The 42,748-nt window shown below is 56.1% G+C and carries 44 protein-coding genes (1 of these 44 cut by a window edge); 31 read left to right on the forward strand and 13 right to left on the reverse strand.

Annotation, left to right across the window (positions count from 1 at the left end; genetic code table 11):
* A protein-coding gene (locus AC3Y2E_RS09240; protein ID WP_379209364.1) for a heavy metal translocating P-type ATPase crosses the window boundary here: on the forward strand, positions 1-902 show its final stretch. Its footprint begins 1,060 nt before the window's first position; 902 of the gene's 1,962 nt are visible here — the last part of the coding sequence; its start codon lies off the left edge, out of view; the stop codon is at positions 900-902.
* A gap of 480 nt (positions 903-1,382) precedes the next feature.
* On the opposite strand, the gene AC3Y2E_RS09245 is transcribed toward AC3Y2E_RS09240, so the two are convergent.
* Positions 1,383-2,024: a DedA family protein gene (locus AC3Y2E_RS09245; protein ID WP_379209366.1), complete on the reverse strand. Its 642-nt coding sequence runs from the start codon at positions 2,022-2,024 to the stop codon at positions 1,383-1,385.
* 138 nt (positions 2,025-2,162) lie between these two features.
* Here AC3Y2E_RS09245 and AC3Y2E_RS09250 point away from each other — a divergent pair, with 138 nt between their 5' ends.
* Both AC3Y2E_RS09250 and AC3Y2E_RS09255 read left to right on the forward strand, forming a co-directional pair.
* Positions 2,163-2,849 carry a response regulator transcription factor gene (locus AC3Y2E_RS09250; RefSeq protein WP_379209368.1) on the forward strand — a complete coding sequence of 229 codons (687 nt, stop codon included), beginning with the start codon at positions 2,163-2,165 and terminating at the stop codon, positions 2,847-2,849.
* Positions 2,839-4,098, forward strand: a complete 1,260-nt coding sequence (locus AC3Y2E_RS09255; RefSeq protein WP_379209370.1) for a sensor histidine kinase — start codon at positions 2,839-2,841, stop codon at positions 4,096-4,098. Before AC3Y2E_RS09250 ends, AC3Y2E_RS09255 begins: the two co-directional genes overlap by 11 nt.
* A 203-nt stretch (positions 4,099-4,301) precedes the next feature.
* On the opposite strand, the gene AC3Y2E_RS09260 is transcribed toward AC3Y2E_RS09255, so the two are convergent.
* On the reverse strand, positions 4,302-5,633 hold the full coding sequence (locus AC3Y2E_RS09260) for a PASTA domain-containing protein (protein ID WP_379209372.1): 1,332 nt from the start codon (positions 5,631-5,633) through the stop codon (positions 4,302-4,304).
* Between the two features lie 255 nt (positions 5,634-5,888).
* Between AC3Y2E_RS09260 and AC3Y2E_RS09265 the strand changes: the two genes are divergently transcribed.
* Positions 5,889-6,575 (forward strand): class I SAM-dependent methyltransferase, encoded by a 687-nt coding sequence (locus AC3Y2E_RS09265; protein WP_379209374.1) that lies wholly within the window; start codon positions 5,889-5,891, stop codon positions 6,573-6,575.
* A gap of 41 nt (positions 6,576-6,616) precedes the next feature.
* On the opposite strand, the gene AC3Y2E_RS09270 is transcribed toward AC3Y2E_RS09265, so the two are convergent.
* The 5 genes from AC3Y2E_RS09270 to AC3Y2E_RS09290 form a co-directional block, all read right to left on the reverse strand.
* Positions 6,617-7,084 carry a hypothetical protein gene (locus AC3Y2E_RS09270; RefSeq protein WP_379209376.1) on the reverse strand — a complete coding sequence of 156 codons (468 nt, stop codon included), beginning with the start codon at positions 7,082-7,084 and terminating at the stop codon, positions 6,617-6,619.
* 32 nt (positions 7,085-7,116) lie between these two features.
* Entirely contained in the window at positions 7,117-7,902 is a 786-nt protein-coding gene (locus AC3Y2E_RS09275) for an aldo/keto reductase (RefSeq protein WP_379209468.1), read from the reverse strand.
* 189 nt (positions 7,903-8,091) lie between these two features.
* Positions 8,092-9,003 carry an S-layer homology domain-containing protein gene (locus tag AC3Y2E_RS09280; protein WP_379209378.1) on the reverse strand — a complete coding sequence of 304 codons (912 nt, stop codon included), beginning with the start codon at positions 9,001-9,003 and terminating at the stop codon, positions 8,092-8,094.
* Between the two features lie 214 nt (positions 9,004-9,217).
* Positions 9,218-9,778 (reverse strand): hypothetical protein, encoded by a 561-nt coding sequence (locus AC3Y2E_RS09285; RefSeq protein WP_379209380.1) that lies wholly within the window; start codon positions 9,776-9,778, stop codon positions 9,218-9,220.
* An 81-nt stretch (positions 9,779-9,859) separates the two neighbouring features.
* Positions 9,860-10,492: a DUF1054 domain-containing protein gene (locus tag AC3Y2E_RS09290; RefSeq protein WP_379209382.1), complete on the reverse strand. Its 633-nt coding sequence runs from the start codon at positions 10,490-10,492 to the stop codon at positions 9,860-9,862.
* A 180-nt stretch (positions 10,493-10,672) separates the two neighbouring features.
* Here AC3Y2E_RS09290 and AC3Y2E_RS09295 point away from each other — a divergent pair, with 180 nt between their 5' ends.
* The gene (locus AC3Y2E_RS09295; protein WP_379209384.1) at positions 10,673-11,566 is read left to right on the forward strand and encodes a stalk domain-containing protein; all 894 of its coding nucleotides are present in this window, start codon (positions 10,673-10,675) and stop codon (positions 11,564-11,566) included.
* 28 nt (positions 11,567-11,594) lie between these two features.
* On the opposite strand, the gene AC3Y2E_RS09300 is transcribed toward AC3Y2E_RS09295, so the two are convergent.
* Together AC3Y2E_RS09300 and AC3Y2E_RS09305 are read right to left on the reverse strand one after the other, a co-directional pair.
* Positions 11,595-12,242 (reverse strand): response regulator, encoded by a 648-nt coding sequence (locus AC3Y2E_RS09300; RefSeq protein ID WP_379209386.1) that lies wholly within the window; start codon positions 12,240-12,242, stop codon positions 11,595-11,597.
* Positions 12,243-12,248: 6 nt separating this feature from the next.
* Positions 12,249-13,397, reverse strand: a complete 1,149-nt coding sequence (locus tag AC3Y2E_RS09305) for a sensor histidine kinase (RefSeq protein ID WP_379209388.1) — start codon at positions 13,395-13,397, stop codon at positions 12,249-12,251.
* Between the two features lie 198 nt (positions 13,398-13,595).
* On the opposite strand from AC3Y2E_RS09305, the gene AC3Y2E_RS09310 reads away from it, so the two are divergent.
* The 9 genes from AC3Y2E_RS09310 to gndA all read left to right on the forward strand — a co-directional run bounded on the left by AC3Y2E_RS09310 (position 13,596) and on the right by gndA (position 24,238).
* Positions 13,596-14,531, forward strand: a complete 936-nt coding sequence (locus AC3Y2E_RS09310; RefSeq protein WP_379209391.1) for an ABC transporter ATP-binding protein — start codon at positions 13,596-13,598, stop codon at positions 14,529-14,531.
* Positions 14,532-14,545: 14 nt separating this feature from the next.
* Positions 14,546-15,709 (forward strand): ABC transporter permease, encoded by a 1,164-nt coding sequence (locus AC3Y2E_RS09315; protein WP_379209393.1) that lies wholly within the window; start codon positions 14,546-14,548, stop codon positions 15,707-15,709.
* A gap of 4 nt (positions 15,710-15,713) precedes the next feature.
* Complete coding sequence (locus AC3Y2E_RS09320) at positions 15,714-16,856, forward strand: ABC transporter permease (RefSeq protein ID WP_379209395.1); 1,143 nt, start codon at positions 15,714-15,716, stop codon at positions 16,854-16,856.
* 349 nt (positions 16,857-17,205) lie between these two features.
* Positions 17,206-17,802 carry a hypothetical protein gene (locus AC3Y2E_RS09325; RefSeq protein ID WP_190926433.1) on the forward strand — a complete coding sequence of 199 codons (597 nt, stop codon included), beginning with the start codon at positions 17,206-17,208 and terminating at the stop codon, positions 17,800-17,802.
* A gap of 206 nt (positions 17,803-18,008) precedes the next feature.
* Positions 18,009-19,010, forward strand: a complete 1,002-nt coding sequence (locus AC3Y2E_RS09330; RefSeq protein ID WP_379209398.1) for a LacI family DNA-binding transcriptional regulator — start codon at positions 18,009-18,011, stop codon at positions 19,008-19,010.
* Between the two features lie 31 nt (positions 19,011-19,041).
* A complete protein-coding gene (locus AC3Y2E_RS09335; protein WP_379209400.1) occupies positions 19,042-20,313 on the forward strand; it encodes a nickel pincer cofactor-dependent isomerase, group 22 in 1,272 nt (423 codons plus the stop codon).
* Positions 20,310-21,881: a gluconokinase gene (gene gntK / locus AC3Y2E_RS09340; protein WP_379209402.1), complete on the forward strand. Its 1,572-nt coding sequence runs from the start codon at positions 20,310-20,312 to the stop codon at positions 21,879-21,881. The genes AC3Y2E_RS09335 and gntK overlap by 4 nt, the downstream gene beginning before the upstream one ends.
* A 100-nt stretch (positions 21,882-21,981) precedes the next feature.
* Entirely contained in the window at positions 21,982-22,749 is a 768-nt protein-coding gene (locus AC3Y2E_RS09345) for an SDR family oxidoreductase (RefSeq protein WP_190926441.1), read from the forward strand.
* A 76-nt stretch (positions 22,750-22,825) separates the two neighbouring features.
* Entirely contained in the window at positions 22,826-24,238 is a 1,413-nt protein-coding gene (gndA, locus tag AC3Y2E_RS09350; protein ID WP_332072876.1) for an NADP-dependent phosphogluconate dehydrogenase, read from the forward strand.
* On the opposite strand, the gene AC3Y2E_RS09355 is transcribed toward gndA, so the two are convergent.
* On the reverse strand, positions 24,235-24,564 hold the full coding sequence (locus AC3Y2E_RS09355) for a hypothetical protein (RefSeq protein ID WP_190926444.1): 330 nt from the start codon (positions 24,562-24,564) through the stop codon (positions 24,235-24,237). The two genes, gndA and AC3Y2E_RS09355, sit on opposite strands and share 4 nt — an antisense overlap.
* Positions 24,565-24,741: 177 nt before the next feature.
* Between AC3Y2E_RS09355 and AC3Y2E_RS09360 the strand changes: the two genes are divergently transcribed.
* The 11 genes from AC3Y2E_RS09360 to AC3Y2E_RS09410 all read left to right on the forward strand — a co-directional run bounded on the left by AC3Y2E_RS09360 (position 24,742) and on the right by AC3Y2E_RS09410 (position 36,126).
* Positions 24,742-25,659, forward strand: a complete 918-nt coding sequence (locus AC3Y2E_RS09360) for an RNA polymerase sigma-70 factor (protein ID WP_379209408.1) — start codon at positions 24,742-24,744, stop codon at positions 25,657-25,659.
* A 126-nt stretch (positions 25,660-25,785) separates the two neighbouring features.
* The gene (locus AC3Y2E_RS09365; RefSeq protein WP_379209410.1) at positions 25,786-26,304 is read left to right on the forward strand and encodes a shikimate kinase; all 519 of its coding nucleotides are present in this window, start codon (positions 25,786-25,788) and stop codon (positions 26,302-26,304) included.
* Positions 26,305-26,378: 74 nt separating this feature from the next.
* Complete coding sequence (locus AC3Y2E_RS09370; protein ID WP_379209412.1) at positions 26,379-26,774, forward strand: fluoride efflux transporter FluC; 396 nt, start codon at positions 26,379-26,381, stop codon at positions 26,772-26,774.
* Positions 26,774-27,136, forward strand: a complete 363-nt coding sequence (crcB, locus tag AC3Y2E_RS09375) for a fluoride efflux transporter CrcB (protein ID WP_379209414.1) — start codon at positions 26,774-26,776, stop codon at positions 27,134-27,136. Before AC3Y2E_RS09370 ends, crcB begins: the two co-directional genes overlap by 1 nt.
* A 33-nt stretch (positions 27,137-27,169) precedes the next feature.
* Entirely contained in the window at positions 27,170-28,462 is a 1,293-nt protein-coding gene (gene aroA / locus AC3Y2E_RS09380) for a 3-phosphoshikimate 1-carboxyvinyltransferase (RefSeq protein WP_379209416.1), read from the forward strand.
* 74 nt (positions 28,463-28,536) lie between these two features.
* Positions 28,537-29,352 (forward strand): C39 family peptidase, encoded by an 816-nt coding sequence (locus AC3Y2E_RS09385; protein ID WP_379209418.1) that lies wholly within the window; start codon positions 28,537-28,539, stop codon positions 29,350-29,352.
* A gap of 28 nt (positions 29,353-29,380) precedes the next feature.
* Complete coding sequence (locus tag AC3Y2E_RS09390; RefSeq protein WP_379209420.1) at positions 29,381-29,809, forward strand: CoA-binding protein; 429 nt, start codon at positions 29,381-29,383, stop codon at positions 29,807-29,809.
* 130 nt (positions 29,810-29,939) lie between these two features.
* Positions 29,940-30,755: a hypothetical protein gene (locus AC3Y2E_RS09395; RefSeq protein WP_379209422.1), complete on the forward strand. Its 816-nt coding sequence runs from the start codon at positions 29,940-29,942 to the stop codon at positions 30,753-30,755.
* A gap of 124 nt (positions 30,756-30,879) precedes the next feature.
* A complete protein-coding gene (locus AC3Y2E_RS09400) occupies positions 30,880-32,793 on the forward strand; it encodes a glucose PTS transporter subunit IIA (protein WP_190926460.1) in 1,914 nt (637 codons plus the stop codon).
* Positions 32,786-34,516, forward strand: coding sequence for a phosphoenolpyruvate--protein phosphotransferase (gene ptsP / locus AC3Y2E_RS09405; protein ID WP_379209425.1), 1,731 nt, complete (start codon positions 32,786-32,788; stop codon positions 34,514-34,516). Before AC3Y2E_RS09400 ends, ptsP begins: the two co-directional genes overlap by 8 nt.
* Before the next feature lie 257 nt (positions 34,517-34,773).
* Positions 34,774-36,126 carry a neutral/alkaline non-lysosomal ceramidase N-terminal domain-containing protein gene (locus tag AC3Y2E_RS09410; protein WP_379209427.1) on the forward strand — a complete coding sequence of 451 codons (1,353 nt, stop codon included), beginning with the start codon at positions 34,774-34,776 and terminating at the stop codon, positions 36,124-36,126.
* Between the two features lie 122 nt (positions 36,127-36,248).
* Here the strand turns inward: AC3Y2E_RS09410 and AC3Y2E_RS09415 are convergent, their stop codons facing one another.
* Positions 36,249-36,773, reverse strand: coding sequence for a type 1 glutamine amidotransferase domain-containing protein (locus AC3Y2E_RS09415; RefSeq protein WP_379209429.1), 525 nt, complete (start codon positions 36,771-36,773; stop codon positions 36,249-36,251).
* A 134-nt stretch (positions 36,774-36,907) separates the two neighbouring features.
* On the opposite strand from AC3Y2E_RS09415, the gene AC3Y2E_RS09420 reads away from it, so the two are divergent.
* From AC3Y2E_RS09420 to AC3Y2E_RS09440, 5 genes are all read left to right on the forward strand, one after another.
* The gene (locus AC3Y2E_RS09420) at positions 36,908-37,312 is read left to right on the forward strand and encodes a VanZ family protein (protein WP_379209431.1); all 405 of its coding nucleotides are present in this window, start codon (positions 36,908-36,910) and stop codon (positions 37,310-37,312) included.
* A 90-nt stretch (positions 37,313-37,402) separates the two neighbouring features.
* Positions 37,403-37,822, forward strand: coding sequence for a hypothetical protein (locus AC3Y2E_RS09425; RefSeq protein ID WP_190926469.1), 420 nt, complete (start codon positions 37,403-37,405; stop codon positions 37,820-37,822).
* A 169-nt stretch (positions 37,823-37,991) separates the two neighbouring features.
* Entirely contained in the window at positions 37,992-38,339 is a 348-nt protein-coding gene (ytxJ, locus tag AC3Y2E_RS09430; RefSeq protein WP_379209434.1) for a bacillithiol system redox-active protein YtxJ, read from the forward strand.
* Between the two features lie 115 nt (positions 38,340-38,454).
* The gene (gene ccpA, locus AC3Y2E_RS09435; protein WP_332072862.1) at positions 38,455-39,459 is read left to right on the forward strand and encodes a catabolite control protein A; all 1,005 of its coding nucleotides are present in this window, start codon (positions 38,455-38,457) and stop codon (positions 39,457-39,459) included.
* 57 nt (positions 39,460-39,516) lie between these two features.
* Positions 39,517-40,218 carry a 5'-methylthioadenosine/adenosylhomocysteine nucleosidase gene (locus tag AC3Y2E_RS09440; RefSeq protein ID WP_379209436.1) on the forward strand — a complete coding sequence of 234 codons (702 nt, stop codon included), beginning with the start codon at positions 39,517-39,519 and terminating at the stop codon, positions 40,216-40,218.
* Positions 40,219-40,359: 141 nt separating this feature from the next.
* Here AC3Y2E_RS09440 and AC3Y2E_RS09445 read toward each other — a convergent pair whose 3' ends face one another.
* On the reverse strand, positions 40,360-41,544 hold the full coding sequence (locus tag AC3Y2E_RS09445) for an acetoin utilization protein AcuC (protein WP_379209438.1): 1,185 nt from the start codon (positions 41,542-41,544) through the stop codon (positions 40,360-40,362).
* 16 nt (positions 41,545-41,560) lie between these two features.
* Positions 41,561-42,193 carry a GNAT family N-acetyltransferase gene (locus tag AC3Y2E_RS09450; RefSeq protein WP_379209440.1) on the reverse strand — a complete coding sequence of 211 codons (633 nt, stop codon included), beginning with the start codon at positions 42,191-42,193 and terminating at the stop codon, positions 41,561-41,563.
* 233 nt (positions 42,194-42,426) lie between these two features.
* Between AC3Y2E_RS09450 and AC3Y2E_RS09455 the strand changes: the two genes are divergently transcribed.
* On the forward strand, positions 42,427-42,748 hold a 322-nt coding region (locus tag AC3Y2E_RS09455; RefSeq protein ID WP_379209442.1), incomplete at its 3' end, for an AMP-binding protein.

Here is a 42,748-nt window from a genome sequence, read left to right on the forward strand (position 1 = left end):
TGACGGATGTAGTCGCATTCCGGTCTTATACGGAGGAGCAGGTGCTGGAGATCGCCGCTGCGATCGAAAGCTTCTCGGAGCATCCTCTGGCCAAAGCCGTCGTTCAGCACGCCGCGGAGCGCAAGCTGGAAGTAGGCCGTCCGGACCGGTTCACGTCGCTGACCGGTTTCGGGGTAGAAGCGGACTATAAGGGCGGAACATGGACGATAGGCAAACCGGAATGGACGGATACGGAGACGCGGGAGGCCGAGGTGACCGCCGCCGTTCATGAACTGGAGCAACAGGGCAAGACGGTCGTCGTTCTTCGTGGAAGCGAAGGTCCGGCCGGCTTGATCGCGATGCAGGACCGCATCCGTCCGCAAGCGGCTGCCGTCGTCGCCCGACTGAAGAAGATGGGGATAACGGTGGCGATGCTGACCGGCGACCAGGAGCGGACGGCTCAGGCGGTAGCTCGCGAAGCAGGTATCGACCTCGTCTACGCCCGGCTGCTGCCGGAGGAGAAGGTAGCGCGTATTAAAGAGCTGAGACAGACGTACGGCAAAGTCGCGATGGTCGGGGACGGCGTCAATGACGCGCCCGCGCTTGCGGCGGCAACGACGGGCATCGCCATGGGAGGAGCGGGCAGCGACTCCGCGCTCGAGACGGCCGATATCGTGCTGATGAACGACGATACAAGAAACATCGCCACTGCGATCGCGCTCGGGCAAAAAACGAAAAAGATCATTAAACAAAATCTCGTCTTCTCGATTTCAGTCATCGTTCTGCTGATCGCGGCCAACTTCCTGCAAGGGATCGCGCTTCCGCTCGGCGTTGTGGGGCATGAGGGAAGCACGATTCTCGTCATCTTAAACGGACTGCGCCTGCTCCGCGGCGTTCCGGACCGGTTCGCTGCCGGCGAATAAATGGACCTGAGTGCCGCAGGCCGTTCATCGTGGCAAGCCTAACAGGAGACAGCTCATACGTTGATCGTTGATCAGTGTCCCGCTTATGAGGGAGCGAACCAAGAGCGGTTTGAAGCCGCTAAAATCGGCGAAAAGGGTGCATAGCCCATCCCTGAAATAAGGGGCGCAAACCGCTTCTATTCGTCGCTGTCACCGCAATATGGCGAAAATAGAGGGGGCCAGCGACTCTTATTTTGTGGATTGGGGCTGCCTCTCGAGGTAGCATCAATAGTCCTGTTGCCGTGAATCGAGCCCCGCTTACAACCGATTTCCCCTTGCAAATAAGGACCTCCATCTCCACTTTACCGTGGAAGTCGAGGTCCTTACGTTTGGAAAGTCGCCTATTTCCCTCTCATGCGAACGCCGTTGGCACAGCCTCTCTTTTATAGGCTGCCAAACCAATTGCAACTTCACAGGAGTTGGAGTCGATCCGCGCACCGTTTATCGTTTGAACGAATGCCGCTCCATCCGGTTCGGCTTCCATAGCCGGGCCGCTTTTATTTTGCGGGACAGCAGAGCGATAACGTAGATCGCGGCAAGTACGCAGGGCAGCCATACCCATTTGAGCCCGGTGGTGGAGATGTAGCTCCACAAATCCTGGACCTGATCCCCCGTCTGAAACCCGATGGTGAAATAAATGGAAGTCCAGACCAAGGCCGGAGCATAGGCAAAAAGAGCAAATCGCTTGAACCTCATCCGGTTCGTTCCCGCGAGGATGGGCATCAGATGGCGCACGACAGGGAAAAAACTGCTGATGCACAACGCGAAGCTGCCGTACTTCCCCATCAGCCTTTCGGTGAAACGAATATATCGGCTATATTTCTTATTCCGCAGACGGGCCAGCAGCTTGACACCGATCCACCGGCCGATCGAATAACCGGCAGTCAGTGCGACGGCAAGACCCATATATATCGTGGCAAAGGCAGCGATCGGATGAAACAGCCCGCTGGAAGCGGCGGCGCCCCCGGTCATCACGACAATCTCGTGCGGCAGCGGAAGCCCGAACAGACCGAGGCCGAGCTGAATGAACAACGCCCAGTACCCCGCGTCGTCGATTAGACGGTAGATGAGATCGACGTTCATCCCGGTTGCCTCCTTTTTCGAATGATCCTACACGTCTAGTATAGTCCCGGACTATTTAAATTTTCTTAAAACGGTCTAATCTGCTACAATCAATTCGAACGAAATTATACGGATCCGGATGAAAAGGATGGGGGCCTAATGAGAGTTCTGGTTGTTGAGGACGAGCCGTCTCTGCAAAAAGTGATACAGGACGTATTCGAAAGCGAGTCGTTCCAGACCGATTGCGCAGCTACCGGGGACGACGGATATTTTTTGGCGGAGCAGGCGATTTACGATTTGATCGTGCTTGACATTATGCTGCCCGGGATGAGCGGGATCGATATCGTCAAAAAGCTTCGCGGGAGGTCGATCATGACGCCGATCATTCTGCTGACGGCCAAAGACAGTCTGGAGGACCGGGTAGCCGGACTGGACGCCGGGGCGGACGACTATCTCGTCAAACCTTTTGCCGTATCGGAGCTGCTGGCCCGGACGAGAGCAGTGCTTCGCAGACAGGGAACGATTCATGCCGACGGCTTGCTCGTGTGCGGCCCGATCCGGCTCGTTCCGGCGCTCCGGGACGCTTTTACGGGGGAGCAGGCATTAAAGCTGACGACCAAGGAGTACGATCTGCTTGAATTTTTCATGTGCAACAAAGAGCAGATTCTGACCCGGGAGCAAATTCTGCACCGGATCTGGGGGTTCGACTCCGATACCGCTTCCAGCGCCGTCGATGTGTACGTCCATCTGCTGCGCAAAAAGCTGGCCGCCTGCGGCGTCGAATCGTTTCTGCAGACGATCAGGGGCGCGGGGTATATGTTCAAGGGGGAGCAGCATGTTCCATAAAACCAGGATACGCCTGGTCCTGTTATACTCGATCGTGATTCTTCTGATTTTGACCAGCTTCAGCGCGTTATTATATGCATATGTCCGTTACAAGCTTTTTGAGCAGGTCGACACGGGGCTCCAGCAGACGGAACGGAAGATCGTCCGGCTCGGCTTTCAGGACATCCATCCGGAGCTGGACATCGGCACGTTTTATTTGTTCTGGAACACCCAGGGAGAGCTGCTAAATCCGCTTCCGAAACGCTTCATCCCCGTCGAGCACCAGTACGGGTTCCGCCAGGAGCTGACGGAGCGCACGATGAAAGACATGACGTATAACGGGCAAAGCTACAGGCTGCTGCAGTTCCCGAATGAAGGCAAAATCAAGCGGCCGTCCGACGATCCGTCCGTTCCCGTCATAGCGGCGGTGACGCTGCTGAAAGATTTGGGCGACGAGAAACGGATGCTGAAAGCGCTCCGGTTCGTCATTTTTATCGGAATCGCGGCAGGTATCGTGTTATCCGTAATTGCCGGCTTTTTTTTGGCGGGACGATCGCTTATTCCGATCCGGCGTTCATGGGACAAGCAGCAGCAGTTCGTGGCCGACGCTTCGCACGAGCTCAGGACGCCGACTACGGTCATTCAGGCGCAGACGGAGCTGCTGTTCCGTCATCCCGGCCATACGATCGAGCAGGAAAGCGAAAACATCGCCAATGTGCTGAAGGAGAGCAAGCGGATGGGCAAGCTGATCGACGATCTGCTGACCCTCGCGCGCTCCGATTCGGACCAGTTGCAGATTCAATCGAACACGTTTCCGCTCGGTCCGCTCCTGGAGGATATTGCCCAGCAGTTCCGGTACTTGGCCGAAACGAAAAGCATTACGATCAACACCGATATTCAGGAAGGAACGGTATTCCGAGGGGACGAGGGTAGAATCCGCCAACTGATCGTCATTTTACTGGACAACTCTTTGAAGTATACGCCGGCGGACGGAACGATCGAGCTGCACTGCCGCAAAAGCTCCAGCGCCGTACATCTGGTCGTCAAGGACAGCGGCTGCGGCATCGGTCAGGAGCACATCTCCCGGATATTCGAAAGGTTCTACCGGGTCAATATTTCGCGTTCGCGGACGGAGGGCGGGACCGGGCTCGGCTTGTCGATCGCCAAGTGGATCGTAGAGGCGCATGACGGCGACATCCGTGTTCAGTCCGAGCTGACCAAGGGGACGACGTTCCATATTACCTTTCCGCAAAAAAAACAAAGAGAGTAACACAAGAAGGGCTTCCCGGGCGCATGATACCATGACGCACTCCCGGAGAAGCCCTTTGTTTTAAAAGCCGGAATGTGTAAGTTTACTAAGGTGTTCAAAATGGTGAAATAAAATATTTTTACTAAGGAAATCCTTCACCTACGCCAGGTCATTCATCGTGGCTAAGGCTTCGTTAAGAAGCTTTTCTTTTTATTTCTGTCCCGTTACTGCGACGGAGGACCTTTGCTGACCCAAAACATTACTTTGCTCCCTTTATCCACTTTTTTGCCCGGAGCCGGGTCCTGCCGGATGACGGTGCCCGCCGCCTGAGTGGCGAATTCGATAAAGTAATCGTACTTGAGTCCGTAAGCGAGCGCTTGTTTCTCGGCTTCCTCCCGGGCCAGACCAGTTAACGTCGGGATTTCCACCACATCCCCTGATCCGGGAGTGGGAGGAGGGGTGACCGGCGGTTTTACCGGGTCAGGCGCGGGCTGGTCCTTTTTGGGCACCTCGGCCGGCCCCTGCTTCTGCTGGGCCGGCTGATCGGGCGCAGCGACGGAGGGCGCTTCCTTCCCTTTATTGCCCGTAATTCCCAGCAGCAGTGTAAAGACTCCGACGAAAACGGCGACCCCTACCAGCGCGAACGCCCCCCCGATCCAAATCGTCTTGCTGATCCGGAACAACCGGCCCTTCCGGCCGTCCGAAACAGCCGCATCCGTCTCATCGGCCCCCGCCTGGCCGTCATCCTCGTCGTCATCGGGCACAGGTTCATAACGGCGCTCGCGAGCTTCGGAGGAGGGGGATCGCGGTTCTTTTCGCGAAGGCAGCGGGGGAGCGAGCGAATCGCCCGGCCGGTTGTCCCCCTGAACGATTCCCGGGCGCATATCCGAGACGATGCGGACGAGATCGGCGGCCGTAATGTTTTCCTGCCAGCCATCCGTTAAAGCCGTAATCGCCGTTTCCTTCAACGGGGAAGGAACGTGGCGCATCGCCTGCCGGAGCTGGGCGGAGAACGTGCCGGCTTCCGCCGGCACGACCAGCGAACCGACGACGAGCTGGTACAAAAGCCCGCTTAAATGTTTGACGAGCCTATCCTTGAAGGAAGGGGCGTTCCACGTATCGATGACATTGATCCGCATCTCCTCGGTAACCCATAGATTGCCGGCCTCGAGCGAGAAGTCGAGCGGTCTTTGCTCCGCCGCATCCAGCAGAGCCGCACCGAAATCGCCGACCATCGAAGCGGCTTCCTTAAAGGACAACGGATGCTCCTGAATGAATTCGCGCAGCGGGCGGCCTTCCTTATAATTCAGGACGGCGCGCAGCTGCTCCTCTCCGACTTCGACATCCAGAACGTGCATAAATTCCGGCTGGTGAAGGCCGTGAGATGCTTTGCTCAGCCCGGCGATCGCTCCGGACTTGCCGGTTTCCCCCTGATACGGAATTTCGTATATGAATACGAGCCGTTTTAAGGCCGTGTCTTTGCCGATGTATAAAGTACCTTGCTGGAGCGGAGTTACGAGCCTCTCCGGCATATAACGGTTTGAAAATGGCTTCATTGGAATCCCCCCTATATGTCTATACCCATATTGTTCGCGTATGCCGCTGCTTTTTGGGGTAAGAGAAAGCTCGGAAAGCGCAGCTTTTCCATAAAGTACATAGGAATGATTGCGGAGCCTTGATCGGCAGCTTGGCAGAGCCGTATAGACAGTTCCTATAACGTTAATACGATTTATATATTTCCTGTTGGAAATCCGGTTTTATATACTGAAATTGACAAGCACACCGTTCAACACATACAGGGAGGTGTCAGGATGTCCGACATGGTTAAACACCAATTTGATTGCGCGGCGGACCGTTACGACAGCCAGAGAAAACGATTGATTCCTTGCTTCGACGACTTTTACGACACGGCCGCCTCCTGGATCGTGACCGGCGAGCCGGCTCCGCGCATATTGGATCTGGGCGCAGGCACGGGCCTGTTCGCCGGATTCGCCAGACGGAAGTTTCCGGAAGCATGGCTGACCCTGATCGATCTGAGCGATAAAATGATCGGGCAGGCGCGCACCCGATTTGCAGGAGACACCCGGGTCGAATGCATTGTAGCTGATTATACTAGTTATTCGTACCGGGGACAATACGACGCTGTCATCTCTTCGCTGTCAATCCATCATTTGTCCCATGAACAGAAGAGAGCGTTGTTTCGCACCGTCTACGAACTGCTGCATGAGGGAGGCGTCTTCGTAAATGCGGATCAGGCTTCGGGTTCGACGCCGCAGCTCGACGCCGAGTACAACAGACGCTGGGAAGCGTTCGTTCACGACAGCGGCTTGCCGGCGGAGGCGATCGAATCGGCGATCGAGAGAAGAAAGCTGGATCGCAACGCTCCGCTGCACGCTCAGCTCGACTGGCTGAGGGAGGCCGGGTTCGCCGATGCAGACTGTGTGTACAAATTTAACGAATTCACCGTATTTGCCGCACGAAAAGCCGGCCCGTCGTAAGGGCCGGCTTAGGCTTCATGCATCCACAGCGGCGGACAAGTTCAGGAGCGGGAAAACCCTTCCTCCTGCAAATATTCGACCGCTTCCTCATACGTTTCGAACACCGAATCCAGGTTCAGCCCGGCGAATATGTACCAGAAGTCGTCCTCGAACTTCAGCGTCAGCGACTGGTTGCCGGTGCCGGTCCATCGTTCGCTGCGCCGCTGGCCGCTGGCTTGGGCCGGTTCGGCCGCCGTCGACAGCGAACGGATCGAGTCCGCGATCAGGGAACGAAGCTCATGCTCGGGCAGATCCCGGATGTTGACGAACCCTTTGTCGTCCGCGGGGCAGTCGGGAAGCAGTCCGGCGTATACGAAGCCGTTGCCGTTCGGATGGAGATGATATACGACGTTTTTCTTATCGTGCACGCTCCCGGGATACTGGAAGTTGACGCGCCCGAGCGAGACGTCTTTGCGCTCCAGCTCGGCGAACGATTCGATGATCGCCAGTTTCTGTTCAAAGCTTAACATGCTGATTCCCCTTCGTCATTCCGCTTCGTTTTTTAGAAATTAAAGTTGTCCGGGTCCGCACCGACGCGGGTATCGAGATTGAGACCGTCGATTAATGCCATATCCTCCGCGGACAGCTGGAAATCGAAAATATCGGCGTTTTCGCGAATACGCGACGGCGTAACCGATTTCGGAATCGTAACGACGCCGTTTTGCAAGTCCCAGCGAAGAATGATCTGGGCGGGAGACTTGCCGTATTTTTGGCCGAGGCCGACAAGCAGCTCATGCGAGATCAGCTCTTTGCCCTGCATCAGCGGACTCCATGCTTCCATCTGGATTCCGTTCTTCTGGCAATAGGCAAGCAGCGGGCGCTGAGAGAGCCGGGGATGATACTCGACCTGATTGACCATCGGCTTGACCACCGCATCCTGCAGCAGATCGTCGAGATGATGAACGTGGAAGTTGCTGACGCCGATGGCGCGCACGCGGCCTTGCTCATACAGATGCTCCAGCGCTTTCCATGTGTCCTTATACTTGCCTTTAACCGGCCAATGAATCAGGTACAGGTCCACGTACTCCAGACCGAGCTTGCCGAGGCTTTGCTCATATGCGGCCAGCGTCGAGTCGTAGCCTTGGTCGGCGTTCCACACTTTCGTCGTAACGAACAATTCATCGCGGGAGACGCCGCTATCACGAATAGCCCGGCCGACGCCTTCCTCGTTGCCGTATACGGCCGCTGTGTCGATGCTGCGGTAGCCGGTTTCGATCGCAGTCCGGACCGCATGCTCGACCTCCTGGCCTTCCGTCACTTTCCATACGCCGAGCCCGAGCCAGGGCATCCGAACGCCGTTGCCAAGTACAGTCGTGTCCGTCAAATGTGAAGCCAAGTGCAGCCTCCTCCTTCTCACCTGCAGAAATGAATATCATCCTAGGATTCGCGATCCTCTTCCAAAATACCATCCCGGGACATCCGATGCAAACAGGGAAGGGCCGCTTTGCGCCATCGCCTTCGGGAGTGCGGTAAACGGCTACGGACTCACCCTCGCGATCACGGCGGCGGCTTCCGCGCGCGTAATCGGCCGGTCCGGCCGGAACGTGCCGTCATCATAACCGTCGAACAGCTCAGCTCGAACGGCCGCATAGATGAGGCCTTCCGCCCAATGACCTTCGACATCGCCAAAGGCCGCAGCCGTCCCGCCGTCTTGTCCCGACGTGTTCAGCGCTTCGCTTCGGGTCAGGATCGCCGCAATCTCCGAGCGTGTAATTTCCTGGTCCGGCCGGAACGTGGAGTCCGGGTAGCCGTCGACAATGCCGTATTCGATTGCCGTTGCGATGTAGGTTTTGTAGGGGGACTTGGCGATGTCGGTGATGTCCGGACCGCTGCCGTTCGAGAGGAACAGCTGTTTGGCTTTGACCAGATACGTTATCAATTCCGCTCTCGTAATGTTCTGCTCCGGCTTATACAGCAGCTTGCCGTCTTCGATATAACCGTCGACGGCCCGTTTGCGATGAAGCGACAAGATCGAATCCCGGGCCCAATGTGCTTCGATATCGGATAATTCCGTCGGAATGCCGTTAAGCGACAATACATAGTTGACGATCGCTTCGTAGTCTTCGTCCCGGAGCGTGGCCGGCGCGTTTTGCGGCATCTCGGTGCTGATATAGCCGTACGCCTCTTCGAAGGTGCCGTATTTTTTCTTGAAGCGTTCTGTCGTCAGCGCCGGATTCGAGCCCCGTCCTGCGCCGTCTGCGGCATGGCACGACAAGCAGTGCTGCTTGTACAGCTCTTCGCCGGAAGAAAGGGTCCCGGAGGCGGAGCCGGCGTTCGTCTGAGCGGACGTGGCGGGCTGCTGAAAGGGCAGGGCGGCAGCGGCCAACGCGACGGTGCCGATCGCTGCGGCAATCAGCCATTTGCGTTGACGGTCCGTGATAAGCGGCATGGTGAACGGCCTCCTTGCTTGTGGGGTTAAAAGTGTCATTCTTCAGCGTATCACAAGTTTATGACATTCTTATGACGTCTTGTACGCCACTAACACCATTTCGCGGGCAGTTCCTCGGTATGGTAGCCGGGGGAGGGGAGCCGCCGAAGAAGCTCCGGCCAAAAGAAAAAACCGGCCCAGGGCCGGTTTGGACGTGTGTTCGGTATGGCAGCGATCAGTAGATCATGGATTCATGACTTGGAATGCCGGAATGGGACTGCATCTCTTTCCCTTTTTTGTGGTGGCGTTCCTTATCCTTTTTCCATTCCTTCCAGTCTTTTTTGTTGACCATCGCTTTCAGGTGCTCCGGCAGCTTTTGTTTGATGCGGTCCGCTTTGTCCTGCGGCCATTTGCCGGATTGGACGGCTTCGTCGATTTTCTGGTTCCGGATGGCGATCATCCGGTTGATCAGATCCTCTTCCCCGATGCCTTTCGCCTTGGCGATATCCGCTATGCTTTTGCCGGCTTCAAGCTGCTTTTTCAGCTCTTTTTTGTCCACGCCGATGACGGCGGCGGCATCTTCGAACAAGAAGAAGCCTTTGCGCCGCTTTTTCTCATCCTGGGCGGCGGAGGGCGAGTGAAACTCGGTATCTGGAGCCGCTTCGTTCAAGACGGCGATCTCGGGCGACGGCGCCGCGGAAGCGGGGGTGCCTCCGGGAACGACCAGCAGAGCAGCCGTCAAGCCAAGGGCGAGGAGGCCCAGCGGGATCTTTTTGGCAGTCGGAATAACGTTCATGGTACTTCATCACCTTTCTTCTCCAAAGTTCGGGTCGGTTTTAGTTTGTTCCAAACTTTGGAGAATGATACGGGATGAATGTCAGAACGCGATCCGGTACAGCGGCATGACGCGGTCGAACGTATCTTTGATGATGTCGGTCAGCAGAGCCGGATCGGTCAATACCGGATCTTTGCGGTCGATGCGGATGCCGCACAGCGCTTCGGTTTTTTTGACCCGCTGCAGCTTGTCGATCATCCGCTCAAAGTCTTGTTTGCTCATATCCTTATGTACGGAGGACTCAGGCTGCATATGATCGGTTGACCAGCGGAAATGTCCGGGAATCGATTTGCGGATGGCGGGCAGTTTCTTCTCCAGATTGCGGGCGAAAATTTCTTTGTTGCCGCTTTCGTAAATAACGGCGAACTGCACGAATAAATGTGTCGACCACAGTCCGACCTGAAAATGCGGATGGGCTTTGTACCCTTTTTTGTTATTCGCCCACGCCACCCATGTGTCGTCCGGAGGATTGATCGTCCGTCTGGCATGTCTGGCCACATGGGGGTACATCGGCTCGCCGCACAGCGCGGACAAGTAAGGAGCGAGCTCCTCGCCAAGCTTCGTCAGCTTCGGCCGGACGCGTGAGATTAAAGCTTCCATACGCGGCTCCAGCCCGGGAATTGCGAACACTTCAAAATCGGCAACGTCAAACGCGGGAACATCGAGGACAGTCATAAGTACCTCCTGAATAAATAACTTATCGATCGTCGAACGGCTCCTCTTAACAGTACAACAACCGGCCGATTGTTCGCAAACGGTCAACTCCTTCTATGCGGGGGAACGAGCCTGAGCTATAATAGAAACTGGATAAAGAAGGAACTGATACGAGAACAGTTCGGGACAGGAGTGAGATTGATGAACCATATTCGTTTCAAACGGATAGCCGGATTAACATTGGCGATGGGGCTTATGTTTACGGCTGGCGTCTACGCTAAGGACACGCTGCAGAAGGTCGAGGCTTATCTGCGTCCGGATTTCAAAGTGGAGATCGACGGCAACAAAGTCGGCGGCATGACTCCGCTCATCTATGACGGCAGCAGCTACTTGCCTTTCAAAGCGATCGGAGAGCTGCTGGGCGCCCAGGTAAGCTGGGACGAGAGTACGACGACGATCAAATTGAAGCGGCCGGCCGCGCCCCAGACAGGTTCCGGTACGAATACGGGAAGCGGTACAGGAACCGGCACAGGAACCGGGACGGGTACGGAAACCCCGATCGTTCCGCCGGTGGTCGAAGTACCCGAAGAGATTACGCTGGACACGCTGATCCGCTACAATTTCGAGTACGAGAAAGTCAACTACCCGGCCTTGATCAATTTGTATAAAGGGACGGAGTATATCCGCTGGAAAGATATCAAGAATATTCCGATCAACGTCGGCAATCCGGAGCTGACGAAGGAGAAGCATACCGGGGAGCTTTACGTTCATATGGATTTGATCAAGCCGTACTGGAAAGATAAAGTGAAAGGCGGCCTGAGCAAATACGCGATTGTCGAAGGCGGTTATGCGATCGCGGAGGACAAGCTAAAGGCGCTGGACGAATATTTCGGCCGGTTCGAGAAAGGGTTTACGATCAAGCCGCTGGAAGGAGACAACGAATATACCGTTCTCGCCCAAGGCAGCAACAAATCGTACTACCAGTACAATATCCGCTTTTCTCCCAAATACAACGGAGGCTGGCTCGTATCGAGCTTCGGCTGGAAATCGTACCCGACCGAAAATCTCGATCCCGCGCTGTGGCCCCCGCGCTGACCGAAAAAGCCGCCCGGCGAGGGCGGCTTTACCGCTTCAAATAAAAAATCGCGATCTGGGTACGGTCGCGCAGCTCCAGCTTGCTCAAAATGTCCGTAATATAATTTTTGACCGTTCCTTCGCTCAGGTGCAGCTGCCGGGCGATTTCTTTGTTGCTCAGCCCGTCGGCAATCTTCTCCACGATCTGCTGCTCGGAGACGGTCAGTCCGTATTCCACCAACGATTTTTTGGCATTCGGCGCTTTGTTGGAAGGCTTCAGAAAGACGGTCAGTTTTTTGGCGATATCGGGGTGGATCAGGACGTTTCCGCGGGCGACGGTTTTGATGCCGTCGATGATTCGGTCCGGAGCGACGTTTTTGAGCAAGTAGCCGCCGGCTCCGTTGCGGAGCGCTTCGATGATATACTCGTCGTCGTCGAACGTCGTCAAAATGATCACGGCGATGCCGGTATTATAAGCTTTGATTCGCCTCGTGCCTTCGACGCCGTCGCAGACCGGCATGCGAATATCCATTAGCACTACGTTTATACCGCCGTGCTTTTGTACGAATTGCAGCGCTTCCTCCCCGTTCGTGCATACTCCTTCCACCGTAATTTCCGGGTCCAGCTCCAAAATCATTTTCAAGCTTTCTCGAATAAACGGATCGTCGTCGACGATCAGCAGGCGAATGTCGCTCATCGGTTGTTACTCCTTATGCGCCGCCGGAGGCTCGGCTCTATGGGATCTGGGAATGACCGTAGTGACCGCAAATTCGGGCTCCAGGCCGATTTCGAGCGACCCTCCCAGCAGCTTGATTCGTTCTTCCATGCCGCTCAGCCCGAGTCCCCTGCGCGAGATCGAAGCGGGGACGGTGCCATTGTTGGACACTGTCATCGCCACCTTCTGCCGCCCGTAGCGGATCGCGATGCGAAAACGGTCTGCGCCCCCATGGCGGATCGCATTCGTGACCGCTTCCTGGGCGTTGCGGTAAAGGACGATTTCTTCGCTCGGATAGAGGGGATACGGCATCCCTTCCGTGTCGAACGACAGCTCGATTCCGTTCGTCTTGCCCAGCTCCTCAATCAGAGCGGCGAGCGAATACGGGCTTTTCGCCTCACCGGGCTTCATATTCCGGACCGTCTTTCTCAAAATATCCATGCTGTCCGCAAGCTGGTCGCGCACTTCGGCTGCAAGCTCGAACCCTTTCTCCGGCCGGGTCGGAATGACCGCGCAAGCGGCGTCCATCATCATCTTCAGGCGAACGAGACGGTGCCCCAGCTCGTCGTGAATGTCCCGGGCGATCCGGTTGCGCTCTTCGGTTTGCGCCAGGTGTTCCACCTTCGCCGCGTAATCGGCGATGCGGTTGCGGGCTTCTTCCAGCTCGTAATGTTTGCGGCGGAGCTCGTCGTTGTAGGTCTCGGCTTTGCTCGTCTCCGAGGAAGCGATGCGAAGCAGGTGCAGCACGGCCGCCAAAGCGGCAAAAGCGAGACATACGGCAATCCGGGTGCTTGCGGGCAGCGTTACCACCGAAACGTTCAATAGAACGAACAGCGCGCTTGCGATCAGCCCGTGTCCTTGCCGCCCCCGTTCGGCGTATACGGATACGAGCGTGGAGAAGGGCAGCATGTAGAACAGTCCGCCATACGTCCAGGCGAGCCAGCCGGAATATAGGATCTCGCCCCACAGCAGGAGCTGTCCGGCCGTGTGGGCGTGCCGCTTGACGCGCACCTGGGCCAGCCATATAAGCAGGAGGGCATGAATGACGTATACCGTGTAGGAGGAAATATCGGCTCCATACAGCCCGGCGATCGACGGGATGAGAATAAGCATGTAGCGGACGGCTGGCAATGGCAAAACGACTTCCTCCGATCTGTTTCTTTCCTCATTATACCCGGGCGTTCGGGCGCGGCGCTACGGAAAAACGAAGCCGGCGGAGAGGATATGACTTTCGTCACCCGGTTTCATGACTTTTTCTACCTGCCGTTTCGGCCGCGGAGGGATACAATGGAACCATAAGCAAACCGAAGCAGACCAAGAGACGGGAGCGGAGCGATGGAATATATACAAATTCGCGATCTGGTGAAACGATACGGTAGCCAGGTATCGGTGGATCATCTGAATCTGGACGTAAACGAAGGAGAAATTTTCGGGCTTCTCGGCCCGAACGGAGCCGGCAAAAGCACGACGATTAAAATGATGTGCGGCCTGCTCGCGCCCGATCAGGGTGAGATCCGGATCGGAGGGGAGTCGGTCCGGCGCAGTCCGCTCGAGATCAAGAGGCGGATCGGTGTCGTTCCTCAGGAGTTGGCGATCTATGAAGATTTGAGCGCCCGGGAAAATGTAACATTTTTCGCCAAGCTGTACGGATTGAAGGGGAAGGTGCTGGAGGAGCGGGTCGAGGAGGCGCTTGGCTTCGTCGGGCTGCTGGACCGGCAAAAGGATAAGCCCAGCGCTTATTCCGGGGGGATGAAGCGGAGACTCAATATCGCTTGCGCCATTACACACCGCCCGAAGCTGATCATTATGGACGAACCGACCGTCGGCATCGATCCGCAGTCGCGCAATCATATTCTCGAGTCGGTGAAGACGCTGAACAAGATGGGCTCCACGATCATTTACACGACTCATTATATGGAGGAAGTCGAGGCAATCTGCAGCAGAGTCGGCATTATGGATCACGGGAGGCTGATCGCAAGCGGTACGAAGGAGCAGTTAATCCGGCAGCTGGCGCGCGAGGAGAAGGTGGTGATCGGGACCGGCGGGGTGAACGCTGCTGCCGTCGAAGAGCTGCGCGGGCACAGCCGCGTAGAGAAAGTTCTGGTCGAAGGCGATGAACTGGCCGTTTATTTGCCTTCCTCTTCGTCCTACTTGCAAGATATTTTGTTTATTTTATCGAAACATGAAGTGGCGATTCAGACGTTAAACCGGATTGAGCCGAATTTGGAGACAGTGTTCCTGGCTTTGACCGGGCGTACACTGCGCGACTAGGGGGAGGAACCGTTATGCAGCTGTGGACGGTAGTCCTCTGCGAGATCCGGCGGATGCTCCGGAGCCGGTCGTTTTATTTCGTGTTGTTCGCCCTGCCGTTTCTGCTCATTCTGATTCTCGGCAGCGCGTTGAAAGATATATTCAGTCAAGACGACCGTACGATCGCTCCTGTCCGGCTGGCGGTCGCAAGCCTGGATCAGGGAGCGCTGCGGGAAGGCGTTCAAGCATTTCTGGGAAGTCCGGATCTGTCCAAGTATTTGCAGCCGTCGCCGGCCGTTTCACGGGAAGCGGCCGTAGAGGCCATAAAGTCGGGGGAAGCCGACTTCGGATTGGTCATTCCGGAGCAGTTCAGCGAGTCCGTCCTGCGGGGTGAGCCGGCGAGCTGGGAGTTTCTGTACGGACCCAGCCGCACCCGTAATACGACGGCCGAGCATGTGCTGCAAACGTTTATCGACCAGACCAATACAATTCAATCCGTTCATTTGACGATTCCGTCCGCTGCGGCTTCTGCGGTGCGCCCGCCCGCCGCCGTTCCTGCCGGAGGCGAAAGTTTTGTGCTGGCCGGTTCGCTGAACCAGGCGAATACCGCTGTATCCGCGTTGCAATATTACGCTGCGGCGGAGCTGATTATGTTTCTGCTCTATGCGGGGATGATGGCGGCGATCAGCCTGACTACGGAGAAAGAGCAGCATACGCTGGCCCGGCTGGGAACGCTGCCTGTCAAGCCTGCGACCGTGCTGGCCGGTAAAATGGCGGGACAAGGATTTCTTGCGGTCGTACAGGCGGCCGTTATCGTTGCGGGCACGTCGCTGTTGTACGGGGTCGATTGGGGTGACAGCTGGGGGATGCTGGCGGCTGTCATTTTGTTGACGATAGCCGCTTCCATGAGCCTGGCCCTCTTGATCGCCATCATCGCCAAAACGTACAAAGCGGCGGTCGGCTTGTTCCAGGCGGTTATTATCGGGATGACGCTGCTTAGCGGAGGGTTTATGCCGGTTGACGGAATGCTCCAAAAACTCGGTTATTTCACGGTCAGCTACTGGGCTTCGGACAGTATTACCCGGATTATGCAGGGCTTCGGCCCCGATATTGTAGCCGGCCATCTGACCGTACTCGCGGCGATCGCCGGCGGGCTGCTCGCCGTTTCGTTCGCTGTATACCGGAAGGCGGGATTTTAATCATATGAATAGCATAGCGATCGCAATTAATCTCATACGTCGTACGTTCGGGAACAAGAAAGGCATCCTGACCTTCCTTCTCGCTCCTTCATTGATCGTAGCGCTCGTCATCAGTTTCCTCGGCTCCGGCTCGTCGCAACCCACCGTGGCCTTCGTGAACGGGGATCGGGAAGGACTCGGCGGTTATGTGATCTCCGCCCTGGCCGATTCCGGGGAATACAAGCTCGCAGCTGCACCGTCTGCCGAGGCTGCCAGGCAATCCGTATCGGAAAATAAGGCGGCTGCCGCGATTCTGATCCCGGATAGGTTCGGAGAACGGCTGCTGCAAGGAGGCGGGGCCGAAGTCGAGATGCTTCAGATGCGGGTCGACGAGGAGACGTTCGGGCTGAAGCTGGCCGTCGAGCAGACGATCCGCAGCATGAACCAGGCGGTTTCGTATGCGAAGGAAGCGGGATCAGCCGGTCCGCAGCTGCTAGGGACGGTCGAGCGCATTTGGATTCAGCAGCAAACCAAGCAGGTCGGTGTAACGAAGACCGATCTCGGTCTGGAAGTGAATCCGGCAGTGGATATGGCTACGGGGATTTTGCTCGTATTTATGCTAAGTCTGGTGACCAGCTCCGTGGCGTCGATCGTGGAAGATAAGAGAAACCGGACGATGACCCGGATGTACACTGCGCCGGTTCGTGCATGGGAGATCGCGGCCGGCAACTTTATCGGCAGCTTCGCGATCGGTACGATTCAGACGGTGATCGTGCTTGTGTTCTCCCGGTACGCCCTCGGGTTCGATTACGGGGTCGGATTCTGGCTTCATTTCCTGGTGATCGAGTTTTTCCTGCTCGCCGCTATGGGACTCGGCTGTACGATCGCCGGCCTGGTCCGGAATCCGAATCATCTTGGCGCGATCAATTCGCTGATCATCACGCCGACATGCATGCTGGGCGGTTGCTTCTGGCCGGTCGAGCTGACTCCGGAGTTTATGCAGAAGCTGTCCAATATCGTGCCGCAGCGGTGGGCGATCGATGCGCTGCGGCAACTGGCGGCCGGAGAGTCTCTGGCCGGGGTTTCTTTGAAGCTTGGCATTCTTGTGCTGTTTGCGGTCATTTTACTCGGATTCGGCTCCGTCGTGCTGCGGCCAAACGAGAGCTGATCCCGGGAACCCTCCTCCTTGCGGTACGCAGGGAAGGGGGTTTTTTGTATTTCGAACCGTCTGCCCTGTCCGGCGGCGAGTGCAAGCGCTCCGAATTTTTTACCCGTCTGCTTTAAAAATAATCAATAATCCAAGTTGCTAAATCATATGATCCATAATAAGATAAAAGTAAGCGGCAAAGTTGTCTGAACATTCTGTCAAAAAGTGCAGCGATTGATCAACGGGGTGCAAGCCTAAAGCAGACTTTCAGCGCGACAACGATTCAATCCACAGCCCGTACGTCCGGTTCGGACGCCGAAAGACGGTTTATAGTAATGACAAGGGTGTTCATTGTGTAGGAGGGATTGCCGTGAACAAAAGTTATGAAGTAGAGTACTGCAACCTGGAGTTGCGTTTTGACCGCCGGCAAATCCGCAACTTTATCAAGTCGCTCATTCAGGAAGGCTACTCCTTGTACTGGAACGAGAACGATCAGCAGTTCGTCATCTCGATCCGTACGGGCCGCAAGCTGATCAAGCTGAAATTCCAGCGGATCGGGGACCGCTACAAAATCGTCGGCGATTATTCGTTCAAGGACGAGAAGCTGTCCGAGCTGATGGAGAAGATGATCGGAGACACCCGCGGCCACGCTATCGTCAAACGGTTCCGGGAGCGGCAAATTGTAATCGAGAACATCATGTTCGGGGAAATTATCCGCATGGTGGAAATATCGGGAGTCGAGCACAAAATTCTGTTCCAGAAAGAGCCTGTCGTTACGCTGGACGAAATGGTTCAAGCGTTTAAATCGAAACGGGCGGAAGAACGGGTGGCGGTGCTGCGACTGGAGCTGGATTACGAGCTGGCGATCCTGCACGAAGCGCTGCAAGACAACGATGAGGAAAAAGCCGCCGAAAGTAAAGAACGTCTAAAGGAGATGCGCAGCGAAATGCTGCAGCTGGAGATGTAAATGAACAGTAGAGCAATGACGTAACGACCGTCTCAGCCGTGCCAGAGCACCGGGGAGATGGTCGTTTTCGCTGTCCGGCTTCTTGCGTGCGAATGCAGGGGAACGAGGGGGCCCGATTGATCGTTAGACCGGAAAAGCGGCTGCGGATTCGCTCTTGTTAACGTGTGCATAGATGTGCTAAAATCAAGGCGACAAGAGGTGGTAGGATGTCCGTAACGATCAAAGATATTGCGCGTATGGCCGGCGTGTCGCACACGACCGTGTCGCGGGCGCTGAACGACAGCCCGCTCATTCACGAGGAAACGAAGCGGAGAATCAGGGCACTGGCGGAGCGGCTCGACTACTCGCCGAATTACAGCGCCAAAAGTCTGGTGCTCGCCCGTTCTTACCACATCGGCTTGTTTTTTTCCACGTTGTCGAAAGGAACGTCGTCCAACTTCTTTCACGAGACGGTTAAGGGCGTTCATGGCGCGGTTCAATCGAAGTATCATCTGATTGTGAACTCGATCGACGATTACGACGGCAACTTTGCCGGGGTCACCCGCAAGACGTTCGACGGGGTCATCGTCATGAGCCAGAGCGACCGGGACGAAGCGTTCATATCGTATGTGGCCGAGAAGAACATTCCGCTTGTCGTTCTGAACCGGAATGCCGAGCCTGTATCCGCCGTCAACGTTCTGGCCGACGACCGGGCCGGCGTGTTCCGCGTAGTGGAGCATATGATCTTGCAAGGCCACCGAAGCATTGCGGTTATTGAAGGCAAGGTCACGTTTAAATCTTCGCATGCCCGTAAGGAAGGCTATTTGCAAGCGCTTCGGCAATACGGTCTGGAACCTGATCGCCGTTACGACGTCGTAGGCGGTTATACGCTTGAGGGGGGCTACCGGGCGATGCAGGAGCTGCTTACGCGCACGCCTTTGCCTACGGCGGTATTTTGCTCCAGCGACGAGATGGCGGTAGGGGCGATGAAGGCGATCGCCGAGCACGGACTTTCGGTGCCGGGCGATATTTCCGTCGCCGGATTCGACGACGATGTGTTTTCCGCGTTTTTATCCCCCGCGCTTACGACCGTGAAGCGTCCGGTCGAGACGATCAGCCGGATCGGAGCGGAGAAGCTGCTGCGGGTTATCGAGAAGGGGTATCCGTCGAAGGAGACGCTGTATGTCGAGACGGAACTGCTCGTGCGTGAATCGGTCAGGGGGATTTGACAGATAGTAGGATGAGAGGGAGGCAGCAGGGATGAGCATTTTACGGACATTGCTGGACGATATTCCGATACCCCAAATGGTACGGATTCGTCAGAAGTTTGATGCAACTAAGGTCGACGATATTGAAGGGGCTCTGCGCGAAGAGTTGAAGAAGCCGGGAGCGATCGAGACGATCAAGCCCGGACAGCGGGTCGCCGTTGCCGTAGGCAGCCGGGGCGTGGCGCATATCGCCGAATTTACGCGGATTACGATCGATGCGATCAAGGAAGCCGGCGGCTTGCCGTTCATCGTGCCTTGCATGGGCAGTCACGGCGGCGCCACCGCCCAAGGCCAGATCGAGGTGCTGCATCATCTCGGCGTTACCGAGGAATCGGCCGGCGCTCCCATCTTATCCTCGATGGAAGTGGTCAAGATCGACGAGCTGCCGAACGGCTTGCCGGTGTATATCGATAAATACGCCTACGAAGCCGACGCGATCGTCGTCATTAACCGGGTGAAGCCGCATACCGCCTTCCGCGGACGGATCGAAAGCGGGATTATGAAGATGATCGCCATCGGTCTCGGCAAGCAGAAAGGCGCCGAGGCGTGTCATCAGCTCGGATTTAAATATATGGCGGAGAACGTTCCGGCGATGGCGAAGATTATGCTCGACAAGCTGCCGATCTTGTTCGGCGTAGCGCTTGTGGAGAATGCTTACGACGAAACGTGCCGCGTCGAGGTGCTACCGGCCGCGGATATCGAACACCGCGAGGAGCAACTGCTCGAGGAAGCGAAATCGCGTCTGCCGAAAATCTTGTTCGACCAGATCGATGTGCTCGTGATCGACTATATCGGCAAAAACATTAGCGGCGACGGGATGGACCCGAACATTACGGGCCGGTACCCGACCCCTTACGCCCACGGCGGGCCCGACGTATCGAAGATGGTCGTGCTTGACCTGACGCCGGAGACGAAGGGCAACGCGAACGGTGTCGGAACGGCGGACTTTACGACCCAGCGGCTGGTGGACAAAACGGATTGGCCGGCCACCTACGCCAACGGGTTAACCTCGACGGTATGTGCGCCGACGAAGCAGGCGACGACGTTCGAAAGCGATTTTTACGCGATCAAAGCCGCCGTCAAAACGTGCAATATTCTCGACTACACGACATGCAAGATGGTCCGGATTCGCGATACGCTCCATCTCGGGGAGATTGAAATATCCGTCAACCTGCTCGAGGAAGCGAGAAAACATCCGGATATCGAAATATTGACGGAGCCTTACGATTTGCAGTTCGACGATGAGGGGTATTTGCCGAAATGACCGTTAACTGCAGCTCCAAACGATACGTGGTAGCCGCCGATATCGGCACGACGAGCACCAAAACGCTCGTCATCGACCGGGACGGCCGGGTGATCGCCGGCCATTCGATCGAATATCCGCTGTATACGCCGACGCCGGACCGGGCGGAGCAAGATCCGCTTGAGATTTTCGCAGCCGTTGTCCGCGGCATCCGCGAGGTGATCGCCAAGGCCGGCATATCCGGCTCCGACGTCCTGTGCGTCTCGTTCAGCTCGGCGATGCACAGCCTGATCGCGGTCGACCGCGAGCTTCAACCGCTTACGCGCTGTATTACGTGGGCGGATAACCGCAGCGCCGATCTCGTAGCGCCGCTCAAAAACGAAATGAACGGCATGGGCATCTACCGGAATACGGGGACGCCGATTCATCCGATGTCGCCGCTGCTGAAGCTGATGTGGATGAACCGTTACGAGCCGGAGCTGGTCAACCGGACTTATAAGTTTATCGGGATCAAAGAATTCGTCTTTGCCAAACTGTTCGGCAAATTCGTGATCGACTATTCGCTGGCCAGCTGCACCGGATTGTTCAATCTGCGCCAGCTCGAATGGGATGAGGAGGCGCTGCGTATCGCCGGCGTGTCGCGGGACCAGCTGTCCGAGCCGGTATCGACGACGCATATCGAGACGGGCTTGTCTTCGGCCTACGCGGTTGAGATGGGACTTCCCGCCGATACGCCTTTCGTGGTCGGCGCTTCCGACGGCGTTCTCGCCAATCTCGGCGTAGGCGCCTTCGAGCCGGGCGTATACGCGGTTACGATCGGGACAAGCGGAGCCGTGCGCGGAACGGTCAACGAGCCGCTTACCGATCCGCAGGGCCGTCTGTTCTGTTACGCGCTGAAGGAAGACTTCTGGGTCGTAGGCGGCGCGATTAATAACGGCGGCATCATGTTCCGCTGGGTGCGCGACCAGCTCGCTACGCTTGAAGCGGAAGAAGGCCGCCGCCGGGGGATGGACCCGTACGATTATTTGACTTCGATCGCCGAACAGGTCGCCCCGGGGTCGGATGGGCTTATTTTCCTGCCGCTGCTCGCCGGGGAACGGGCTCCTTATTGGAACGCCAACGCGCGCGGCGTCTTTTTCGGACTGTCGCTCTTCCATGAGAAGAAGCATATGATCCGGTCCGTGCTGGAAGGAGTCGTCTACCGGATTCATTCGGTCGCCATGGCGCTCGAGGAAGTCGGGGGACCGACCCAAGAAATTCGCGCTTCCGGCGGCTTCGCCCGTTCCGCTTTCTGGAGACAGATGATGGCGGACGTCCTCGATACGCCAGTGACGGTACCCGACTCGATCGAAAGCTCCGGTCTCGGGGCCGCTCAGCTCGGACTGCTCGCGCTCGGGGAAATTCGCGATTTCTCGTCGATTCACGGCTGGGTGCGCTCCAGTATCCGCCACGAGCCGAATGCGGTCAACCATGCGGTTTACCGCGAGCTGACGTCTCTCTACGCCGACGTTTACCAGCAACTGAAAGGGTCGTTCGACGCGATCGCCGCTTTTCAGAAAAGGCATGTGGGCGGCGAATTGCGCTCCTAAGTGCGAGTTCAAAAAGTCCGGTTTTCAGCACCGATCAAAAGTGGACTTTTTGAACATCCTCTATAAATCAATTGGATCTACATATCGGGAGGGAAACGGGATGAATTTATTCGATTTAACGGGGAAAACAGCAGTCATTATCGGCGGAAACAGCACGCTTGGCGGTTCTATGGCGATTGCGCTCGGAGGTCACGGAGCGGATGTGGCGATCGTCGGCCGGAATTTGGAGAAATGCGAGCAGGTGGTAGCGCAGGTTCAAGAAACCGGTGCCAAAGCGAAAAGCTTCAGCGCCGATACGACCGATGCGGAGCAGCTTCGCGGGGTACTGGCCGAGGTGCTGGCATGGACGGGCCGGGTGGACGTGCTTATGAACTGTCCGGGCAAAAACAGCGCCACTCCGTTTTTTGAGATTACCGAAGAAGAATGGGACTCCATCATGGACGTTAACCTGAAAGGCGTTATGCTGGCGTGCCAAGTATTCGGCAAACATATGGTGGAGAGCGGCGAAGGCGGCAGCATCATCAACATCTCGTCCGTCTCCTCGGAGCCCCCGCTGTCCCGCGTATTCACCTATTCGGCGTCCAAAGCGGCCGTCAACAACCTGACCAAAAACTTGGCGCGCGAATTCGCTCCGAGCCGCGTCCGCGTCAACGCCATCATTCCGGGCTTCTTCCCGGCCGAGCAAAACCGCAAAATTTTGTCGCCGGAACGGATCGCCTCGATCATGACCCATACGCCGATGAACCGGTTCGGCGAAGCGCACGAATTGCAAGGTGCCGCCGTATATTTGGCCTCCGAAAAAGCGTCCGGATTCGTTACGGGATCGCTGCTGCGGGTCGACGGCGGATTTGGGGCTATGACAATTTGATGAAAATGGGATAGAATAATGAAGTGCCGCATCGAATGCGGGCTTCATACATACTCTCGGATAAGGGTGATTAACGATGTCAAAACAACAAATCGGAGTCGTCGGTTTGGCCGTAATGGGCAAAAACTTGGCGCTTAATATCGAAAGCCGCGGCTTTACGGTATCTGTCTATAATCGTTCCCGTGAGAAGACGGACGATCTGATCAGCAACGAAGCGAAAGGCAAAAATCTAGTTCCGACCTATTCCGTGGAAGAGTTCGTCCAATCGCTGGAGCGCCCCCGCAAAATTTTGCTGATGGTGATGGCGGGAAAACCGACGGACGATACGATCTCCCAGTTGGTTCCACTGCTTGAGGAAGGCGATATTTTGATCGACGGCGGCAACGCTTATTTCCCGGACACGCAGCGCCGCAACAAGGATCTCGAAGCTCAAGGCATCCGGTTTATCGGTACAGGGGTATCGGGCGGCGAAGAAGGCGCTCTGAAGGGACCGGCCATTATGCCGGGCGGCCAGGAAGATGCATACCGGCTCGTGGAGCCGATTCTGACCGCGATTTCCGCCAAAGTGAACGGCGATCCTTGCTGCACGTATATTGGACCGGACGGAGCCGGCCATTACGTCAAGATGGTTCATAACGGCATCGAGTACGGCGACATGCAGCTGATCTGCGAAGCGTACCAGTTGCTTCGGGACGTGCTTGGACTGAGCACGCAGGAGCTTCACGAAATTTTCTCGGAATGGAACAAAGGCGAGCTGGACAGCTACCTGATCGAGATTACCGCCGATATTTTCACCAAGACGGACCCGGATACGGGCAAACCGATGGTCGACGTTATTTTGGACAAAGCCGGACAAAAAGGGACGGGCAAATGGACAAGCCAAAGCGCCCTCGACCTCGGCGTTCCGCTCTCGATCATTACCGAATCGGTATTCGCACGGATGCTGTCGGCGATTAAAGACGAGCGCGTACAAGCAAGCAAACTGCTCAAAGGACCTCAGCAGCTGCCGGCTGCTCCCGAGAAGGGCGCCTTCATCGAAGCGGTTCGCAAAGCGTTGTACGCCAGCAAAATTTGCTCGTACGCGCAAGGTTTCGCTCAAATGCGCGCAGCCTCCGACGAGTACGGCTGGAATTTGAACTATGGCAATATCGCCATGATATTCCGCGGCGGCTGCATTATCCGCGCCCGCTTCCTGCAAAACATCAAGGAAGCGTATGACGCTGAGCCGGGCCTCAAAAACCTGCTTCTCGACCCGTATTTCAAAGATGTCGTGGAGTCTTACCAGGATGCGTGGAGACAAGTCGTTTCCGTTGCCGTATCGCGGGGAATTCCGGCGCCTTGCTTCGCGTCCGCGCTGGCTTATTACGACAGCTACCGTTCCGAGCGGCTTCCGGCCAACTTGCTGCAGGCGCAGCGGGATTACTTTGGAGCGCACACGTACCAAAGAGTGGACAAGGAAGGTTCGTTCCACTTCCAGTGGATGAATTAATCGGAATTTGAAGCTTTGCCGGGTGCCGGTTCCGGCGTCTGCCACAGCCCGTAGGTCGCTTCCATCAGCGAAGCCCGCAGCCGTTCGGCTTCATTGACGCAGCTCGGTCTTCGCTGGAGAAGCATCGTGGCGGCATCGGCATAGTTTTGAAAGTTTTTCAGCAAGCGTGGCTGGGGGAGATCCAATAACCGGGGATCTTGCTCGGCCACCTTTTTTTTCACATATTCGAGCACCCAGATGACATCATCCTTGCATAACGAATGGCTTGGACTTAAGATTTGCTCCAGCCGGTTGCCGGGCGGCCTAGGAAACGCAGCCGATTGCATCGATACCGTTCAGCTCCTTTGAAATGAAAAAAAGTGTATTAATAATCATTACTATTCTCCTTGGGAATTATTCACAAATCTTTTGCGTTGCGGTGCGGTTTTCTAAAGAAAGAGCAGTTTTCCGTGTCACATCCGGCCGCTTTCGCTCGTCTTGTATAGATGGGAAAAACTCGGTGAATGGTGATCCATGAAAGGGAGCTGGCGATTTTGCGGATTGAAACGGAACAATGGTACACCTCCTACAAGCCTTTATTGTTCTCACTCGCGTATCGGATGCTGGGCAGCGCTGCGGATGCCGAAGATATCGTCCAGGATACGTTTCTGGCGGTGGCGCGGCTCGATGTGTCGCAGGTGACGAATATCAAATCGTATTTATGCAAAATGGCGACGAACCGGTGCCTGGACCGGATAAAATCGGCGGCGGCCAAAAGGGAGACGTACGTTGGCCCGTGGCTGCCGGAGCCGATCGATACGAGCGCCCGGCCGGAAGATCCTTACGATATGTATATGCTGAAGGAATCGATATCCACCGCGTACTTGCTTATGCTCGAGCAGTTGTCTGCGACGGAACGTGCCGTCTTTTTGCTCCGCGAAGTGTACCGGTACGAGTATGAGGAAATAGCCGATATCGTCGGCAAATCGTCGGCGAATTGCCGGCAGATTTTCCGGCGTGCGAAGAACAAGATCGGCGAAAATCCCGAAATCGAAACGAAGAGCGATCCGAGCCATCGGCAGGAGATGGTCGCAAGTTTCGTCGAAGCGATGAGCACGGGCAACGTGGCCCGAATGCTGGAGCTGCTCGCGCCTGAAGCAGTATTGCTCAGCGACGGCGGAGGCAAGGTGCGCGCCGCGGTGAATCCGATTCTCGGTCCGGACCGGATCTGGCGTTTTTTCGAAGGGCTGCGTCAAAAATACGCCGTCGAATTCCGCGGCGAATGGCGGATGGTCAATGGCGCGCCGGGGTTCGTTCAGCACCGGCAGCATGACGTATGGATCGTCACTTTCCACATACGGGAGGGCCGGATCGAATCGATCTATATCGTAGCGAACCCGGATAAAACCGCCCGGTTTATCGGAAACGCTATAAAACAGTGAAGCGGCGTTCCAAGCCGGGGTGCCGTTGTGCCTGTAAGGGTGCGGGGACGGAAGGGCCGGGAGTCTTCCCTTTCCGGGGTTTACCCGTTATGATAGATAGGAAATGACAAGAAGGGGGAGCGGGATATGAACGCCCGGAACATAGTGCTGGTTGGGTTTATGGGGACGGGCAAATCGACCGTGGCGTCCTTGATCGCGGAACGGCTCGGCTGGAGCAAGGTCGATCTGGATACGTCGATCGAAACGGCGGAGCGCGCCACCATCCCGCAATTATTTGCCGGTCAGGGAGAGCCGTATTTTCGCCAGGCGGAAACCAATGCGCTGATCCGGGAACTGGAAGGCCGCGAGGGACAAGTCGTGGCGACCGGCGGAGGCGCCGTATTAGCCGAACAGAACCGCGCCATTATGCTCGGCAACGGGCTTGTGGTCGCGCTTACCGCCAGTGTGGAGACGATCCTGGAACGCGTGCAGAACGACCCGAACCGTCCTTTATTGAAAGGGAACGCTGCGGCCTCGGTGCCGGAGCTTCTGGAAAAGCGCAAGACGGCTTACGATTTCGCTCATCTGCGTATTGATACGACCGGGAGAACGCCGGAAAGCATCGCGGACGAAATCGTCGGGAAGGTCCGGAAGGCGCTCGTGTAGTCGCGGTTTATGGTCCGGGAAGCGTTCCTTTTTCCAGGCAGGGAAGATACGATCAAGGGAGACGGTGTTATGATATGACGGTTCTGTTCATCGGACTTGCCGGAGTGCTTGGCGCACTGGTGCGTTACGGGGTCAGTCTGGCTGTCGATCCGTATGCCGATCCGGCTCTGTTCCCGCTGGCAACGCTGCTGTGCAACTTCTCAGGCAGCTTCGCGCTGGGCTGGCTGTCCGGCGGAGGCGCGCTGCGGCTGGGCTGGTCCGAACGGAAACGTATCGCGGTGACGACCGGCTTCGTCGGCTCGTATACGACGTTTTCCACATTCGGAGCAGAGACGGTTCACTTTCTGGACAGCGGACACGGGTGGATGGCGGCGGTTTACGTCATGACCAGCCTGTGGGGCGGGCTGCTGCTCGCCTGGGCGGGCGGCCGTCTTGCGGAAGCTAGGAAGAGCGGAGGCGAAGCGGTGTAATGTGGGGTAACGTTGCTCTGGTTGCGGCTGGCGGATTTTGCGGGGCCATAGCCCGCTATTACATATCCAAAAAGATGGGGGAACGATTCCAAAGCAGCGTCCCGTATGGTACACTGACAGTAAACTTGACCGGCTGCTTTCTGCTCGGACTGCTCATCGGCGGAGACTGGGGCAAGCCTGATCTGCTGCTTGCCGGAACCGGATTTATGGGGGCGCTGACCACCTTTTCCACGCTGCAGCTGGAAATCGTGGGACTAGCCAGGAAGTCGCGCTACCGCGCGCTTATCGGATACATAACGGCAAGTTACGTACTCGGAATTGGATTATCGTATATCGGCTATTGCGTCGGTCGAGCGATCTGACGCCCACATCGCAGAGGGAGAGATGACAGTAAGATGAAAGCCATAGTAAAACCTACCCCGGTATTAAACGGGGAAATCAACGCCCTTTCCTCCAAAAACTACACGACCCGGTATATGCTCGTAGCGGCGCTGGCGGAAGGGACAACCACGATCCGTTATCCGGCGCACAGCGAGGACAGCGATGCGATGCGCCGTTGTATCCGCGATCTCGGAGCGGAACTGATCGAAGAGGGCGACACGATGACGATCCGCGGCTTCGGCCGCCATCCGAAGCAGGTTTCCGAGCTGAATGTCGGCAATGCGGGTGCGGTACTGCGATTCCTCATGTCGGTCGCGGCGTTTTGCCCGGAGCTTACGTTCGTGAATACATATCCCGATTCGCTTGGCAAACGTCCGCATGACGACTTGATCACCGCTTTGGAGCAGATGAACGTTCGTGTCGAGCACAACAACGGCAAGCTGCCGATCACGATCCGCGGAGGCCAGCCGAAGGGCGGGCGGATTCAAGTATCGGGCAACGTCAGCTCGCAATTTTTGAGCTCCCTGCTGTTCATGACGCCTCTGCTTGATGAGGACAGCGAAATTGAGGTGCTTCACGATCTGAAATCGAAAGTCGTCGTCGGCCAGACGCTTGAAGTGATCCGGCAAGCCGGCATCCGGATCGAGGCGAGCGACGATCTGATGCATTATCGCATACCCGGAAGGCAACGCTATGAAGCGAAGGAATATGTCGTGCAGGGCGATTATCCCGGCTCGGCGGCGATTCTTGCTGCTGCTGCGGTTACGCAGTCCGATGTCCGCGTACTTCGTCTCGAAGAAGAGAGCAAGCAGGGAGAGCGCGCGGTAGTCGACGTGCTGCGGGCGATGAACGTACCGCTTACACACGAGAGAGGCGTCGTTCACATTAAAGGCGACGGCAGCTTGCAGGCGGTCGAATTCGACGGGGACCATTTTACCGACGCGGTGCTTGCGATGGTAGCCGCAGCCGTATTTGCGAAAGGAACGTCGCGTTTCTATAATGTAGAAAATTTGCGCTACAAAGAATGCGATCGCATTACCGATTACTTGAACGAGCTTCGCAAAGCCGGAGCGGACGTCGAGGAACGCCAAAGCGAGATCATCGTCCACGGCAAGCCGGAAGGCGTGGAAGGCGGAGTCGAGATCGACGCCCACTATGACCATCGGGTCATTATGGCGCTTACTGTCGTCGGACTTCGTTCCAAAGGCGGCTTGACGATTAAGGACGCTCACCATGTAGCCAAATCGTATCCGCATTACTTCGAGCATCTGAAATCGATCGGCGCCGACGTCCAATTGATCGACTGAGTCGGGCCTGCTGCGGCCGGCTCACTGTTCCAACTAACGAATCACCTACAACGAAGCGAATGAGATGGTAGCGAATGATGATCATCATGAATATGGTCAAAGTTTTGTTCACGACATTTCTCATCGTGGGGCTGCTGTTTTCAAGCGGTGTTTTCAGCGTGCTGCTTTATGCGAAAATGACCGGAAAAGATTTTTTCACGGAAGCGCAGCCGATCGCGGCGGTATTGGCGGAGGGCGCCGCCCCGGCCCCTCCTGTCAGCGAAGCGAAGCCCGAGCCGGTAAAGCCGAAGCCCGCTTCCGCCATGCTGGACGCTCCGCTAGTCAGGCAGCTCCCCGAGCTGCCCGCCGGCTGCGAGATCGTCAGCCTCACGATGCTGCTCAACTACTATGGCGTCGACAAAGATAAGATGGAGCTGTACCGCGAGATGATTAAAGATCCGACTCCGATTCGCTGGGAGAAAGGAGCTATCGCTTATTGGGGCAACCCGAACACCGGGTATGTCGGCGATGCTACCGGCAAATCGCGCGGGTTCGGGATTTATCACGGAGCGCTGCTTCCCACCTTGAAGGAGTACGTGCCGACAGCGATCGATATGACCGGAATGGAGTTCGATGCCATCGAGCGTCAGATCGCGGAAGGGCTGCCGGTCGTCATATGGACGACGATCAATTTTCAAGAAACCCAGAAATGGGTGGAATGGGATACGCCGATCGGACCGATCAAGACGACGTTTATGGAGCATGCCGTCCTGCTCGTCGGTTATGACGAAGAGAACGTATACGTCAACGATCCGTACAGTGGCAAAAAGTCGTTGAAGCTGAACAAAGAGCAGTTTTTGGGAACATGGAATGCATTAGGCAAGCAAGCTTTGTCTTATACGAACGAATAGTCTCAAGCTGAATTGGAGGGAATTAGAGATGGCATTTGAAAATCCTTCGCGCGACCGGATCAAGGAATTGCTGCAGCAGACGAAAACGATCGCCGTCGTCGGCTTGTCGGACAAGCCGGACCGTACTTCATATATGGTGTCTCAGGCGATGCAGGCGAAAGGCTACCGGATCATTCCGGTTAATCCGAACGCCGATACTGTGCTTGGCGAGAAAAGTTATGCTTCGCTGACCGATATTGAGGAACCGGTCGATATCGTGAATGTGTTCCGCCGCAGCGAAGATACGGTTTCCGTAGCGAAGGATGCGCTTGCGATGAAGCATAAGCCTGCGGTATTCTGGCTTCAGCTCGGCATCGCGAACGACGAGGCTGCGGCTCTTGCCGCCGGAGCGGGCATCGAAGTGATTATGGACCGCTGCATCAAAGTCGAGGATTCGATACTGCTTCCTAAGAAGTAAACGACTTCCATCTATAAAAAAACGCAAACCGAAGAAACTAGTAAAGGCTTCAGCGAAAGGATGCCGCCCAGTTCCATACGCGACATTCGTTTATTGAAGACTTTCTATTTTCCGAGGAGGATTCCCGTCCGTGTATAAACAACAATCGAGCTCGTTGTATGGTTCGTCCGCAGGCAGCATGGGTAACCAGTCGTCTATGTCCCAGTACCGCGGAAGCCAGAACCAGAAGCCGTTCCAGCCGATCGGAATGGTTCAATCACAGTATGGGCAGCGTGCATCCCAGTACGGGAGCGGCCAGACTCAATCGGCGGCAGCCGGAGGCACGCAATCTTCCGCAGGTGGCTTCCAGAGTACGAGCTCGTTCCATACGGCGAACTACCGCGGCAACCAGCCGGGCCACGACAGCTATTTGCGCTCGGATTCCCGCACCCCGTCGCAGAGCGGAGCGACCGGGATCGGGTCCGGTTATGGCAGCGGAACGATGAGCCAATCGAACCAGGCGTTCGGGATGGGACAAAGCGGCTCGGGACAAGCTGCAGGTGCAGCTTTCCAAAGTACGAGCTCGTTCCACACGGCCGGCTATCGCGGCAACCAGCCGGGGCATGACAGCTACCTGCGTTCGGATTCGCAGCATCCGAGTCAGGCACAGACCGGCTATGCATCCTTCGGAATGGCTCAAAGCCAATTCCAGCCGCAGCAAAGCAGCTACCAGCAGCAACAAAACACGTATCAGCCGCAAAATCAATTCCATTTCCAAAATCAAATGCAGAACCAGCGGCTAAACCAAATTCAGAACCAGAATCAATCGTTCGCTTCCACGCAGTCGTTCCATACGGCCGGTTACCGGGGCAATCAGCCGGGACATGACGCCTACCTGCGTTCGGACTCGAATCAGCCGGCCTCTTCGTATTCGAGCATCGGCGGCACGAGCTCTTTCCGTTTCTAATTCGAGATGAAGCCAGGCGGACCGCAAGGTCCGCTTCTTTGTTGTCCAATGGAAATACGGCGGTCGATTGCTTTTGACAAAACGGGGTCGAAGCTTTACGATGGTACAGAAGGGGGGACAGGGCTTGAACTGGATGGGCAATTTGCAGCAATTCGGGCGTTCGCTCATGATTCCGATGATAGCGCTGCCTGCGGCGGCGATTTTGCTGTTCCTCGGCAATTTGCCTTGGGAATGGATCGGAATCGAAAGATTCGGAGAATTGCTCAGCTTCACCGGAAATTCGATCTTTGCGTATTTGCCTTTCCTCTTCTCCATCGGAGTAGCGCTCGGGCTTACGCAAAATGCCGGTATTGCGGGAATCGCCGCATTGCTAGGCTATTTTATTTTTTTCGCGTTAACCAAATATTACATGGGGACGTTTTTTGAGCTGGGGGTTGCCGGCGGGGTGATGATCGGCTTGCTAGCCGCCTTGTCGTATCACCGGTTCAAATCGATTAAGCTGCCCGAATACATACAGTTTTTTGGCGGTCCCAGATTTGTTCCGCTGTTTATGAGCTTCGCTTCGATCGTATTCTCCGCTGTCGTCATTCAGCTGGGGCCGACCGTCAAGCTGATTCTGGACCGCCTGGGCGAATGGATATTGACGCACGGGGCGGCTGGGACGTTCGTCTACGGAGTCGCATACCGGCTGCTCGTTCCGTCGGGGCTTCACCATATTTTGAATAACGTCGTCTGGTTCCAGATCGGGCCGTATATGCGGGACGACGGTCATGTCGTGTACGGGGATTTGCCCCGTTTTTTTGCCGGAGATCCGGAAGCGGGCATTTTTATGGCAGGGCTGTACCCGATTATGATGTTCGCGCTTCCTGCGGTTGCGTTCGCCATCATTCACGAAGCCCGGGAAGACTTGAAGCCCAAAGTGAAGGCGACGTTTTTGACGGCCGCGCTCACTTCGTTTTTGACCGGCGTGACGGAGCCGATCGAGTTCGCTTTTTTATTTGTGGCGCCGTATTTATTCGTCGTGCACGCCTTGCTGTCCGGAGCGGCGATGTGGCTGGCGTACGAGCTGGATATTCATCACGGCTTCTCGTTCTCCGCCGGAGCGATCGATTTCGTCATCAATGAGCATCTGGCTACGAACGGGCTGTTGTTGATCCCGATCGGGCTGCTGTTCGCCGGCATTTATTACTTCCTGTTCCGCTGGGCGATCCGGAAGTTCCAGCTCCCTACACCCGGGCGGGAGGAAGGCTCCTCCCTCGAGGAATGGGCCGGGGATGTGCGCTACAGGGCGCCGCTTATCCTGCAGGCGCTCGGCGGCAAAAATAACGTCAACGAGATCGAAGCGTGCATTACCCGTCTCCGTCTGACGCTCGGCAACGACAAGCTGCTGGATATTAACGCTTTGAAGCATCTGGGGGCGGCCGGAGTGATCCATCTCGGGGGAGGCAACGTGCAGGTCGTATTCGGCACATTCTCCGAGCTGATCCGCGAAGAGATCGTGAAGGTGCTGCATAAGGAGATCCGGCAAGTGCATTTCCATGCGCCGGTTCAGGGCAATATGATTCCGATCGAGGAAGTGCCGGACGCGATATTCGCCCAGAAGCTTGTAGGCAACGGGGTGGCGTTTTACCCGGAACGTGGGGAGCTGCTTTCGCCCGTTACGGGGAAGGTGGTGCACATTTACCCGACGATGCATGCCATCGGGTTGAGGACCGAGGAGGGGCTCGAGGTGCTGCTTCATATCGGCATCGATACGTCCCACTTGCAGGGCAAGTTATTCCAGGCGGTAGTGAAAGAAGGGGACGACGTGACGGTCGGTCAATTGCTGATCCGGTTTGATTTGCAAAAAATTAAAAAACATGCCAAATCGCTTGCTACGCCCATGGTCATCACGAATCCAAACATCGTAAAATCGTGGGCGTTCGCCCCGTTCAAACACGTCAAAAAAGGTCAGGCGTCGGTTATGTCTGTCGTGATGAAGGACGCCGGCGATCCGCAAGACGCCAAGCTTTCTGGAGGTGACGCATCGAATGGTTAAAGGCAGCGGGGGGGCCGTCGGCATCGCCATCGGCAAGGCGTTTGTCCTGCCGGATTGGGAATGGGAGCTGACGGAGCAGCCGATCGACGTCAACGACATGGCTTTCGAGTTCGAAAGACTGTACGAGGGCGTCCGAATTTCGAAGTCGGAGCTTCAGCAGATTAAGACCGACATCGCAGAAGTGCTTGGAGTCGAGGAATCGAATATTTTTGACGCTCACCTGGCGATTCTGGAAGATCCGGTGTTCATGAATGAAGTTGCGGGGATTATCCAGCGTCAGTACAAGGCGGCGGAAGTGGCGGTAAAGGAAGTCGTAGACAAGTTCGTCAACATGTTCGACCTGCTCGACGACGAATATATGAAGGAGCGGGCGCTCGATATTAAAGATGTGGGAACGAGGCTGCTCAAGCATCTGCTCGGTTCGTTCGAGGAAACGAAACCGCCGGTCGATCAGCCGTTTATTATCGTAGCCCGCGAGCTGACGCCTTCCCAACTGGCGCATCTGGACCCGAACCAGCTGCTCGGCATCGTAACCGCTTCGGGCGGCAAGACGTCGCATACGGCCATTATGGCGCGCGCTATGGGCATCCCGTTCATATTCAACGTCGAAGGCGGAGCCCAGACCGGCGACTTGCTTATTCTCGACGGGGAGACCGGAGAAGTTCACGTCAACCCGGAACAGTCGGTAGTCGAAGCGTATACGCAGCGCCGCCTCCAGCTCGATCAGGAGCGGGAACGGCTGCGTGCCGTCGTTAACGTCCCTTCCGAGACGCGGGACGGCAGAGAGGTGAACCTGTACGCGAACATTACGTCGCTAGCCGAGCTGGAGCAGGCATTAAAGCACGGGGTGAAGGGCGTAGGTTTGTTCCGGACCGAGATGTTGTATATGGACCGGCATACGTGGCCCAAAGAGGATGAGCAGTTCGAGGTGTATAAGGCGGCCGCGCAGAAGCTGGACGGCCAACCGCTCGTGATCCGGACGCTCGATATCGGCGGCGACAAGCTGCTGGACTACATATCGCTGCCGGAAGAAGACAATCCGGTGCTCGGCTACCGGGGCATCCGCATCTCCATCGACCGGCGGGACTTGTTCAAGACCCAACTGAAGGCGATTTTGCGGGCGAGTTCGTTCGGCAATGTGAAAATATTGTTCCCGATGATTTCCTCAATCGAGGAAGTGCGCCGCGCGCGCGAGGTGCTGGAGCTTGCCATGCAGGAGCTGCAGAGGGCCGGGCAGCCTTATAACGCGAACATCGAGATCGGCATTATGATCGAGGTGCCCGCGGCGGTCGCGATCGCCGACTTGCTTGCGCAGGAAGTTCAATTTTTCAGCATCGGCACGAACGATCTCGTTCAATACGTCCTTGCGGTCGATCGGATGAACGAACGAATCTCCCATTTGTATGAGCCTTACCACCCGGCTGTGCTGCGGATGCTCAGGGCGACGGTCGAAGCGGCCCGGCGCAACGGCATCTCGGTCAGCGTATGCGGCGAATTGGCCGGCGACGCCGATGCGTTGCCGATGTGGCTAGGTCTGGGCGTACACGATCTGAGCATGTCCTCCCACTCGGTGCTGGATGTGAAGCGGAGATTGATCGACAGTTCGGAGAAGGAAGGCGCGGAGCTGCTGGACAAATTGCTCGCCTGCCGGACCTGTACGGAGATGAAGTCGCTTATTCACGAGACAAAGGCGGAGGACGGCGAACCGCCAGCTGCGTTATAGAGAGCCGCAGTCCGTCCGCGGCAGTCCGGCACAGTTAACGTGATGCAGACCGTTTCAGAAATCAGAACACCTCCCTGGTGCCCGGGGAGGTGTTTTGTGCTTATGGGCATGAACTCTGTAAACAAATTGACGCAAGTTATTTACAAGTTATTTACCTCTTTATCCATTCGTGCTAGTATGAAGATGAGGTCGCCGTCCTACCTGTGAAAACTGCCGACGATCGGGGACTTATTCCGTATAAGAGGAGTGCGATAACGATGAAGTTTTGCTGCGTTAGCGAGGTTATGACACCGGATCGGCCGGTCTTTATGCACGGATTCGGGGCCAGAACGAGTAAAAGCGAGGGCGTGCACGACCAGCTCTACGTGAAGGCCGCGATGCTGGAGGCGAACAAGACGCTGCTTCTGTTGACGATCGACGCTTTGGGCGCAGACCGGAGCTTTGTGCTTGGCGTTAAGGAGGCGTTAAAGGAAACGTTCGGCCTGGAGCATGACGAGGTGCTGATCAATTTCTCGCATACGCATCACTCTGTCTTTTTGACCGGACTGGATACGGAACACCGCCGGGGCGCGTACAGCATTGCCCAGGAAGGCTGGACCGACAACGAAGAGGAGCTTGACTACACGGAGGACGAGGCTTTGTTCCGCTTTATGCGGGATACGATCTTGCGGATGACGGAGTATTGCCGGAACCATCTTGTCCCGGGAGAGCTCAGCATCGGGCGCGGCTTGTCCGATTTCGCGGTCAGCCGGCGCAAGCCGGACGGGAAGGGCGGCGTCACGTGGAGCCCGTATGTGGACGGGCCGATCGACAAGGAGCTGCTGGTGATGAAGCTGACGGATGCGGCGGGGGCGGTGAAGGGCATTCTGTACAATTACGGCTGTCATACGACCTCGATGGGCCCCGACAACATGCTGCTGTCCAACGACTTCGCCGGCCGGACGTCCCGCGTGCTGAAAGAAGCGTATCCGGGAGCCGCCGTTTTGTTTCTGCAAGGCTGCGCGGGTGAGCTGAAGCCGCGAAAAAGTGCGGACGGCGCCCGATTCAAAAGTTTGACGATCGCCGAAATGGAGGAGGCCGGCACGGACTTGGCCCAGGATGTAATCCGGATTATGGAACAGGAGCCTTTCCAGACGGTCCAATGCTCGTTCCGTACGGCGTTGGCCGATCCGCTGCTGTATACGGAGCAGACCCCGGCCGCTTTTTATGAGCCGATTGCAGGCAACCCGGACAGCAACTCCTTTTACCGGAATGCGGCCATCCGTACGATACAAGCGATTAAGGACGGGACGATCAAGGACCGAATTCCGCACTATATCTCGATCTGGAAGCTGGACGATCGTCACCGCATCGTATCGATGGAGGGCGAAGTGTCGACCGAATATTCGCTGCTGATCAAGAAACTGTTCGCAGACGATACGACGCTGGCGCTGGGTTATACGAACGGGGTATACTGCTATATCCCGACGCGGAAAATGATCGGAGAGGGCGGATACGAATCGGATTGCAACTTCTTCTTCGACATGCGAGGCCCGTTCGTGCCGGAGATCGAAGATATTATCGTCGGCCAGCTGGTGAAGCTGGACAAGGCGTTGGCCGCCCGCGACTGAATCGGGACGGCAAATAAAGCCCCCGACTGACAACGGTTGCCGGTTGTCGGTCCGGGGGCCTTTTCGCTACACGCGAGCGTACCGGTATATGTCGTCTGACGTATACGGGGAGCGTTTATCCTCTACCCTTTCGCCAATACGTCGCAGAACGCTTTCGCATACGGGGGCAAGTCGGGCGGGCGGCGCGAGGACACGATGTTGTTGTCGACGACGACAGCTTCGTCGATCCATTCCGCACCCGCATTTTCCATATCGTCGCGAATGCCTGGAGTCGAGGTCACTTTGCGGCCTTGCAATATTTTGGCCGAGATCAGCACCCAGCCCGCATGGCAGATTTGTCCGATCGGCTTGCCGGCTTCATCCATCTGACGGACGAGCTGCAGCACCTTCGGATAACGGCGCAGCTTGTCCGGAGCCCATCCGCCAGGCACAAGCAGGCCGTCGCAGGCGGATGCGTCCATCTCGTCGAAGGAGATGTCGCTCACCGCGGGCACTCCGTATTTGCCGTAATACGTTTTCCCTTTCTCCGGACCGGCCAGCACGACGACCGCGCCCTCTTCGCGAGCCCGGTAAATCGGGTACCAAAGCTCCAGATCTTCGAATTCCTCGTCAACCAAGCAGATGACCTGCTTACCGTCTAATCTCATCTCAACATCCCTCCTTGCGACATTGTACCATAAAAGGATTGCATTTTTGAAACGATCCGTCATAATGAGAGAAGCTCTGTCTGCGAGATTTGCCAGCGCCGGTAGAGTTATTTGATGAGATAGGAGAGACGCGCTTGAACCGGATAATCCGATGGCTCCCGGCCGTGGTGTGGATGACCCTCATTTTTTATATGTCGCATCAGACGGGGGACGATCTCGGAACGCTGCTGCCTTTTTTTCAGAACTGGTTTCCTTGGATGGCCAGCTTTGACTGGGGACATTTTATCGCTTACTTCGTGCTTGCGCTTACTTACTACGGAGCGATGTTTCCGCGCTGGGCCGGCTGGGGCGGGAAAGCTCTGGTCGTCGTCCTCTGTCTGCTGTACGGCGTGACGGACGAATTTCACCAGCGGTTCGTCGAAGACCGGACTCCCGACCTGATGGATCTGCGCAACGATACGATCGGAGCCGCTATCGCCATGGCAGTCGTATCGCTGCCTCCTGTAGACCGCCTGCTGCGCAAGCTGATCCGCCGCTAGCAAAAAATACTATACGGCTGCGGGAAGGAGTTTAGCCGGGAAAAGCGAATAAAAGTTGTATCGCATATACCGGAAGGAGTGCTTTTGTTCGTGCAAAAGCAATGCAGCTGCGGCGAGACGATGAGTATTCGTTTGCGCACCGTCATATTTCAAAACAAAGTGGAAATCGAAAACGTGCCGATTTATTCGTGCGACGATTGCCAGCGATCGGAGCTGTTCCCTCCGATCAAGCAGGAGCTGACCGGTTACATCCGTACGTTAGGCTCGAAGCCGGAAGCAGCGACGGTTTTATTCGACGAGATGTCTGAGCTGGCCGGCCTGATGCACAAGGTGACTCATAAGAACAATCAGATGTATACCGTAGAATCCATTATCCAGGAACGCGTCAACGAACTGCTGGATACGCTTCTGCTTGCCAAGTCGCTCGGCGACGACGCCTGGGTGGAAGACGTACGCCACCGGCTGAAACAGATTACGAGCCATTTGACGACTACATATCGTCTCTCCTGAACGTATGGGGATGAGAGGGGCAGCGCGCTCCCGCTATTGAGGGCGGACGCCCGTCAGCGGCATCATTCTCGCGATAATAGACGCTGAGCCAACGCAAGTTGGCTTTTTTGCCTTGTTTTTGGTAGTATTTAATAAGTAGGCACGATTCGGATGCGAGAGGGTGGAATAGATGGACATCATCGAACTGGAATCGGAGAGGCAATGGCTGAGCTTGCTCGAGTCCAGCTCAGAGACTCCGGTGCTCGTATTCAAGCACAGCACGCGTTGTCCGATTAGCAGCGAAGCTTATGAGCAGTGGCAGTCTTATCTGAGCAAGGAGCCGAATCCGGACTGCGAATATGCGCAGGTGCTGGTTGTCGAATCGCGCGACGTATCGAACCGGATCGCCGAGACGATTAACGTGAAGCACGAATCTCCGCAAGTGCTGCTTGTAAAAGGGCGTAAGGCGGTATGGCATACGTCCCATGGGAGAATTACCGAATCGGCTCTGCGCGAAGCGCTGAATAATAGCCTGTAACTGAAATGTAACCGTGTTTTCATTGCGAAGTCAGACGTTTTGTCGTATGATGTATGCAAATGACGAGAAAACGTTTCCTTTCGTTTTTCACACTGAATAACTGGAGTAGATACTAGTGACCGTAACGATTTATGACGTAGCCCGCGAAGCAGGCGTATCGATGGCGACCGTATCGCGTGTCGTCAACAACAATCCGAACGTAAAACCGCAAACGCGTAAAAAAGTATTTGAAGCGATTGAAAGACTCGGCTATCGCCCCAACGCGGTAGCAAGAGGACTGGCGAGCAAAAAAACGACGACCGTAGGCGTCGTCATTCCGGATATTTCGAATTCGATTTTTTCCGAAGTGGCTCGCGGCATCGAAGATATTGCGAATATGTACCATTACAATATCATTCTGTGTAACGCCGACAAGAGGAAAGAGAAGGAGATCCGGGTCATTAACACACTGCTGGAGAAGCAGGTGGACGGACTTCTGTTCATGGGCGGTACAGTCACCGAGGAACATGTCCAGGCATTCCGGACTTCGACCGTTCCGATCGTGTTGTGCGGAACAAGAGACGATAAGGACCAGTTCCCTTCGGTCGATATCGATCACGAGGCGGCCGCTTTTGACGCAGTCAAGCTGCTGATCGGACAAGGACACAGCAAGATTGGAATGATCAGCGGAACGCTGCAGGACCCGGCCAACGGCTATTCCCGGTACCAAGGGTACAAAAAAGCGTTGGAGCAAGCCGGTCTGAGCGTATCCGAGGATCTGGTCCGCATCGGCAACTACCGGTACGAATCGGGTTACGATGTGATGAAATATTTCCTCCACTTGTCCGACCGGCCGACAGCCATCTTCGCAGCGACCGACGAGATGGCGATCGGCGCCATCCATGCGATCCAGGACGAAGGGCTGCGCGTTCCGGAAGATATATCGGTTATCAGCGTAGACAACATCCGTATGGCGTCGATGGTGCGTCCATTGCTCACTACCGTTGCACAACCGATGTACGACATCGGAGCGGTATCGATGCGTCTTCTGACCAAGCTGATGAACAAAGAAAATGTAGAAATGTCCAAAGTGCTGCTTTCGCACGAAATTATTCAGCGCAAATCGGTGGCTCATGTATAATGAGCCCCTTTTCTTTTTGTTGTGCTTAACTAAAGGAACCGGGAGGGGCGGCAGCTCGTGACATGGAATAAGATCGGATTGATCGGCGCGATGGCCGAAGAGATTGAACGGATCGAAGAACGTCTGACGAACGAGAAGGTGACCGACAAGGCGGGAATCCGCTTTATGGAAGGGACGTTTTGCGGGAAAAGCGTTGTGCTTTGCCGGTCGGGGGTAGGCAAAGTGAATGCGGCCGTATGTACGCAGCTGCTGATCGACCAATTCGGCGTCGACGCGATCATTTTTACGGGCGTTGCAGGAGCTTTGGACCCGGCGCTGGATATCGGCGATATCGTCATCTCGAGCGATTGCATGCAGCACGATATGGACGCGTCCGCGCTTGGTTTCCCGAGAGGAACGATCCCGTTCGCGGACACATCGGTTTTCCCGGCGGATCAGGCTCTTGTTAAACTGGCCGTACAAGCCGGAGAGCAGCAGGAGAGCGGCAGGATCGTCTGCGGCCGCGTGTTGTCGGGCGACCAGTTTATCGCGGACCGGGACACGGTCAAGCTGCTACACGAGCAGTTAGGCGGGACGTGCACAGAGATGGAAGGTTCGGCGGTTGCGCAAGTATGCGCGATGAACGGAATTCCGTACGTCGTCATTCGTTCGATGTCGGACAAGGCCGACGGCTCGGCTCATGTCAACTTTTCAGAGTTTACCGTCAAGGCGGCCGATCGTTCCTATGCGATCGTAGAGCGGATGGTCAGCTCTTTATAAGCGCAACAGCCCAAAAAGCTCAGTTCCTTTGCGGAACTGAGCTTTTTTGCCGGCTTTGCGAAGACGCTTGCGCGTGGCGGCGGCCGCGATGAGGCGCTTTCTGCGGTCCGTCTGCCAGCGTTTCCAATATGCGTTTTGTGTTCATTCCGGCACGTACATCAAAGCGATTTCCCGGGTGCGCCGGTTATTGTCGGTAATTTCCTTGCGGCGGGGAATCGGCGTCCACGTATGGACCGGATCGAGCCACGTATCCGGCAGTTCGAGCGGACTTTTGTCCGCCCATCGCTTTACCCATGCTTCCGGCAGCGGAGTATCCGGTTTACGGGCCAGCTCGCTCAGCAGCGGATGATCGGTCATGACGAGCCACAGAAGGCTCCATGCGCGAGGTACGATGCGCCAGATGTCGTACCCGCCGCCGCCCAGGGCGACCCAGCGTCCGCCGCAGTATTGATGGGAGAGCCGGTGGATCGTCTGCGGCATCTCGGCGAAGATGCGCATGCTGCAATGAACGTGGGCGAGAGGGTCCAAGGCGTGGGCGTCGCAGCCGTGCTGGCTGACGATCAGATCCGGCTTGAACGAACGGACGACCCGGTCCATCGCCTCGTTGAATCCTTCGAGCCAGGAGTCGTCCTCCGTATAGGGCTCCACCGGGATATTGATGCTCATCCCGTAGCCTTCGCCTTCGCCGCGCTCGTTCGCCGCTCCGGTGCCCGGAAACAAATATTTGCCGGTCTCGTGAAACGAAAGCGTGCACACATTCGGGTCGTGGTAAAACGACCACTGCACCCCGTCGCCGTGGTGAACGTCCGTATCTACATACAGCACTCTGGCATTATACTTTTGACGGATGTAAGCGATTGCGATCGAGGCGTCGTTATACACGCAAAAACCGGCGCCTTTATTCGGCATAGCATGATGCAGCCCGCCGCCCAAATGAAGGGCGTGGTTCGTTCGTCCCGACATGACCGCGTCGGCCGCTTCGATGGAGCCGCCGACGATTTGCCGGGTAACGTCGTGCATATTTTCGAAATAGGGCGTATCTTCGGTACTCAGGCCGAAACGGTCCGCTTCTTGGATCGCCTGCTCGGCCGGATGCGGACAGCTTAACTGTTTAACGGCTTCGATGTATTCCGGCGTATGTGTGAACAGCAGCTCGTCTTCCTCGGCGATGCGCGGCGTCACGATGTCCGAAGGATCGAGGGCTCCGAGCTCGTCCAGCAAATCCCGGGTGAGCAGGAGACGTTCCTGATCGAACGGATGGGTATCGTTAAAGCGGTACTTCGTTTCGTCTTGATGATAAACGTACACCGCGTTTGAGCTTTTCATACTTTTCCTCCGATTGTCAATACATGAACCGTTGACGAAACCGAATCGTATCGAATTTTTCCACTGAGGATAGCGGAACTTCTTTGCCGATACGCACCATGAGGCAGTTAGCCGGGTGAGAGCATATTTCCGGATCGTCAGTCGCGAACCAGACCATGTCCACCGATTTCATCAGCTTTTCCATCATATTGCGGTAGTCCCAGACGTTCGATAAGCTGCCTTTCAAATCCCAATGCCAGTAATATTCAGTCGTGAATACGATCATATTCTCCAGCTGATCTTCCATAAAGGCGAGTTTGATCATTTTTTTGCCGAGACCGATCGAACGATAGTCGTCCGCGACCTCGATCGCCCCAAGCTCGACCAGGTCGATCATATTGCCTTCGGACCAGCGCTCCATCTCATCCGGGTAGTGAAAGGTTACGTAACCTACGACCATCTGTCCGTCGCGGGTTAGGATGATTCGGCCTTCGGGCAGCTCGGTTATTTCCACAAGCGCTTCATGCTGCTCGTTAGGTCGCCGGAATGCGTCCAGATCCGGATGCATGGTTAAGCCGCGCAAATGATCGTTAGGTACGGGACCTTCGACAATAAGCTTTCTGCCCTGAAAGTCGACCTCGAATGAATGATAGATTTTGCGGTGCTCCACGTATGGAATCACTCCTTTCGTGCTGCGGTTGTATCACGACATTGTTCCCCATATGCTACTTATAGCAGATTATAGAGCGGTTGAAAAGGAATAGGCTATTAATTCCGACTATGATATAATAAGATCGTCACAAAACTTACACACTCCCTTCACAACTCAGACAGGCTATATGGACGTTTTGTCCGCATACTTAATGAAAACGGTTAAATGCCAGCCGCTATAGGAGGAGAATTATGGGTAACATGCAGACGGAAATTTTAAAAGCTATCGCTACCGACGGGAATCTGAAAAACTACGAGGAAGCCCGTGTGTCGTTCGATTGGGCCGACGTAGAAAAGCAGTTCTCCTGGTATACGACCGGCAAAGTTAATATGGCCTACGAGGCGATCGACCGTCATGTCGAAGCCGGACTGCAGGATAAGGTAGCGCTTTATTACAGTGACGCCACCCGCGATGAAGCGGTTACTTACGGGCAGATGAAAGCGAATTCGAACAAATTCGGCAACGTACTGCGGAAGCTCGGCGTCGGCAAAGGGGACCGCGTCTTTATCTTTA

Source organism: Paenibacillus sp. MAH-35 (assembly GCF_058135425.1).

What these genes read in the sequence shown, in the direction of transcription:
- AC3Y2E_RS09290 (WP_379209382.1), bottom strand. Translation starts at nt 10,492, where the DNA reads ATGACTGTCCTCGATGTTCCCGCGTTTGACGTTGCCGATTTTGAAGTG.
- AC3Y2E_RS09415 (WP_379209429.1), bottom strand. Translation starts at nt 36,773, where the DNA reads ATGAGATTAGACGGTAAGCAGGTCATCTGCTTGGTTGACGAGGAATTC.
- ptsP (WP_379209425.1), top strand. Translation starts at nt 32,786, where the DNA reads ATGGTTAAAGGCAGCGGGGGGGCCGTCGGCATCGCCATCGGCAAGGCG.
- AC3Y2E_RS09345 (WP_190926441.1), top strand. Translation starts at nt 21,982, where the DNA reads ATGAATTTATTCGATTTAACGGGGAAAACAGCAGTCATTATCGGCGGA.
- gndA (WP_332072876.1), top strand. Translation starts at nt 22,826, where the DNA reads ATGTCAAAACAACAAATCGGAGTCGTCGGTTTGGCCGTAATGGGCAAA.
- ytxJ (WP_379209434.1), top strand. Translation starts at nt 37,992, where the DNA reads ATGGACATCATCGAACTGGAATCGGAGAGGCAATGGCTGAGCTTGCTC.
- AC3Y2E_RS09250 (WP_379209368.1), top strand. Translation starts at nt 2,163, where the DNA reads ATGAGAGTTCTGGTTGTTGAGGACGAGCCGTCTCTGCAAAAAGTGATA.
- AC3Y2E_RS09335 (WP_379209400.1), top strand. Translation starts at nt 19,042, where the DNA reads ATGAGCATTTTACGGACATTGCTGGACGATATTCCGATACCCCAAATG.
- aroA (WP_379209416.1), top strand. Translation starts at nt 27,170, where the DNA reads ATGAAAGCCATAGTAAAACCTACCCCGGTATTAAACGGGGAAATCAAC.
- AC3Y2E_RS09320 (WP_379209395.1), top strand. Translation starts at nt 15,714, where the DNA reads ATGAATAGCATAGCGATCGCAATTAATCTCATACGTCGTACGTTCGGG.
- AC3Y2E_RS09285 (WP_379209380.1), bottom strand. Translation starts at nt 9,778, where the DNA reads ATGAACGTTATTCCGACTGCCAAAAAGATCCCGCTGGGCCTCCTCGCC.
- AC3Y2E_RS09360 (WP_379209408.1), top strand. Translation starts at nt 24,742, where the DNA reads ATGGTGATCCATGAAAGGGAGCTGGCGATTTTGCGGATTGAAACGGAA.
- AC3Y2E_RS09445 (WP_379209438.1), bottom strand. Translation starts at nt 41,544, where the DNA reads ATGAAAAGCTCAAACGCGGTGTACGTTTATCATCAAGACGAAACGAAG.
- AC3Y2E_RS09365 (WP_379209410.1), top strand. Translation starts at nt 25,786, where the DNA reads ATGAACGCCCGGAACATAGTGCTGGTTGGGTTTATGGGGACGGGCAAA.
- AC3Y2E_RS09390 (WP_379209420.1), top strand. Translation starts at nt 29,381, where the DNA reads ATGGCATTTGAAAATCCTTCGCGCGACCGGATCAAGGAATTGCTGCAG.
- AC3Y2E_RS09300 (WP_379209386.1), bottom strand. Translation starts at nt 12,242, where the DNA reads ATGAGCGACATTCGCCTGCTGATCGTCGACGACGATCCGTTTATTCGA.
- AC3Y2E_RS09370 (WP_379209412.1), top strand. Translation starts at nt 26,379, where the DNA reads ATGACGGTTCTGTTCATCGGACTTGCCGGAGTGCTTGGCGCACTGGTG.
- AC3Y2E_RS09315 (WP_379209393.1), top strand. Translation starts at nt 14,546, where the DNA reads ATGCAGCTGTGGACGGTAGTCCTCTGCGAGATCCGGCGGATGCTCCGG.
- AC3Y2E_RS09385 (WP_379209418.1), top strand. Translation starts at nt 28,537, where the DNA reads ATGATGATCATCATGAATATGGTCAAAGTTTTGTTCACGACATTTCTC.
- AC3Y2E_RS09260 (WP_379209372.1), bottom strand. Translation starts at nt 5,633, where the DNA reads ATGAAGCCATTTTCAAACCGTTATATGCCGGAGAGGCTCGTAACTCCG.
- AC3Y2E_RS09275 (WP_379209468.1), bottom strand. Translation starts at nt 7,902, where the DNA reads ATGCCCTGGCTCGGGCTCGGCGTATGGAAAGTGACGGAAGGCCAGGAG.
- AC3Y2E_RS09410 (WP_379209427.1), top strand. Translation starts at nt 34,774, where the DNA reads ATGAAGTTTTGCTGCGTTAGCGAGGTTATGACACCGGATCGGCCGGTC.
- AC3Y2E_RS09270 (WP_379209376.1), bottom strand. Translation starts at nt 7,084, where the DNA reads ATGTTAAGCTTTGAACAGAAACTGGCGATCATCGAATCGTTCGCCGAG.
- AC3Y2E_RS09245 (WP_379209366.1), bottom strand. Translation starts at nt 2,024, where the DNA reads ATGAACGTCGATCTCATCTACCGTCTAATCGACGACGCGGGGTACTGG.
- AC3Y2E_RS09280 (WP_379209378.1), bottom strand. Translation starts at nt 9,003, where the DNA reads ATGCCGCTTATCACGGACCGTCAACGCAAATGGCTGATTGCCGCAGCG.
- AC3Y2E_RS09295 (WP_379209384.1), top strand. Translation starts at nt 10,673, where the DNA reads ATGAACCATATTCGTTTCAAACGGATAGCCGGATTAACATTGGCGATG.
- AC3Y2E_RS09310 (WP_379209391.1), top strand. Translation starts at nt 13,596, where the DNA reads ATGGAATATATACAAATTCGCGATCTGGTGAAACGATACGGTAGCCAG.
- AC3Y2E_RS09355 (WP_190926444.1), bottom strand. Translation starts at nt 24,564, where the DNA reads ATGCAATCGGCTGCGTTTCCTAGGCCGCCCGGCAACCGGCTGGAGCAA.
- gntK (WP_379209402.1), top strand. Translation starts at nt 20,310, where the DNA reads ATGACCGTTAACTGCAGCTCCAAACGATACGTGGTAGCCGCCGATATC.
- AC3Y2E_RS09255 (WP_379209370.1), top strand. Translation starts at nt 2,839, where the DNA reads ATGTTCCATAAAACCAGGATACGCCTGGTCCTGTTATACTCGATCGTG.
- AC3Y2E_RS09265 (WP_379209374.1), top strand. Translation starts at nt 5,889, where the DNA reads ATGTCCGACATGGTTAAACACCAATTTGATTGCGCGGCGGACCGTTAC.
- AC3Y2E_RS09330 (WP_379209398.1), top strand. Translation starts at nt 18,009, where the DNA reads ATGTCCGTAACGATCAAAGATATTGCGCGTATGGCCGGCGTGTCGCAC.
- crcB (WP_379209414.1), top strand. Translation starts at nt 26,774, where the DNA reads ATGTGGGGTAACGTTGCTCTGGTTGCGGCTGGCGGATTTTGCGGGGCC.